This is a genomic window from Ruegeria sp. HKCCD8929 (genome assembly GCF_013031405.1).
In the GTDB taxonomy this organism is placed as follows: Bacteria; Pseudomonadota; Alphaproteobacteria; order Rhodobacterales; family Rhodobacteraceae; genus Ruegeria.
The window spans coordinates 1-53,369 of the sequence record NZ_WPZY01000013.1; the positions used below are offsets into that span (position 1 = coordinate 1).

Below are 53,369 nucleotides of genomic sequence, written 5' to 3' on the forward strand. Positions count from 1 at the left end.
CACACTGACAACCATTTGGGAATCCCCCGATTCAAGTTTTCGGCGGGATGCTTTAAGCGGTTTTCAAACCGCTTCAAGGCGTTTGCAAACGCCTTGACCCGCCCCGCTCAGTTCGTGGTTTCCAGACCCACCGGTTTGCCTACCACGGTGAAATGCAGCCCGTCGGGGTCGAGGAATTTGCGCGCAAAGGCGTTGATTTCGTCCAGCGTCACCGCGTTCACCTTGTCGTTGCGGGTGGCGATGTAGTCGATGGGCAGATCCTCCATCTGCATCCCCACCAGAATACCCGCGATCTGGCCGTTGCCGTCGAACCGCAGCGGGTAAGCGCCGGTCAGATAGGTCTTGGCGTCCTCAAGCTCTTTCTCGGTCACACCTTCGGTTGCCGCGCGCGCCCACTCGTCGCGGATGACCTCGACCGCTTCGGCGATCCGGTCATTGGCCGAAGCAACCGAGCCTAGGTAGAGAGAGGCCAAGTCCTTGGGCACCAGATAGGAATAGACGCCATAGGTCAGCCCGCGCTTTTCCCGCACCTCGGACATCAGCCGGCTTTCGAACCCACCGCCCCCGATGATGTGGTTGAGGATGTAAGCTGCGAAGAACTCCGGATCGTCCCGGTCGATGCCGGTCTGGGCGAACAGGGCCACCGATTGCGGTGTGTCAAACTCGACCACGCTGACCCCGCCGGAGATGTTCAGATCCGCCTTGCCCGGGATCGGTGCGCCGGTTTCCGGCAGGTCGCCCAACAGGTGATCCAGCAGCACGCCCAGTTCCTCCGGAGTGATATCCCCCACCGCCCCGACATAGAGCCGGTCACGCGCTAATGCGCCCCGATGGGCGGCCACGATATCGTCACGTGTCAGGGCTGAGACGCTTTCGATCGTGCCCTTACCTTCGCTCGCATAAGGATGATCGCCATAGACCATGGCCGCAAAGCTGCGCCCCGCGATGTCGTTGGGGTCCTTGGCGTCCGAGCGCAGGCCCGAAATAACCTGCGCACGTACACGGTCCACAGCGTCCTGATCGAAGCGCGGTTCAAGGATGGTGGTCCGCAGCAGGTCGATCACCTCGTCGCGGTTCTCGGTCAGAAACTGGGCCGAGATCGACAGGGTGTCGTCGCCGACGTCATAAGTGAACGACGCGGCCAGCGATTCCAGCTTGCGGGCATAGGTGCGCGCATCCATGTCGCCCGCGCCTTCCTCGATCAATCCGGTCATCAGATTGGTCGCACCGCGCTTGCCCGGTGCATCCAGCGAGGTGCCACCACGAAAGCGCAGCTCAAGTGCGGTGAAGGGGATCGAGGGTTCCTCGACCAGCCAGGCCTTGATGCCCTTGGGCGAGGTCACTTCCTGAATATTCACCTCGGCCCAAGCCGGCAGTGCCAGAACCACGGCGATCAGAGTTGCGAATAGAGCCTTCATTGCGTCACCTCCTGATCGCGCGTCAGCCAGCCGGTTACCGAGGTTTCGGGACGCAGCACCTCGTTGGCGGCGGCGATGATGTCCTCGCCGGTCACGCCCTGCAAGATGTCGGGCCAGGCCTGCACATCCTCGACCGTCAGACCGCTGCTCAACGCCTGTCCATAGCGGTTGCCGATCCCGTCCACATTGTCGCGTGCATAGATCAGCGCGGCGCGCAGCTGCATCTTGATCCGGTCCAGTTCCTCTTGCTTGACACCCTCGGCGATGAAATCAGCCAGGGCCTGATCCATAGCATCTTCGGCCTCTTGCAGGGACACGCCGTCTGCCGGGACCACGATCAGGTCAAAGGTGGTGTCGTCGAGCGAGACCCCCCGGTAGAACGCACCGGTATAGACCACCTTCTGATCCTCGAATTGCAGCTTTTCGTTCAGATAGGACGTGGTGCCGCCCCCCAGCAATTCGGCCAGTAGGTAGAGCGCGGCGGCCTTTTCCTGATCGCCCGCATCCCGTTCCGGCGCCAGATAGCTACGCTGCACATAGGGCTGCGCCACGCGCGGGTCGCGGAAGGTCACGCGGCGCTCGGCGGTTTGCGGCGGTTCCTGCGAGCGGATGCGCTCGGGCAGGTCGGGATTGGCGGGGATCACCCCGTAGTATTGCTCGGCCAGCGCCTTGACCTCATTGGGCTTCACGTCGCCGGTCACGACAAGGATGGCGTTGTTGGGGGCGTAATAGGTCCGGTAGAAGGACAGCGCGTCCTCCATGTCCAGCGTCTCCATCTCATGCCGCCAGCCGATGATCGGCGCGCCGTAGCGATGGTTGAGATACTGCGCCGCGTTCACCTGTTCGGCAAACAGCGCGCGGGGGTTGTTTTCGGTGCGCTGGTTGCGCTCTTCCAGGATCACGTCGCGCTCGGTCGCGATATCACGCTCGGTCAGGCGGATGTTGCGCATCCGGTCCGCCTCCATCTGCATCATCAGCTCAAGCCGGTCGGCGGCGATGCGTTGGTAATAGGCGGTGTAGTCGTAAGAGGTGAAGGCGTTGTCATTGCCGCCATTGGCCGCGACGGTGGCCGAAAGCTCCCCGGCCTCAAGCGTATCGGTCGCCTTGAAAAGCAGATGCTCAAGGAAATGCGCCACGCCGGAGGACCCCACCGGTTCATCCGCCGATCCGGCCCGATACCACAGCATGTGCTGCACGACCGGGGCGCGGTGATCCTCGACCACCACGACATCCATGCCGTTGTCCAGCGTGAATGTGGTGACCGCTTCCTGCCCGTCCTCGGCCAGAAGCGGGGTTGCTGAGAACAAGGCGGCGGCAAGCGCCAGTGCCCGGACCATGCGGCATCCTCCGTGATGAGTTACGGTGTCAAACTACGGCGGACGCGCAGGGGTTCAAGACGCGATGACGGAAAGTTAAGAAATATTCATTCTTCCGGAGGCGCGGACGGGGTGGGATAGCCACGCTTGCGGAACGCCTCGGCCTGCGCGTAGGGGTCGATGGAGTGCTTGCGGTAGACCTGTTCGTAACGATCCACCGGGAACAGCCGGATTTGCGTGAACCGGCCGCGCCGCTTGCGGAAATCTGCGTCTTCCTGAGCCAGCACCTGACGGGTGTCGGCGGGCACGCCATAACGGCTGGAGGCGGTGACAAGCGCCTGATCGGAGGATGGAATCCCGTTGGAGGCCAGAGCCGAAGCACGACCGCCCAGCGCCTCGACCGCATCCGCCTGCGGGGTCGGGTCGGTCAGGTTGCTTGCGCCCGGCGTGGGGGCGGGCAGGAACTGGTAATCCGTCGGTGCGGTCAGCGGCTTAACTGGCAGCACGGCGAACTCATCGGGGCCGTTTGCTGGCGACTGCAGCACCTTCAACCCCTTGTTCGCGCATCCCGACACCGCGATGGCGGCGGTCAACATGATCATTGCCAGCGGCATCCGCATGGTCTTCTCCTGCCTGTTTGAAGCGGTTTTATCGCATTTCACCCGGCCCGTCACGAGGCCTTTTTGCCATCCAGCAGCACCAGACCGATGGCGCCCGCGAATATGAAGATGTCGGCGATGTTGAACACATAGGGGTTGTGGATGCCGCAGCAGGACATGTTGAGGAAGTCCAGCACATAGCCATAAAGCACCCGATCCAGCACATTGCCCAGCGCGCCGCCGATCAGCAGCCCGGCGCTGAGCAGCATCCAGACCGATGGCGCGATCCGGCGCAGCCAGATCAACACGGCCAGACAGATGACCAGCGATATACCGATCAGAATCCAGCGGCCCGTATCGCCATCGCCCTGAAACAGACCGAAATTGATCCCGCGATTCTCGCCGTATTTGAAGGTGAGCAGCGGCGGCAGCACGTCGATGACCTCGCGCTGCTCGACTCGCATCACGTGCACCACCAGATACTTGCTGACCTGATCGGTCAAAAAGGCCAGAAGCGTGGCCCAGAAGAGCAAACCGTACCGCATCAGTGACGGAAGTGCCGCATGCCTGTGAAGACCATGGCCAACCCGGCCTCATCAGCTGCCGCGATCACCTCGTCATCGCGCATCGAGCCGCCCGGCTGAATGACGCAGGTGGCGCCTGCGGCGGCGGCTTCCATCAGCCCATCCGGGAAGGGAAAGAACGCATCCGAGGCCACGGCAGAGCCAATCGTCAGCGGTTGCGGCAGTTCCAGCGCTTCGGCCATGCGTTCGGCCTTCTTGGCAGCGATCAGGGCCGAGTCTACGCGGCTCATCTGGCCAGCTCCGACGCCGACGGTAGCTCCGTCCTTGACGTAGACGATAGCATTCGACTTGACGTGTTTGGCGACTTTCCAGGCAAACAGCAGGTCACGCATCTGTTCCGGTGTCGGCGCCTTCTTGGTCATCACCTTCAGGTCATCCATGCCGACAAACCCGTTGTCCTTGTCCTGCACCAGCAGACCGCCCGCCACCTGACGCACGGTCTTGGCCGGGGTCGTCACATCCGGCAGCCCTTCTGTGGTCAGCAGGCGCAAGTTCTTCTTGGCGGCGAAGATCGCCTTGGCCTCATCCGAGGCGCCGGGGGCGATCACCACTTCGGTAAATATGCCAGTGATCTCTTGCGCAGTTTCGGCGTCCAGCGGCAGGTTCAGCGCCACGATGCCACCAAAGGCCGAGGTGCGGTCACAATCAAACGCGGCCTTGTAGGCCTCAAGCAGGGTCGTGCCCTTGGCCACACCGCAGGGGTTGGCGTGTTTGATGATGGCGCAGGCGGCACTGTCGCGCGGATCGAACTCGGCCACCAGTTCAAAGGCGGCATCGGTGTCGTTGATGTTATTGTAGCTGAGTTCCTTGCCCTGATGCTGCACGGCGGTGGCGACGCCGGGGCGATTGGTGCCGTCGGTGTAGAAGGCAGCTTGCTGGTGACTGTTCTCGCCATAGCGCAGGGTTTGCTTCAGGTCTCCGGCAAAGGCGCGGCGCGTGGGGGCCTCCAGCTTCAACGCATCGGCCAGCCAATTCGACACGGCAGTGTCGTAGGCGGCAGTGCGGGCATAGGCCTTTTGTGCCAGCCACTGACGGAAACCCAGCGAGGTCTTGCCGTAGTTCTCTTCCAACTGATCCAGCAGCGACGAGTAATCCTCGACATCCACGACGACGTTGACAAAGGCATGGTTTTTCGAGGCCGCGCGGATCATCGCCGGACCGCCGATGTCGATATTTTCGATACATTCGTCATAGTCCGCGCCCTTCGCCACCGTGGCTTCGAACGGGTAGAGGTTCACCACCAACAGGTCGATCGCGCCGATGCCATGTTCCTCCATCGCGGCGACGTGAGTGTCATTGTCCCGCAGCGCCAGCAACCCGCCATGCACCATGGGATGCAACGTCTTGACCCGACCATCCATCATCTCGGGAAAGCCGGTAACCTCGCTGACGTCCTTGACCTCAAGCCCAGCATCGCGCAGCGCTTTTGCAGTGCCGCCGGTCGACAGCAATTCGACCCCGCGCTCGGCCAAGGCCTTGCCCAGCTCGACCAATCCGGTCTTGTCGGAAACGGAAAGGAGCGCGCGGCGCACGGGGTGAAAGTCGGTCATGGGTCCAAAGATCCTTTTGGCGTCAGTCGAATTCGGGCTCGTCCCGGGTGATGTCGCGTATGGCAACCGCAGTATCCTGCGCCTTGCTCAGCGTCCACCGGATGCGCGTCGCATACTCCATTGCGCGGCCAGATAGAACGATCTGTTTTGTCGCGCGTGGCTTCAGACGCCCTTTTTCGAGATAAACGCTCGGTTCCAATGACAAAATGCACTTGCCATCGTGGCGTAGCACCCAAATCTCGCCGCTTTTCAGCGCCATTGACACCGCCGCCCCACCCAGATCAAGCGCCGCATCGACATCCGGGTGCAGATGCAGACGGATATCGAATCCAAAGCCCGAGAGGCCCGAGGCATCCATCGCCTTGTCGAACCGCCGCTTGGCCGGGTCGTCCATCGCCAACAGCATATCCTCGCCCGACAGCCCGCGCCCGTCGAAGCTGAGCCCCAATGTACGGGCATGGGTCAGGCCGAAGACCTTGGAATACCCGTTATGACCGCCCTGAAAACGGATGCCGTTCGGGGCATCGTCGATCTCGACCGGCACCTTGGTGGGGCTGTCCACTAATGCCTCAAGCGCGGTGCCCGGCACGGGCTCGGCCAGCCGAGCGCTAGAGTAGCCATCAAGGCACAGGGTCGAATGCGAGGGCGTGGCCCGACCAGCACGGCGCCATTCCAGCCCGAAACTCTCGCCCGAGCCGCAGTTGACGATCAGCGGGCGGCGGCCCGAGGTCAGCTCGAATGCAAGCGTCGAGGCATGGGCGTTGTACGAGGCCGCGCCCTGGGGCGGAACGCTGGCATCGACGATCACACTAGTGCGTCCGGTGGACAGGCGCGCATAGCCCATCGACAGGCCTACAGGATGCTGCGGCTTGACCCCGCTGGCGGCCAGCGCATGATCCAGCCGCCCCTCCAGCCCGCGCCCGCCGCCATGAAACCGCGCCAGCCCGCCATCGGTATGGCGCAGGCTGCGCAACGTCGGTGCGATGCGCTGGATCGCCGCCGTATGCGCCATGGGGGCACCGCGCCCGACCTCGTGCAGAGAGGCAGCGGTCCAGGTCAGCAGTGTGAAGACCTCAAGCAGTTCTTCGGGATTGCGTGTGGGCAGCCCGCCTTGCTCGTCGATCTGGCTTTCGCATTCGCGGGCAAGGGCCTTGATCGCCGGATCGGCCAGCTCTTCAAGCCCCTCCAATGCGAGCCCGGCATAGATCAGCCCCGCCAGCGCCTCGAACCGGGGTAGGCCTGGCGTGGCCGCCTGCCAGCGTTTCGACAGAAACCAGGTCTGCTGCGCCAGCGAGCGAAACAGGGCCTGGCTTTGCTCGGGGTCGACACCGCGCAGCAGGAAAAGGGCGTGGTTGATCCAGCGGATCACCCGCCGCCCGGTCAGATCCGGCACCCAGCCCGGGCCGGTGCCGCGGCCATGGGTCTCGATCCAGCCCCAGACCCAATGCTGGGCTTTGACCCGAGCCGCGGCATCGCCCACCGAGGCCAGATCGTCGAGCCAAGCGAACCCATGCCGCTCGGCATCGAAGGCGGGGTTTGGGGCCGCGACCTCCCACAGCCCGCTGTCACGCGATTCTACCAGATAGCCCGCGAAAAGCAGATTTCCCGCCACCAGCTGCCGCCCGCGCGCGAATGAGCCCACGGTGCGCGGCTCGGGCTGCGAAACGAAGCCAGCGACCGGTTTGCGGCGCTGGCTGAGGCGCGCTTGAAGACGGTTCTGAAACCGCATCCACCTGCTGGCCATGGTCTCCGGGTTGGACATATCGCTCTGCCTCTTACGCTCTGGTGGCGTTTGCGGCGAGAATAGCCGGTGATCCGCGCCGAGTCACCGAAAGAGTGCCGCTCAGGCCGCTTTGCGCAGACAGGCGATGTAGAACCCGTCCATGCCGCCCCGGTCCGACCAGTAATCGGGGCGCAGGCGCAGGCCGCCCTCTTCGGTGATCCAGCCAGGCTCAACCCCTGGCAGGGCCAGCGCATCGCGGTCGGCGGCTATGTCTGGGAACATGTCCAGCGCCTCCTCCACCTGTACCTCGCCCTCATCGGGCAGCAGAGAGCAAGTGCAATAGACCATCCGCCCGCCGGGTTTCAGCAGGCCGCATGCATGCGCGAGCATCCTTGCCTGCAACTCGATCAGCGCGCCGAATTCCGAGCCGTCCTTGGCCTGTGGCAGGTCCGGGTGCCGCCGGATCGTACCAGTGGCCGAACAGGGAGCATCGAGCAGGATGGCGTCATATTGACCCTCATGCTCCAGCGCATCGCCCACGATCAGTTCCGCGCTGAGCCCGGTACGGTACAGGTTCTCGCGCACCCGCGCCATGCGGGTTTCAGATATATCCAGCGCCGTGACCTTGGCCCCGGCAGCCGCCAGTTGCATGGTTTTGCCGCCCGGCGCGGCACAGAGGTCGAGGATCCGCTCACCCGGTTGCGGCGCCAGCACCTTGACCGGCAGCGTCGCCGCCGCGTCCTGCACCCACCAGTTGCCCTCGGCAAATCCCGGCAGGGCCGAGACCTGTCCGGCCTCGTACAGCCGAACGGTTCCGGTTGGCAGTTCCTCGCCTTCGGGCTTCTCAGCATCGGGTTTGACGGTCAGATCCAAAGGAGCACCTGCGAAATGGGCACGCTCCATGCCCGCCACAGCCTCGGGCCCCCAGGCCTGCACCAGCGGGCCACGCAGCCAGCCGGGCAGGCGCGGCACCCGCAGCTTTTCCCACGCCTCGGGGCCGTCGGCGGCCACTTTGCGCAACACCGCGTTGACCAGCCCTTTCAGGCGTCCATGACGGCGCGAGCGACCCACGATCTCGACCATGGAATTGACCACCCCGTGCGCCGCAGCGCCCTGGCACAGCTCGACCGTGCCCAAGCGCAGCGCGTTGCGCACGTGTAGGGGGGGTGCCTTTTGCAGATGTTTTTTGAGCAACCGGTCGGCTCGCTCCAACCCGCGTAGGGTTTCCAGCGCCAGCCGCTGGGCGCGGGCCCGGTCCTCGGGCGCCAGCCGATCCAACGCTCCGGCCGAGAGGCATTCCGCCAACAGACGCCCCTCGCCCAGAACCTGATCCAGCAGGTAGATCGCGCTGCGCCGCGCCTGAGTGCCCATATCCGCCATCCGGGGCCGTCCTTTGACTGTGACCTTGCGCCCGCATTGCCTTGGGCGGACGCGGGCGTATATCAAGGGCCGAGACGGAAAGGAACCCAAAGCCATGAGTGACGCGCGCAAAGATCTGCCGCCTGCTGCCCAGCGCGCCCTGGCCGAGGCGGAAGAGCGCCGCAAGCAGGCCGAAGCCGAGGCGAAACCGCTGCCCAAGGAGTTGGGCGGGCGCGACGGGCCCGAGCCGGTGCGCTATGGCGATTGGGAGAAAAAGGGCATCGCCGTCGATTTCTGACGCGCGGGTTGCGCGCCCTGCCCTTCCCGGTCAATCTGCCCCTCGATTTTGAAGAACGAACCGCCCGATTGGCGGAAGGGGACAGCCGTGGCCGCCAGACCACCCGCGCAGACCGTATCGACCGGCCTTGTCGTGGCCATCGTGGGCTTTTTCAGCTCATTCCCCATCGTATTGCAGGGGTTGGCGGGCGTTGGCGCCGATGGCGTGCAGTCGGCCTCGGGCCTGATGTTTGCGTCCTTGGCGATGGGCGTGGCCGGGATCGGGTTGAGCCTGTGGAAAAAGCAACCGATCAGCGTTGCCTGGTCCACGCCCGGCGTGGCGCTACTGGCTGTGTCGCAGGCGCCGGAGGGCGGGTTTGCCGGGGCGGTCGCCGGTTTCCTTATGGCTGGGGTACTGACGGTGATCGCAGGCTACTGGCGCCCGCTCAGCCGCCTGATCGCCGCCATTCCCGCACCGCTGGCGCAGGCGATGTTGGCGGGCGTGTTGCTGTCGCTCTGCATCCAGCCGTTTCAGGCCATGGCCGAGATTCCGGCTCTGGCGCTGCCGATCATCCTGACATGGTTCGTGGTGGGTCTGATCAATCGGCTGTTCGCCGTCCCCGCCGCCGTTCTGGTCGCCGCCCTGATGGTCGCCATCAATGCCGGGTTCGATATCTCCGCGCCCGAGCGCATCATCGCCGCGCCGCTCTGGATCGCGCCGGTGTTCTCGGTCGAGGCGTTCACCAATATCGCCCTGCCGCTGTTCATCGTGACCATGGCGACGCAGAACATTCCCGGCCTCGCCGTGCTGCGCAGCTATGGCTATCAGCCCGAACCGGCACCGCTGGTGGCCTCGGTCGGTGTCGCCAGCGCGGTCTCGGCCCCGTTTGGCTCACCCGCCACCTGCCTCGCCGCGATCACCGCCGCCATGTGCGCCAATGACGACAGCCACCCCGACCCGGCGCTCCGCTACTGGTCGGCGGCGATGGCCGGCCTGTTCTACTGCTGCCTCGGGGTTTTTGCGGGCGTCATCACCAGCTTCGCCGCGCTGGCCCCGGCACTGCTGCTGGGGACGGTAGCGGGGATTGCCCTGATGGGTGTCTTCGCCTCAGCCACGCTTTCCGCCCTGGAGGACGCGAGCTATCGCCAGTCGGCGGCGATCACGTTTCTGGTCACGGCGTCCGGCATCTCGATCTTTGGTCTGAGCGCGGCCGTATGGGGGTTGGTCATCGGAGGGATCGTGCAGATCGTGGCCGATCGGGTGCCGAAGAAGGCCTGAGATCGGAACGTATTGCCGCCTTGTACCGGTGGATTGATCACCGCAAAGCCTCGCTCACCGCATCCAGCCGAGCCGCAAGACCCCTTGCTCCTTCGGGTCGATCTCATGTCTTGAACACAAACGATCCAGATAGGACCCAGCAGCGGGAAGCCCAAAAAACTCGATGGCAAGCTTCTTTTTCTGGTGGCCGAAGATATGGACGGAGAACACGCCCTCGCGCTCGATCTCAGCCGTGGCGACCCGCGATGTATGCAGCTTCCATAAGTCTTCCGGCGCCAGCGGGTAGAATGTGTCGGGCTGCATGGCATGGCGGTCTTCGCCCGTCTGCGCCAGAAAATGACCAAAGGCCTTGGGCCCGGAACACCCCCACGGTAAGCTCTCGATCCCCCATGTCTCACCGCGATCAACGCGGCGTTTGTTAACCCGCTGCATTCGTGTGCCGCGCCACGGTTGGCTCGGGTTTGGGGAAGTGACGAACTCCAGCATCGCCGCCAGGGTCCGAGAGTCCTGCGGCAGCCCCATCACACCGCTGGGAAAGGTCCCGCGATGTGAGCGTCCGAACACGTATGGTGTTGCAAAATCAAACGGGTGGACGCAATAGGCGTCCAGATCGACCCAGATGAACCCGGTCCGGCTGACGAGATGCAGGCGGAAGATGTCCGAGAACACGGCGACGCGCAGCCGGTCATTGTCGCTGATCGGGAACGGCGGCGGCCAGAAAATCTCCGATGCGGGCCTTATCTCGGCTCCGTCCGGGACGCCCGAGATCTCTTCGGCGGTGTAAAGGACGAAACGGTGGCCGCGATCCAGATAGGACTTGATGCAGACCGCTTCGAGCCAAGACAGATCCGAGCCGTACCAGAAGCTTGCAGCAACCGGCAGGCTATGTCCCATGAGTTGCCGTCATCCAATCGTACCAGTCCCGTTCCGTCCGAGGTCGCGTCCGCGCAAGGATATGGCCGGGATTCACCGACCACAAGCATCTTGGCGTCAGAGAGCCTGCAGGGGCGGATCGCTATTTCGAACGCAGTCGGAAATCGGCATAGTCACCTGACCCGCGATCCGACGTGAAACGGATCTTGCCGCCATTCACCCCCACCTCCTGACAATTGTACCCGAGGTTCCGTTTGCCCCATAACAGGTCGCGGCAGAAATAGCCGTCCCGCCATGTCCACGATCCTGCGACATCGCTGGGCCCTCCGGTGCCGGTGATCTCTCCCTCGGGCGAAACCTGCAGGCGGATCAGGGGACGGGTCAGGACCTTGCCGGTCACGATAGCCCGGAACGTGCCCTCGTCACTGACCCGCGTGAATTCCGCCGCTGCCGGACCTGCGAGCACGGTCGACAGCCACACCAAAGATATGCGTTTCCACATGACGATCTCCCCACGCTTGCAGAATGTACGCAGGCAAAGGCGGGGTGGATCACTCGGCAGGTTTCAAAGCCGCGCAGAAACCATCCACCAACGCGCGCAGTTTGGCCGAGCGCAGACGGTCCTCGGGCCAGGCCAGCCAATAGCCGTCCCGCGTGGCAAGCTCGGGCAGGTCGAGCCGCCGCAGCCGCCCGTCCGCCAGCAGGCCCTGAGCAAGGGGTACCGAGCCCAGCACCACCCCGAGACCCTGCCGAGCAGCCGAGAGTGCGTGTTCCATCGAGTCCACGCTCAGCCGGGCCATATCCGGCGCGGACTGGCCGGTCTCGCGCGCCCAGTCCTGCCAACCGGGGCGTTCTCCGCGCAGCTCGATCACGCCCTGATCCCAGCCAACCCCGGGCGCGGCCAAGGGCACCAGCACTTCGGGCGCGATCAAGAGGGCCTCGCGTCCGGGCCAGGCGCCGCGCCCGTAACGGATCTGCAACCACGTCCGTTCTTCATCCAGCCCCGACCGGCGCGCCACGGAATCGGTGACCAGCCGAACACCCGGATGGGCCGCCAGAAACTCTGCCGCCCGCCCCATCACCAGCGCGTTGATGTGTGAGCTGAGGCCCGCCACCCGCAACTCTTTCGGGGCCTTGCCGAACAGGTCTTCGGTATTGCGTTCCAGCGCGGTCAGGCTTTCCTGCACCAGCGGCAGATAGCTTTCGCCCTCGACCGTCAGCGACACCCCGCGCGCCTCGCGGATGAACAGGGACCGGCCCAGCCACGCCTCAAGGTTTCCGATCCGCTGGCTGACGGCGGCCTGTGTCAGCCCGAATTCCCGCGCCGCCGCCGAGAACCCGCCCAGACGCCCCGCCGCCTCGAACACGCGCAGCCAGTCGAGCGGAGGCAGGCCCGTTTTCTTCTTATCCATAAGAAATTCCAACCCTCAGCCGAAACAAGGATTAATTGTCGTAATGGCACGGACGGAGTATTTCCTCAAGCGAAAGCCCGCGCGAACAGGAGAGACCCCATGCTGCGCTCCGCCACTTTTGACCCGTCCGTCGTCACGCTGGATTTTGTCGACGGCACCCGTACCCGTTTCCACGCCATCTGGTTGCGCGACAACGCGCTTGACCCCGTGACCCGCGCGCCCGGTAACGGCCAGCGGCTGATCACCATAGGCGATATCCCCGAGGGCATCTCGGTCAGCGCGGCGCAGGTCGTGAACGGTGATCTGTCCGTGACCTTTGCGCCCGAGAACAAGACTGTCACCTTCCCCGCCAACTGGCTGATGGATCACATCTATGACCGCGATCTGTCCCGCGACAAGGGCCGTGTCGCGCCTGGTATCACCACATGGCAGCGCGGCATCGAGGCGCCCAGTGCCGACTGGAACGAGGTGCATGCCAATCCCGCCACCAAGCGCGACTGGCTGGCGGCGGTGGCCGAGTATGGCTTTGCCAAGCTGACCAACGGCCCGACCGAGCCGGAATCGCTGCTGAAGGTGGCCGATCTGTTCGGCTACGTGCGCGAGACCAATTACGGTCCCTATTTCGAGGTGCGGACCGAGGTGAACCCGACCAACCTAGCCTATACCGGGCTCGGGTTGCAGGCACATACCGACAACCCCTATCGCGATCCGGTGCCGACCTTGCAGATCCTCTATTGTCTGGAAAATTCGGCGGAGGGGGGCGATTCCATCGTGGTCGACGGTTTCCGCGCCGCTGAGCGGCTGCGTGCGGACAATCCGGAGGGCTTTGCGCTGCTGGCAGGTTACCCCGCGCGGTTCGAATACAAAGGCTCGGACGGGGTCTGCCTGCGCTCGCGCCGTCCGATGATCGAGCTGTCGCCGGATGGCGAACTGATCGGCATACGTTTCAACAACCGCTCGTCAGCGCCATTCGTTGATGTGCCGTTCAACAAGATGGAGGCCTATTACGCCGCCTATCGGCAGCTGGGCGAGATCATCGACGATCCGGCCATGGGCGTGTCGTTCAAGCTGGAGCCCGGTGAAAGTTTCATCGTCGACAACACCCGCGTCCTGCATGCGCGGCTGGGCTATTCCGGCGCGGGCTCGCGCTGGTTGCAGGGGTGTTATGCCGACAAGGACGGGCTGCTGTCGACACTGGCGGCGATGGAGATGGCACAGCCGGAGGCGGCGGAATGAGACCGGATTTCTCGACCCTGAACCGCGACAACATCGTCGCCTTCATCGCCGATATCTTCGACCGTCGGGGCGGCGAGGAATATCTGGGCGAGCCGGTGACGATGGCGCAGCACATGCTGCAAGGCGCCACAATTGCCGAACAGAACAACATGCCCGAAGAGATCATCGTTGGCGCCCTGTTGCACGATATAGGCCATTTCACGTCCGAGTTCGGCACCTATCACCCCGACGACACCAAGGACCGTCACCACGAGGACGCAGGCGCCGAGGTGCTGGAGCAGTTCTTTCCCTCGGTCATCACCGATTGCTGCCGATATCACGTAGCTGCGAAACGCTATCTCTGCGCGACAAAGCCCGAGTATTTCAATCGCCTGTCGGCGGCCTCGGTCCATTCGCTGGAGTTGCAAGGCGGACCGATGAGCGCGGATGAAGTTGCGGAATTCGAAAGCAATCCGAACCTCAAAGAGATCATCCAGGTGCGCTATCTGGATGAGGCTGGCAAGCGGGCGGATATGGAAACCCCGGATTTCGACCATTTCGCGCCGATGGTGCAGCGCTTGATCGACCGCCATATGGGCGTAGCATGAGCGCGCCGGAATATATCTTTGAGGCCAGTTCCAAGCCATCGCTGCCCTGGCAAGAGGTGCCACTGATCCGGGCGACCGAGGAGTCCGTGCAAGGCTATGGCTGTCTGGTCGATGATCCCGACACGTTCGAGATCGAGATTGTGCGCTGGCCGCAGCAGGGCTGGCGTCCGATCGACGAGGGTACCGGGGATGAGGGCGGCTGGGTCGAAGGCACGTTCCGCTGCGACTGGCGGGGCGATGTGCTCTATGGTGAGAACGAGGCGGTCAGGGGCCATTACGTTCTGGGCTGGTCCACTGATCCCCAGCAGGCGCAGACCGAGCGGAAGACCGTGCCACGCGATCAGGTGCTGCTGTGGCACATGAACTATCACCCCGATGGCGGGCAGATGTTCTGGCCGCTGGACAACAAGCCCTTTGTCGTTCCTGCCGCCCTGCCCGGTGACAACCTCACGCCGGACAAGGTGGTGGCGTTCTGGTGTGACGGCTCACGCGGGCTCTATATCCATCCCGGCATCTGGCATGAGGGGATTTTCCCGGTCGAGGATCAGCAGCGCTTTCTCGACCGTCAGGGCCGCGTGCATGCCCGTGTCAGTGCCGATATCGGGCAGGAGTTCGGTGTGTATCTGGCCTGTCCGCTGCGGGCGGACAAGATCAAGGAGATCTGAACAGCGGCTCGCGATGGGCAGCGTGGCGGATGGCGATCCAGATCTGAACGGCCACGAGATAGGGAACGAAAAAGGCAAAATTCTGCACAAGATCAAAGGCGCCGGAAAAGTCAGGCTCGGACCACAGACCTCCGGTCAACAAGTACCAGAGCGTGTAGTGCAACCGGTAAAGCCATGAACCAAGGGCAAGCCAGAATAGTCTCAGCCCCCACTTCCAATGACCGTTCCTGTCACCGGACAAGGCCATGCGCGCCACCATCAGCGCCGCGGTGAACAGACACACTCCATACAGGAAGAACGCGACCGACATTACCGGGCCGCCAATTGTTCCGCGCAGGGGAACGTAAATCATCCCGGCCAGCCCGGTCACCAGAGCTAGGGCAATCAGAACCGCCCCGAGGCCACGATGAAAGCGGTTGAACCTTTGGCGGATGCCTCTCACAAGCTGAAGCGGAACCAAGGCGACCAGCACCGCCCCGGCGGAGATATGCAGCATCATCGCCGCATTTCCAACGACGTGATCTTGAGCGAACAGGTAGCTTTGGTCGGCGGCATCATGGGACAACCCAATACCGATCATCCCGACCGCGTGAACGAGAAACGGCAAAAGAGTCAGGTAGAACAACGACAGCAATAGGATCGTCACAATGCCCGACTTTGATCTCCACATGACCAGACCTTAGTGGTGATCGCCGCGCGTTAAGATTGGCGCGGCCTCAACGACCCGGAGCCTATCAAAGCCCCAGCACATCCACCATGTCATACTGCCCCGGCGCCTTGCCCTGCCCCCAAAGTGCTGCCTTGAGCGCGCCGCGGGCAAAGATCGCCCGGTCACTGGCCAGATGGCGCAGCACGATGCGCTCGCCCGGTGCTGCGAACAGCACATCATGCTCCCCCACGATGTCGCCGCCACGAATGGCGTGGAATCCGATATCGCCCCGCTTGCGGGCGCCGGTGATGCCGTCGCGGGCGCGGTCCGAGACATCCGTTAGCGCGACGCCGCGCCCCTCGGCAGCCGCCTCGCCCAGCATCAACGCGGTGCCCGAAGGGGCATCGACCTTGTGGTGATGATGCGCCTCGATCACCTCGATATCGAAATCCTCGTCCAGCGCGGCGGCCACCTTTTGGGTGAGCTGCACCAGCAGGTTCACGCCAAGGCTCATGTTGCCGGCCCGCACGATGACGGCATGCCGCGAAGCTGGCTCCAGCGCCGCAATCTGCTCATCCGTCATGCCGGTGGTGCCGATCACGTGGACACAGCGCGCCTGAGCAGCCAGCGCGGCGAATTCCAGCGTCGCTTCGGGCGCGGTGAAATCGATCACCGCCTGCGCCCGTGCAAACGCCTCGAGCGGGTCGTCGGTCACGGTGACGCCCAGCGGCTGGCCGCCCATCGCCTCGCCCACATCGTGGCCGACCCAGTCATGCCCCGGACGCTCGACCGCGCCCACCAGACGGGCCTTGTCACTTGCGCCGACGGTCCTGATCAGCATCTGGCCCATGCGGCCCGAAGCTCCGGTAATGACGATCCCTGGGGTATGGGTCATGACGGCGTCCTTCCTCAATTCGGCTCAAAGCCTCCTACCCGGTTCGGGGCCGCTTGGCAAAGCCTCGGTTAAGGCTTAGATCGGAAGCCATGGCAAAGAACAAATTCCACGACGGTCCCGGCCCCTCGCAACGTCAGCTTCGCGCCGGCGAACTGATCCGCCGCACCCTGTCCGAGGTGCTGGCGCGCGGCGACGTGCACGACCCGGACCTCAACCGCATGTCGATCACGGTGGGTGAGGTCCGCACCTCGCCCGATCTCAAGATCGCCACCGCCTATGTGCTGCCCCTCGGCGGCAAGGGGCAGGAGGACGTGCTGCAACTGCTGGCCCGCAACAAGGGCGAGCTGCGGCGCGTGATCGGCAAGAAGGTCGGGCTGAAGTTTTCGCCCGACCTGCGGTTCCGGCTGGATGAGACATTCGACCGTCTCGACGACACCCGCCGGATGTTCGAACAGGACGCGGTGCGCCGCGATCTGGACGAGTGATCCGGGCGCTGGCGGCGGGCCTCGCCGCCCTTTGGGCAGGGCAGTCGGCGGCTGTCGAGTGCCGGGACCTGGACCATGAGGGCAACCGCTATTCGGTGTGCGAAGTCGATGCGGGCAGCGAGGAACTGAGGCTGTTTCTCAACGATGGTGAGGGGCAGGTGCTTGGCCAGTTCTCAAGCGTCGATGCCGCGCTTGACGCCGAGGGCAAGCAGCTTGCCTTTGCGATGAACGCTGGCATGTATCACGACGACCGCTCTCCGGTCGGGCATTATGTCGAGGACGGGGCCGAACAGATGCGGGTGATCCCCAATGCCGGGCCCGGCAATTTCGGTCTGCTGCCCAACGGGGTGTTCTGCATCCGCGAGGGCCGCGCCGATGTCATCGAGACGCTACTTTATGTCGAGACGCAGCCGGGATGCCGGGATGCCACCCAGTCGGGACCGATGCTGGTGATCGATGGAGAACTGCATCCGCGGTTCCTGCCCGATTCCACTTCGCGCTATGTCCGCAACGGGGTGGGCACCAGCGCCAACGGGTCCCGCGCGGTGTTCGCGATCTCGCGCAATTCGGTAACCTTCCACGAATTCGGCAGCCTGTTCCGCGACGTGCTTGAGACACCGCAGGCGCTTTACTTCGACGGTAATGTATCGCGCCTTTATGCGCCGCAGATCGACCGGGCCGATGCCGGGTTCTCCATGGGCCCGATTGTCGGCGTGGTCGAACCGCGCGAGTGATCATCGACACTGCCCAAACTGTCTTATTTTGCTAAATTGACAGCGCCCGACCGATCCGCTAGGTCGCGCGCCTCAGCAAGATGCAAGGTGCAAGATGGGACGCAAACGCAAGGGTCGTGACATTTCCGGTTGGCTGGTGGTGGACAAGCCTGCGGGCATGACCTCGACCGCTGTGGTGAACAAGGTTCGCTGGGCGATGGACGCCAAGAAGGCGGGCCATGCGGGCACGCTGGACCCGGACGCCACCGGTGTTCTGGCCGTGGCATTGGGCGAAGCGACCAAGACCGTTCCCTACATCACCGATGCGCTCAAGGCCTACACTTTCACCGTGCGTCTGGGACAGGCCACCAATACCGACGATGCCGAGGGCGAGGTGATCGCGGAAAGCGGCGACCGCCCGACCGATGAGCAGATCAAACAGGCGCTGGCGCCCCTCCTGGGCGAGATCATGCAGGTGCCGCCCAAATTCTCGGCGGTCAAGATCGACGGTCAGCGCGCCTACAAGCTGGCCCGTGACGGCGAGGATGTCGAGATTGCCGCCCGCCCGCTCTGGGTCGAGGAACTGGTGCTGGTCGACCGTCCCGATCCCGATCACGTGGTGCTGGAAATGACCTGCGGCAAAGGCGGATACGTGCGCTCGATCGCCCGCGATCTGGGTTCCGCACTGGGGTGTTACGGTCATGTGAAAGAGCTGCGCCGGATCTGGTCCGGCCCGTTCGACGCCGAAGACGGGATCACCATCGAACAGATCGACGAAATGGCCAAGACGCCCGCGCTGGACGACCACCTGCGCCCGCTGGAGGAAGGACTGGCCGATCTGCCCGAGCTCAAATGCACCCCCGAAGGTGCCACGCGACTGCGCAACGGCAACCCGGGCATGGTGCTGGCCTCGGACGTGGAATATGGCGACGAGGCCTGGGCCTCGCTCGATGGCCGCGCGGTGGCGGTCGGGATTTACAAGTCCGGCGAGTTGCACCCAAGCCGGGTTTTTGCCGCCTGAGCCATATGGCGACCTGCGGCGCAGCATGCTAAGCGCAAACGCATGATCACCCGTTCTCACACCAAGGGCGACGCGCCCTCGACCGCCATCTATTCCGATTGCGAACGCTACCGCTACAGCCTCACCCGCGTCTGGGACACGGCAGGGCGCAGGGCGCTGTTCGTGATGCTGAACCCCTCGACCGCGACCGAGGTGCAGAACGATCCTACCGTCGAGCGCTGCGAGCGACGGGCGCGGGCACTGCGGTTCGGGGCCTTTCAGGTCACCAACATCTTCGCCTGGCGCGACACCGATCCGCGCAAGATGCGCGCGGCTGCGGACCCGGTGGGGCCCGAGAATGACGACGCCATCCTTGAGGGTGTGGACTGGGCCGATCAAGTGATCGCCGCCTGGGGCACCCATGGCGCGCATCTGGAGCGCGGCCCGGCGGTCGAGCGGCTGTTGCGGGGAACCGGGCAGCCGCTATATCACCTCGGGCTGACCAAGGACGGCCATCCCAAGCACCCACTTTACATCGCCTACACCCAGCGGCCGGAAAGCTGGCCCGCGTTACAGGATTGTTAACCAATTGTTTATATTGGTTTTGACTAAGCGCTATGAAGTGAGGATCTCATAGGCTTGGCGTATTCTGCGCCGGGAGACTGGTTATGTTCCTGTTCGCAAGCCTGCTTGGTCTGGCAGCCGTGGGCGGCGTCGCCTACATGGTCGGCGATGAACCCATCGTGGACGATGACGATGAGGTTCTGCCGGACGACAGCGAATTCGACACCGGCGCGGACGAACCCGGCGCCAAGGGTGGCACAGGGGATGAAGAACCGGATGTGCCATTGACACCAACGATCCGGGGGCTGGTCAGCGACTACGAAGGGAATCTCGTGATCGCCGGGGATGAAACCAGCGAGGCCTTGGCCGGGCTGAATGGTGATGATCAGATCAACGGTTATGAGGGCGACGACACCGTTCAGGGCGCTGATGGCAACGACATCCTGCATGGTGGCGAAGGCGACGATCTGGTGCAGGGCGGCGAAGGCGATGACGTTCTGCATGGCGAGGACGGTGACGACCGATTGCAGGGCAACACCGGGGCGGACAGTCTGTTCGGCCATTTCGGCAACGACCACATGCAAGGCGGCGAGGGCGACGACAAGCTTTATGGTGGTCAGGATGACGATCAACTTGAAGGTGGCGAAGGTGACGACGCGCTGCATGGCGGCCATGGCGAGGACGCGCTTGACGGCGGTGAAGGCGAGGACACGTTGTTCGGCGGCTTCGGGAACGATGTTCTGAACGGCATCGAAAGTGCCTCAAACGACACCCCGACCAAGGATTATCTGAACGGCGGTCAGGGCGAGGACACGATACTGGCAGGCCGCAACGATATCGTGACATCCGGTACGGACGCCGATGATATCGTTCTTGGCGATATTGGTGATGACGGCGATGCCGTCTCGGTGATGGATTTCGAACCTGGCGAGGACCGGCTGCTGGTCACCTGGGATCTGGAAGCGTTGCCAGACCCCGAAATTGAAATCCAAAAGGACCCGGAGGTTGCCAACCTGACTCGTGTTCTGATCGAAGGACATGAGGTGGCGCAGCTTTACAGCACCGATGTCGTGACATCGGATGATATTCAACTCATCAAAGAAGCGGATCTGCCCTCGTTCCAGCCCACCGGCTGACGCTGCAGAATTTCTTTGCCAATCGTTAAAAAAGCGCCTATACGCGCCCATCCGTGCCGGAATCGGCGCGGTTTTCTCCATGGGCCTGTGCTGGACGACATCCCGGCCTGCGCCATCACTCTAACCTGTAAAGGAGACCCCGATGTCGATCACGGCTGAAGAAAAAGCACGCGTCATGAAAGAATTCGCGACCAAGGAGGGCGACACCGGCTCGCCGGAAGTTCAGGTCGCAATCCTGACCTCGCGCATCACAACGCTGACTGAGCATTTCAAGACCCACAAGAAGGACAACCACGGCCGCCGTGGCCTTCTGAAGATGGTCGCCCAGCGCCGCAAGCTGCTGGATTACCTGAAAGGCAAGGAAGAGGCCCGTTATCAGGACCTTATCAAACGCCTGGGCATCCGCCGCTAAGCGTTTCAGAGAATTCTGACAGGGAAACCGCGCCAATCCGGATTGGCGCGGTTTTTCTTTTGCCTCGCTGCGGTAAGATATTCCGGTTAGCAAAGTTCTGATTCAACCAAACGGTTGACTGATGCGGAAAAAGGCGGTAATTCACCCAAATGGTTGAACGAGAGAGTCAGGATGACCTCAACGCGATATTGAAGGCCGCGTCCGATCCGACCCGCCGCAAGATCCTGACCATGCTTGCCCAGCACGGTCCCTTGCGAGTGACGGATATCGCACGGCAGTTCGATATGAGCCTCAACTCGGTGTCCAAGCACATCAAGGTGCTGGAAACCGCAGGTCTGGTGCAGCGCCGCACCGAATGGCGCGAGCATCTGATCGAGGTCCGCATGGCTCCGTTGTCGGCCATAGACACGTGGTTTGCCGAGTTGCGTTCGATCTGGGCGCTTCGGCTGGACGCCTTGGAAGCTGCTTTGGAGGACCCTGACGATGACTGATCTGTCGCTTGAGATAACCCGCACCATCCCGCATCCGCCCGAACGGGTTTTCGACGCGTGGCTGGAACCGGAAATGCTGGCCAAGTTCATGCTGCCCGGACCGGGCATGACGGTGCCCGAGGCCACCTCGGACGCCAAGGTCGGCGGGCGGTTCCGTATCGTCATGCGTGCGCCCGAGGCGGGCGACCTGCCGCATGAGGGCGAATACAAAGTCATCGACCGCCCGAACCGGCTGCAATTCACTTGGATATCGCCCTACAGCCAGGACGATTCCACCGTAACGCTCGACTTCACGCCCACGGACAAGGGCACGGAACTCAAGCTGCACCACATCCGCTTTCCGTCTGAGGAAAGCCGCAACAATCACGAGGGCGGCTGGACCGCGATCCTTGTCGCCCTAGAGGCGGCGCTATGATGATCAACTGGCTGGCCGCAGGGGTGGGCGTAATCGCCGCATTCCTGCTGGGGTTTCTGGTTTACGGCCCGCTCGGGTTTCAAAAGCGGTGGGCCGAGGGCACGCGGATCGATCCGACACCGCCCGACACGCCTCCGCTGGCGGCGATGGGCTTGCAAATCGTATTCCTGGTCTTGTTGGCCATCATCATCGCCGCCACCGAAATCACCAACAGTCTGGGCGTAGCAGTTCTGGCGATCCTTGCCGTGGCGGCGCAGGCAGCCTCGGTCGGCAAATGGGCGCGGAAAAGCGGTTTCGCGATTGCCGTCGACACCGGCTATGCCATCGGCTGCGGTATCGTGATGATCCTCGCCCACGCGATCCTGTAGCGCTATAATGTGTGACCCCGTCCGCAAATGGACGGGATCACATCGGGGTTTTCAGCGTGTGCGAGCCCTAAAAACTTCCCCGCTTTCCAATCTCTGCAAACTGCTGTATGGGCCTAGCATCTGAGACGTTGTGCCATGACCCCGGCACTCGAACGGAAGATAAATGGGGTCGGCGGCAATGGGGCCGCCATTGAAACGGGAGACCCGGGATACGCTCGGGAGTGCTCCCTTCTAGGATACGCAAATGTTTGATGTAACGACGAAATCAATGCAGTGGGGCGAGGAGACGCTTACACTGGAAACCGGCAAGGTTGCCCGTCAGGCCGACGGCACCGTGATTGCCACGCTGGGCGAAACCAGCGTCATGGCCAACGTGACCTTTGCCAGGGAACAAAAGCCCGGTCAGGATTTCTTTCCGCTGACTGTGCACTATCAGGAAAAATACTATGCCGCCGGTAAGGTTCCGGGCGGCTTTTTCAAGCGCGAGGCGCGTCCGACCGAGAAAGAGACGCTGACCGCACGCCTGATCGACCGTCCGATCCGTCCGCTGTTCGTCCCGGGCTTCAAGAACGAAGTGCTGGTGATGTGCACCGTCCTGTCCCACGACCTGGTCAACGACCCCGACATGGTTGCAATGATCGCCGCCTCGGCCGCGCTGACGCTGTCGGGCGCACCGTTCATGGGCCCGATCGCTGGCTGCCGAGTTGGTTTCGAGGATGGCGAGTACGTCCTGAACCCGACTGTGGACGACATGCAGGACCTGCGCCTGAACCCCGAACAGCGTCTGGATCTGGTTGTCGCCGGCACCAAAGACGCCGTGATGATGGTGGAATCCGAAGCCTACGAGCTGTCCGAGGCCGAGATGCTGGGCGCCGTCAAGTTTGCCCATGACCAGATCCAGCCGGTGATCGACCTGATCATCTCGCTGGCCGAAGAAGCCGCGAAAGAGCCGTTCGACTTCCAGGCGCCGGATTATTCCGAGCTGTGCGAGGCCGTCAAAGCCGCTGGTGATACCCAGATGCGCGCCGCCTTCGCGATCACCGACAAGCAAGAGCGCACCGCCGCTGTTGCCGCTGCCCGTGAAGCGATCAAGGAAACGCTGACCGAAGAGCAACTGGAAGACGCCAACCTCGGCTCGGCGATGAAGAAGCTGGAAGCCGGCATTCTGCGTGGCGACGTAGTCAAGGGCGGCAAGCGGATCGACGGTCGTTCGACCACCGATATCCGCCCGATCGTTGCCGAAACTTCGATGCTGCCGCGGACCCACGGTTCGGCCCTGTTCACCCGTGGCGAGACGCAGGCGCTGGCCGTGACCACTCTGGGCACAGGCGATGATGAACAGTTCATCGACGCGCTGCATGGCAACTTCAAATCGAACTTCCTGCTGCACTACAACTTCCCGCCCTACTCGGTGGGTGAAGTTGGCCGCGTTGGCCCTCCGGGACGTCGTGAGGTCGGCCACGGCAAGCTGGCATGGCGCGCCCTGCAGGCGGTTCTGCCCGCCGCCACCGATTTCCCCTACACCATCCGCGTGGTGTCCGAGATCACCGAATCGAACGGCTCGTCCTCGATGGCCTCCGTCTGCGGTGGCTCGCTGTCGATGATGGACGCAGGTGTTCCGCTGAAGGCGCCGGTTGCCGGTGTGGCCATGGGTCTGATCCTGGAAGATGACGGCTCCTACGCGATCCTGTCCGACATTCTGGGTGACGAAGACCATCTGGGCGACATGGACTTTAAGGTGGCGGGAACCGAAAACGGCATCACCTCGCTGCAGATGGACATCAAGGTTGCGGGCATCACGCCCGAGATCATGGAAAAAGCCCTGGCACAAGCCAAGGACGGCCGGATGCACATCCTGGGCGAGATGGGCAAGGCGCTGTCCGAGACCAATGAGTTCTCGGTCCACGCCCCGCGCATCGAGACCATGAACATCCCCACCGACAAGATTCGCGAAGTGATCGGTTCGGGCGGCAAGGTCATCCGTGAGATCGTCGAAGTGTCGGGCGCCAAGGTCGACATCAACGACGATGGCGTGATCAAGATCGCCTCGCCCAACGGGGACGCCATCCAAAAGGCATACGACATGATCCACGCGATCGTGGCCGAGCCCGAAGAGGGCGCGATCTATACCGGCAAGGTCGTGAAGATCGTCGATTTCGGCGCCTTCGTGAACTTCTTCGGCAAGCGCGACGGTCTGGTGCATGTGTCCCAGATCGAAAACCGCCGCCTGAACCATCCGTCGGACGTTCTGAAGGAAGGTCAGGAAGTGAAGGTCAAACTTCTGGGCTTTGACGACCGCGGCAAGGTCCGCCTGTCGATGAAGGTCGTCGATCAGGAAACCGGCGAAGAGGTCGTGCCGGAGAAGAAAGAAAAGAAAGAGGCAAGCGCAGAATAATCTGCCAGTCTATTTCAGTGACGAGAAGCCCCGGCACGCAGCCGGGGCTTTTTTGTTGCACGCTGTCTTGCAGAGGTCCGTCGACCCTTAAACTCCGCAACGACGGGTTCAAGCACATAAACCAAGGTCCAATAGCCCCCAAATCAACCCAAGACCAATCGCATCACCGGCAGCACCCACCCAAGTCGCTGTCATCATCAACGCCAAACAGGAGATGCGAGATGAACACCCTCAAGACCCTCACCCTGACCTCTGCCATCATTGCCGTGCCCGCGCTGGCCTTTGCCGGGTTCGCCGTGGGCGACAAGCTGGGCACCGATGAGGCCGCGATCCGCGCCAAGCTCGAAGAACAGGGCTACACCGTTCAGGAAATCGAAGTGAAAGGCGACGAAATCGAGGTTGAAGTCCTCAAGGATGGCGTCGAAACTGAGCTGGAGCTGAGCCGGGCCGACGGCACGGTGACCGAGATCGAAACCGAGGAGGACTGAACCTCCTGACATCTGTTAAGGAGCCTCATGAGCAAATCGCATACGCTTTGGTTATGGCTCCTTCTGGTGGTGCAGGCGGCCTGCGCCACCTTTTTCGTGTTCGACGGCATAGTGGACTGGACCGGAGCAGCGGAGAGCCCGGGCTTTCGTCACATCCACGCCTTCGAGTTGGTTATCTCGCTGGCACTGGTCGGCGGGCTGGTGGCCACAGCGCTGCATATCCGCAGCCTGACCCTGCGCGGGCAGGAGATGCGGCGGCAACTGGACATCGCATCGGGGGCCTTTGCGCAGCTGATCGATACGCAGTTCACCGAGTGGGGGCTCAGCACCGCCGAGCGCGAGGTGGCGATGCTGGCGATCAAGGGGCTGTCGGTGGCCGATATCGCCGCCATGCGCCAGACCAAAGAGGGGACGATCAAGGCGCAATGCGCCTCGGTCTACCGCAAGGCCGGGGTCTCGGGTCGGTTGCAGCTTTTGAGCTATTTCATCGAGGAATTGGTCGCCGATCCGGTGCTGGTATCGCCTTCGAAATCCTGAATCCGGGAGGCCGCAGGCAGGGGTTCCCGCCTGCCGGGTAAGGAGCGGGCCGGCGGCCTGGGTTTATTCACTCACAAGCCTCAAATCATCCGTGACGCGAAGTGAACGGGCGGGCGCTTTATTTTGCCGCGCCCGCCACCAGATGTGCGCCATGCGATCCGCATTATCTGGAACAAGGACATATTCCCCATGATCTCCCGCCTCATTCTGGCCTCTGCCGCGTTGGCCCTGTCGGCCTCGGCCCTTTCGGCCCAAAGCCTGCCCGACGGCACCTATATTCAGGGTTTCGTCGGAGCCAACCAACTGCAGGACACCGATTTCTCCGGCACCATCGGCGGTGCCCCGCAATCGGTGGCTGGCGATTTCGACACCGGCTATGGGCTGGGCCTGGCCATCGGGCGCGAGATCCGGCAATGGTCGAACGGCAATATCGGCACCCGGATCGAGCTGGAGCTGTCCTATCGCGACAACGACGTGGACGGGCTGAACTTCTCGGGTAACGGCCCGGCGCCCGAGGTCAATGTGTCCGGCGATGTGGCCTCGACCTCGCTGTTTGCCAATGTGCTTTTTGACTTCAAACAGAGCGGTGCGTTCACCCCGTTTGCCGGGTTTGGTGTGGGTGCCACGCGCTCGGATCTGGATCTGGTCTATGGGCCCGGTGTCAGGATCGACGGGGACGATACCAGTTTCGGCGCGCAGGCAATTGCCGGGGTCGCGTATGAACTGAACCCGAGTACGGACGTGACGCTGGATGCGCGGTATTCCCGGGCCTTTGACGTCTCAAGCCCCCGGCTTGCTCCGAACGGATCGGTAACTGGCACAGTCGAGGATGATCTGGATACGTTCAGCCTCAACCTCGGTCTGCGTTTCAACTTCTGATCCCCCCGGGGAGGCGGTCATGTCCGGTTTCGCTTCCCCAGCATGACCCGGTGTTCTATGCACTGGGTCATGCGTTCTTTTGTCATCCACATGTCCACAAGTACTGCCCGCCGCGCCAACGCCGACGCGCTGTGTGCCGCGCTGCCCGAGGCCGAGTTGTTCGAGGCGGTGAACGGGCGCGACCCCGGACAGATCGCCGGGGTCGAGGCGTTTGGCGGCGACCTGCACCGGCCGCGTTACCCCTTTCCGCTCAGCCCGGCTGAAATCGGTGTGTTCGAAAGCCACCGGCGGATCTGGCGCAAGATGGTTGAGGAAGAGATCGACCTGGCGATCACCACCGAGGATGACCTGCAGATCGACCCCGACCGCTTTGCGGCAGCACTTGAGATGATCCAGACCCATGCCACCCCGGATCACTATATCCGGCTGCCGGTGAAACAGCGCGAGGCTCCGGCCCAGGTGTTGGTCGAACGGGATGGGCTGCGCCTGATCCTGCCCCGGGTGATCGGATTGCAATGTGTCTGTCAGGTCGTGGGCCGCAACGCAGCCGCGCGGCTGCTGGCGGCAACGGACCGGATCGACAGGCCAGTAGACACGCTCCTGCAAATGCACTGGATCACCGGGCAGCCGATCCATGCCTTGCAGGGGACCGGCAATCAGGAGGTCGCGGGGCAGATCGGAGGCTCAACAATTCAAAAGAAAACCCGCCCCGGCGAAGTGCTGGGACGGGAATTCAAGCGGGGTCTATACCGGCTACAACTGCACCGGCGCCCGCAGAGACCATGACGCGGCACGGTTGCCGCAGGGGGCCAAGCCGCTTGCAAGCGGCTTAAGCGGTTTTCAAACCGCTTGCTTCAAGGCGTTTGCAAACGCCTTGACCCCGGCCGCAATCGCGCGCCAGCATATCACTCGGGCGCCTTAGTCCGGCGCAGATAGGGGAAGATCGTTTCGAACTCGCCGAATTTCTCCTTGGCTTCCTCATTGCTGACTGCCGGCGGGATGATCACATCCTCGCCCGGCACCCAGTTTGCTGGCGTCGCCACACCCTTTGCGGTCATCTGCAAGCCATCGAGCGCCCGCAGGATCTCGGCAAAGTTCCGACCTACGGTCATCGGGTAGGTCATCGACAGCTTCAGCTGCTTATCCGGCCCGATGATAAAGACCGAGCGCACCGTGGCGCTGTCAGCAGGGGTGCGGCCATCGGGCAGGTAAGCCTCGGCGGGCAACATGTCGAACGCCTTGGACACGGCCAGCCCGTCATCGGCGATGATCGGGAAGCCGGGATTGGCGCCACCATAGCTTTCGATGTCCTTTTTCCATTTGCGGTGATCTTCGGCGCTGTCCACCGACACGCCGATCACCTTGGTATTGCGCTTGTCCCATTCGTCCGAAAGCTGAGCAACGGCCGAGAATTCAGTGGTGCAGACCGGGGTGAAATCCTTGGGGTGCGAGAACAGGATGGCCCAGCTGTCGCCGATCCAGTCGTGGAACTGGATCGTCCCCTGATCGGTTTCGGCGGTGAAATTCGGAACAGTATCGTTGATGCGCAAACCCATGGCTCGTCTCCTTTGGTGCTAAATCCGAGTCGTTCGGTCCTAACCTAATCGCTCAGCCGCAAGGTTACAGGGTCGGTGGCGAAGAACCATGACAAAACGCATGAAACCGGCATCTTTCCGAGTTTGGCCGGGCATCGGTAAAGCGAGTTGGCAGAATTTGATCAAATTGTTCGAGCGCCCCTTGCCGGATCTCACCCTTGGTGACAAAGTGACCGGGAAAACCGACCGTGCGGTCGAAAACCGGTCTGATCAGGAGTGGCAGACATGATCGAAAAGCGTGATTTCTATATCAATGGCCAGTGGGTCGCCCCGTCTCAATCCAGTGACTTTCAGGTCATCGACCCGTCGACCGAAGAGCCCTGCGCGGTAATCTCGCTGGGCGGGCAGGCCGACACCAATGCCGCCGTCGCCGCCGCCAAGGCCGCCCTGCCTGGTTGGATGGCCACCCCAGTCGAAGAGCGGATCGCGCTGGTCGAGAAGCTGGCCGACATCTACAAGACCAGGGGCGAGGATCTGGCGCAGGCCATGTCGGCCGAAATGGGCGCCCCCATCGACATGTCGCGTACCCAGCAGGTGGGCGCGGGTATCTGGCACCTCAAGAACTTCATCCGCGCCGCCAAAGCGTTTCCGTTCGAACGCCCCCTGGGCGATCACGCCCCTAACGACCGTATCATCCATGAGGCCGTGGGTGTTGCCGCGCTGATCACGCCGTGGAACTGGCCGATGAACCAGATCACGCTCAAGGTGGGCGCGGCTGCGATTGCGGGCTGTACGATGGTGCTGAAACCGTCGGAGCAGAGCCCGCTCAACGCGATGATCTTTGCCGAGATGATGGATGAGGCCGGATTCCCGCCCGGTGTCTTCAACTTGGTGAACGGCGACGGGGCGGGCGTCGGCAGCCAGCTTTCGGGCCACCCGGATGTGGATATGGTCAGCTTCACCGGCTCGACCCGCGCCGGGACCGCGATTTCCAAGAACGCTGCCGATACGCTCAAGAAGGTGCATCTGGAACTGGGCGGCAAGGGCGCCAACGTTGTGTTCGACGATGCCGACGAAAAGGCGGTCAAGCGCGGCGTGCTGCACATGATGAACAACACTGGTCAAAGCTGTAATGCCCCCAGCCGGATGCTGGTGCAGCGCGGTATCTACGACAAGGCGGTCGAGACCGCTGCCGAAGTTGCCAACATGGTCAGCGTCGGCAACGCGCTGGAGGAAGGCCGCCACATCGGCCCAGTCGTCAATGAGGTGCAGTGGGGCAAGATCCAGGACCTGATCCAGAAGGGTATTGACGAAGGCGCTCGCCTGGTTGCTGGCGGCACCGGGCGGCCCGAGGGGTTCAACAAGGGCTACTACGTCAAGCCCACTGTCTTTGCCGATGCCAACAACCAGATGACCATCGCGCGGGAAGAGATCTTTGGCCCGGTCCTGACCATGATCCCCTTCGGCACCGAGCAAGAGGCCGTCGAGATCGCCAATGACACGCCCTATGGTTTGACCAACTATGTGCAGACGCAGGACCCGGCCCGCGCCAACCGCATGGCACGTCAGCTGCGCTCGGGCATGGTCGAGATGAACGGTCAGTCCCGCGCGGCGGGTTCGCCCTTTGGCGGCATGAAACAGTCCGGCAACGGGCGCGAAGGCGGCACATGGGGGTTGGAGGACTTCCTTGAGGTCAAGGCCGTGGGCGGCTGGGCTGCGGAGTAATCCTTATCGCCAGGCAAAGTTCTGAAATGAGCAAACGGGCAGGTGCGGCTACCTGCCCGGTTCCGTCCGTCACTCAACGGTAATGGTGATCACGTCGGACACGATCGGGGTTGCGTGCGGCACGTGCCCGTGATCGCCGAGGACCAGCTGTAACGTGTGCGGACCCGGCGCCAGCTCCAGGGTGACCTCGGTCTGCCCACCGCCGAAATGCAGGTGGTTGTCGTCCGAGGGAATGCCGTATGACAGTTCATCGGCCCCGTCCTCTCCCTCACCCAACGCCGGGCGATCAATCAGCAAATGGTGGTGCCCGGTGTTTTCCTTTTCGGTGCCGGCGGGTGCAACGCCCATACCGTTCAGGCCGAACACGACGGTGACGGGTGATGTCACGGTGTCGCCGTCTGAAAGGTTAACGAAATAGACCTGCGCGTCGGGATTCGATGGCGTTTCGCCCCCAGCAAAAACAGGCGCCGAGAGCAGGCATGCGGCAATGGATGCAATCAAAATCCTCATGGGTTTCTCCCTCTTCAAACAAGCCTTTCGTAAACTAGCGCGTCGGGTCGCAAAGTCAGACAAGCGCCGCATCTCACCCGGTTTTGCCATTGATTCCGCAACCGGAATCCACGTTTTCGGCGTTTCCTGGACGCAAACGATCCGCATGAAATCCCCGATATTATCCCATCCCCGCCCCGTTTCCGCCCAGATTCCCGTCAAAGAATGAGGCCAACACGTGTAATTCCGAGGATGCGAGTATGGATCGACTTACCGAAATGGAGGCCTTCGCCAATGTGGTGGACCAGGGCGGCTTTACCGACGCCGCCAAGAAGATGGGCATTTCCAAGTCGGCTGTTTCCAAGCATGTGTCCAGCCTTGAGGCGCGCTTGGGCGCCCGTTTGCTGAACCGCACCACGCGCCGGGTGTCGCCGACTGAGATCGGTTTGGCCTATTATGACCGCGCGCGCCGGGTGCTGAACGACGCGGGCGAAGCGGATGCGCTGGTCACTTCAATGCAATCGGCGCCTTCGGGACTGTTGCGGATCAGCGTTGCCACCGATTTTGGCGTCAATCACCTGTCCCCGGTCCTGTCCCGGTTCCTGTCGGATTTCCCTGACATCACCGTCAACATGGTTCTCAACAACCGCTATGTGGAGCTGATTTCGGAAGGGTTCGACGTGGCTGTGCGGATCGGCGAGCTTGAGGACAGCACGCTGCGCGCGCGCAAGCTGACCGAGACGACGAAACGGATGGTCGCCTCACCGGAATACATCCAGAAATATGGCCGCCCGCAGCGGATCGACGACCTGAATGAGCACAAACTGCTGCATTATTCCAACCAGTCATCGGGCAGCGTGTGGAAGCTGACCGCGCCCTCGGGTGAAAAACGGCAGGTGCGGACGGCCGGATGGCTAAGCGTGAATGACGGCCAGTCCCTGCTGAATGCCGCGATTTCGGGGCTGGGGATCGCACATCTGCCCAGCTACCTCTATGCGGACGCGCTGAAGGCCGGGCTGGTCGAGGATGCGATGCCCACCCTTCCTGACGAAGTGCAGGGCATCTATGCCGTTTATCCTCCGGGCCGTTTCACCCAGCCCAAGGTCCGCGCGTTCATCGACTTTCTGGTCGAGTCCTTTGCGGAAAAAGGACCGATGGAGTGGTAACGGTAGCGTATTGAGAAAATTCTCCCTGAAACTAACGGCCCGCGCCTCGGCGCGGGTTTTCTTTTTGATCGGGGATGGATTCACCCCAACCTTTCGAATGACAGCGAACACATGCCCGTTTGCGCCATGGCGATGCTGAGTTCATCGCTCAGCACGGTCCAGAGCCGCTCCAACCCTTGCTCGCCTGCACCGGCCATTGCGTATTGCAGGATGCGCCCGAAGAATACGAAATCCGCGCCGCTGGCGAGGGCTTTCAAAGCATCCTCGCCCGAGCGGAGCCCGCTGTCGTAAAAAATGGGAAACTTCGCACCCAGTGCCTTTCGAACCTGCGGCAAAACCGAAAACGGCGCCGGAGCGCTGTCAAGTTGGCGGCCCCCGTGGCTGGACACCTGAATGGCATCGACACCGGCCGCTTTGAGCGCAAGTGCGTCCTCGACATCAAGCACACCCTTCACGACCAGATTGCCCGGCCACATGTCCCTGAGCCTGGCTAACGTGCTCCAATCCGCTTTCGCGCGGCTTTCCGTCCGGTCGAATTCGTACCCCTCCATCAGGAAGTTCGCCATTTGCGGCTTGCCATGAAACAACGTCGAGAGCGACCAGCGGGGGTGCATGGCAAAATCGAGAAACTGCCGGGGGCCGATGCGAAACGGCATTGTGAAGCCATGACGCAACTCACGCGGGCGGCGCCCAACCTCGGGCACGTCCACGGTCAGAACCAATGTCTCATATCCGGCTGCCCGGGCCCGTTCCACCAGCCGAAAGGTCCCGGACCCGTCGCCGCTGAAATAGAGCTGAAACCAGGCGTTTCCTTCCGCCACCTCGATCAACTCCTCCATGGGCGTCGAGGCAACGGTCGAAACCCCCAGCGGCACCGAATAGCGCGCGGCAAGGCGGGCCATCATCAGATCGGCGCCGGGGGTGGAGAGATTGCACATGCCCATGGGCGCAATCCCGAACGGACGTTGCGCGGGCTTGCCGAAAAGCTCGGTCGACAGCGATCTTGAACTCACATCCCGCAGGATGCGCGGGCGCAGCGTCATGTCGTCAAGCGCCGTACGGTTCCGGGTCGCTCCGGTCTCCGTGCCCGCAGCCCCGTCGATATAGTCAAACACCATCCACGGCAGACGCCGCCGCGCCAGGCGGCGGGCATCCTCAGTACTGTGAATGGCGCTTGCTGCCATCAGGCGCGGACGGCCTTCATGAACCGGTCCCGGATGACCACCGGGTCCATGGTGATCACCGGCATCTTGGCGTTGCCGCTGTCGCACTTGACCACGATCACATGCATCTTGCCGCTGGCGAGGGCCTTTTTCAGCACGTCGCCCGTATCTACATCGGGGCACTCGACGACGTTTTCGCAACCACAAGCCGCGGCGACCTTTGCCAGCGAAGTCTTCCTGCCCGCATATGTCGGCTGATCCCCGGTCGAGCCATACGAGCCGTTGTCGATGATCATCAGGATGTAGTTATCAGCCACGTTGTTGGCGATGGTCGGCAAGGTACCCATGTTGGTCAGGATCGAGCCATCGCCATCGATGACAACGACCGGTTTGGGCTGCGCCAGGGCGAGGCCCAGACCAATGCTCGACGCAAGACCCATGGTGCCCAGCATGTAGAAATTGGTTGGCTGATCGTCGATTGCGTGCAGTTCCTGACTGGGAATGCCGATATTGCAGACAACCAATTGGTCACGGAGGATCGGCGCGATCTCTTTAAGGATTTCAGAACGGATCATTGGTCGCCATAGCCTCCCCAGAAATTGGCATCGGTCAGGATCGCCACCGGTTTGTTGCACATGAATGTGTATTTCAGGATCATGTCCAGTTCTTCGACATCGGACTGTTTGTGAAAGTGGTAGGTGGGGATGTTCATCTGGGTCAGCAGCGCCTTGGTGTGCACCGCCATTTCCACCTGACAGGCCACCGGTTCACGCAGTTCCCCGCGATACGAGATCAGCATCGGCAACGGCATCCGGTAGTATTGGATCAGCGTGGCCAACGTGTTGATCGTCACACCGATGGCGGTGTTCTGCATGATGATCGCAGGACGTTTGCCCCCCATCCATGCCCCGGCACACAGCCCCATCCCCTCGTCTTCCTTGTTCGAGGGGATGTGAAAGATGTCGTCCCGTTCGTCGATTTCCGCAATCACCCCAGCCAGTTGCTTGCACGGGACGGTGGTTACGAACGAGATATCGTTGGCGACAAGATCATCGGCGATCTTCTTGTCGATATTCATATCTGACTTGCCTTCCTGTTTGAGCGCATGTCGCGCATTTTCCGAATTAGCTGCTGCGGTGGACATGCACGGCGCAGGATGCGTGCCGGACGACACGCGAGGCCGTGGAGCCCAGGAAATAGTCGGTGAGGCCCGGCTTGTGCGACCCGATCACGATGCAGTCGATGCCTTTGGCGTCCGCAAAATCGATGATCGAGCGCGACGTGTGACCTTTGACAATCTCGGGCCTGACATCCGGCAGGTCTTCCAGTTTTTTCTGCATCATCCGATGCGCCTGTTTGAAACCCTCTTTGACGGTGGCCTCGTCCAGATACACACTCACCGAGCCCTGCGGCGACTCGTAGACATGCAGGGCAATAATCTCGCCGTTGCTGGCGCAAAGCGCCTTTGCGACTTGCAGGGTGTGGCCCGAAATGTCGTGATCGAGCGCCATCGGGACGAGAATTCTGGTGTACATTTCTGCCTCCGTTGCCTGTTCAGTTGTGTCTACATCCACGGGGTCAACACGATTTTTGGCGCAGCGACCCTGCCCGCGCGCAGATCCTGAAATGCATCGGCACCATAGGCCAGCGAACGTTGTTCGAACCAGTCCAGCGGGCCAAGGCGGCCGTCGAAAATGGCCTGCGCCGTCTCGCGGAAATCCTCGGCAGTATAGGTATATGTACCGATGAACGTGATTTCCTGCAGCGTCATTTTTCGGATATCGAGCCCGCCGGTATCCTCACCCAGCCCCACATGAGCAATAACCCCCCCCGGCTGTGCAAGAGCCGAGGCCGCAGCACGGGTTACAGCATAGCCCACCGCGTCGATCACGATGGGGAATTGCCCTTCAGCTTCGGCCACCGCGTTCTGGCGGCACCGGTCCGCCAAAAACGTGCGCCGAATGTCGTTGGGCTCCACCACCGTGACATCGCGAACGCCCATCGCGCTCAGCGCCAGTGCCGCGGCAAGGCCTATGGCACCGCCGCCGATCACCAGCGCACGCTTGTCCAAATCCCGGTGCGCCGCCTCAAGCGCAAGCCGGGCCGCGTGCCAACTGACCGCCAGCGGCTCGGCTAAAGCTGCCTTGGCCAGGGGCACGTCGCCCGGAACCTCGACGAAATTGCGGTCAGGCACGGCCACAAATTGCGCAAATGCGCCCTCTCTTGGTGGCATCGAGATGATTTGCCGGTCCGGGCAGATATTCTCGCGCCCGCTCGCGCAGGCGCGGCAGCTTCCACAGGTGACCAGCGGATTGATCGTCACGCGCGTCCCATCGCGCGCGCCGCCAATCACGACGCCCGCAGCTTCGTGACCGAGGATCAGAGGCGCGGGCCTGCGTGCGTCATGGCCAAGATAGGCGTGCATGTCCGACCCGCAGATGCCGACCGCCTCGACGCGGATCAGATGCTCTCCGGCCTTCGGCCGCGCATCGGGAACCTCGCGAAACCCCAGATTCTCAACGCCGTCATACACAAGCGCCTTCATTTTGCGGTAAATCCCCCATCAACCATCAGAACCTGTCCGGTCACGTAATCGGACGCGGCTGAGCAGAGAAACAAGATCGGTCCATCGATATCCTCGACCCTGCCGTTACGCTGTATACATGTTTGCGCGGCATTTCGGGCAGACCGTTCGGGGTCGTCAAACACTGCCTGCGTCAGTTCGGTCGGGAAGAACCCAGGGCCAATCGCGTTCGCGGTTATGCCGAACCTCGACCAGGCTTCGGCCATCGCGCGGGTAAGCTGCGCCACACCCGCCTTTGAAGCGCCGTAAGCAATGCCGCCCGGAAAGGCCCGCGTCGTTTGCAGAGACGCGAAATTCACGATGCGCCCCCAACCTTTTTCCTTCATCGCCGGAACCATCAGTTGGCTGAGAAAGAACGGCGCGCTGAGGTTGAGCGCCAAAGTCTGATCCCAACCCTCTGTCGTGATCTCATCCGCCGGTTCGCGCGTGTTCACTCCAGCGGCATGAATGACGATGTCGGGCGCACCGAACTTTTCGGAAACCGAGTCCCGAAGGGCCTCAAGACCATCCCGGTCCGAGACATCGGCAACCACTGCAGCGGCACGACTGCCAATGTCGCCGCATAGCTGGTCCAATGCCTCTTTGCGCCGGGCCACGGCCACGACATTGGCCCCTGCCGCCGCCAGAACCTGAGCCACACGCCGCCCCAGACCGGAGCTTGCCCCGGTCACACAGGCCACGCGGCCAGTCAGGTCAAAAAGGCCCCGGGGATCATCCATCTGCGGTGAGGTCGAATTGTTCGTCGGGAAAGTATTTGGCAAGCCGCACATCTGCTGCACGCGCGTGCCCCTCCATTCCTTCCAGACGCGAGATACGCGCGGTCGCCTCGGCAATCGGTTTCGAGCCTTCGCGGGTGGCGCGCTGCCAGGTGACGATCTTCATGTATTTATGCACGCTCAGCCCGCCAGTATAGCTGGCCGCGCCGGATGTGGGCAGCACGTGATTGGTTCCGGTGGCTTTGTCTCCATAGGATACTGTGGTCTCTTCTCCCAGAAACAGAGAGCCATAGCAGGTCAGCCGATCCAGCCACCAATCCAGATCTGCGGCCTGAACCGTCAGATGTTCGGGCGCGTATTCGTCAGAACAGGCGGCCATTTCCTCGCGGTCCGAACAGACGATCACCTCGGCATAGTCACGCCACGCGGCAAAGGCATTGTCGCGGTTCAACTCGGGCAGATCGTCGATCAGTGCCGGCACCAGTTCCATGACTTTCTGGGCCAGGTCCCGGTCATCGGTCACCAGCCAGACGGGCGAGTTATACCCATGCTCGGCCTGACTGACCAAATCCGTTGCAACTACATGCGCGTCTGAGGTGGCATCCGCCAAAATCAGGCTGTCGGTCGGTCCCGCGATCATGTCGATGCCGACCTTGCCATAGAGAATGCGCTTGGCTTCGGCCACGAACTGATTGCCCGGCCCCACAAGGATATTGGCGCGGGGCAAGCCGAACAGTCCGTAAGTCATTGCGGCCACGCCCTGCACGCCGCCCATGGCCAGAATGCTGTCCGCGCCGCAGATATGCGCGGCATAGACAATCGCAGGCGCGACACCTTCCCCCGGGCGCGGGGGAGAGCAAGCGGTGATATGGCGGCATCCCGCAACCTTGGCCGTGGTGACAGTCATGATGGCACTTGCAACATGGCTGTAGCGCCCACCGGGGACATAACAGCCCGCCGCATCCACCGGGATCGCCTTTTGACCGGCGATAAATCCGGGCACGATCTCCGTCTGCACATCGGACACGGTCGCCTTTTGCGTTTCCGCAAACCGGCGCACATTGTCATGGGCAAACCGGATATCCGCTTTGAGCTTTTCGGGAACCAGCGCGCAGGCGGCCTCGATCTCGGCCGCGCTCATCAGCACATTGCCGTCATATTTGTCGAACTTGGCGGCGTATTCCTGCGCCTTGGCATCTCCGCCCGCCTCGATGTCGGCGAGAATGGTCTTGACCGTATCATGCACCTCCGTCGCGTGCGATTGCGCCGTCAGGGTCGCCTTTTTCAGATAGTCACGAGGCATATTCAGAAAATCCTACTGGTAGATTTCAGGTAGCAAGGTTGTCGAGACCGCTGGCAAGTAGGCGATCAGAAGAACCACGATCAGCATCGTTAATACAAAAGGCACGGCCCGGGCGGCAATTTTCAGAATCGACTCACCGGTAATGCCAGATACGACAAACAGGTTCAGACCCAGCGGCGGTGTGATAAAGCCAACGCCCAGCGCCGTGATCATCATGATGCAGAACTGGATCTCGTTCATGCCGATATTGTCGGCCAGCGGCTTCAGGATCGGCGCAAGGATCACGATGTTCGGGGTGGTTTCCATCACGCAGCCCGCAGCAATCAGGATGGCCACCATCAGCAGGATCAGAATGTAGGGATCGTCCGTCAGCGAGGTGACAGAGGTCACGAACCCCTGCGGCACGCCCATGATCGCCAGCGCTTCGGCCAGCGGGGCCGAGAATGCGATGATGGGCAGGATGACCCCGTTCACCTTGGCCGAACTCACCAGCATCGACGGAAAATCCGCCAGCGTCAGCGTGCGCAGGATGAAACCCATGGCTATGGTGACGACCACGGCCGTGGCGCCGGCCTCGGTCGGCGTCAGACGCCCCGAGAAAATACCGTAAAAGATGATACCCGGCACGATGAAGGCGTACCAGCCGGATTTCAGCGCGCTGCCCAGATTGCCCAGCCACTCGCCAGCGCTCATCATGCCGCCGCCTTCATAGGCGTAGAGCCGGTTCATGATGATATTCGTGACCAGGATCGAAACCAGGATCGCAAGACCGGGGATGAGCGCGGCCAGAAACAACGTCGAGGCAGAAATGCCCAGCACCAGGCCGATGATGATATAGGCGATAGACGGAGGGATCAGGATGCCGGTACACGCCCCGGCGGCGACCAGAGCACAGGCATAGGGGCGCGGATAGCCGCTTTCGACCAGACGGTTGATGGTCATGCGGCCCACAGCGGCGGCCCCCGCCGCGTCCGAGCCGGAGATGGCGGCGAACATGCCGCAGACCAGCACGGTCGCCGAACCGAAACCGCCCTTGGCGAAACAGGTCAGGGCCTCGGCCACATCCAGAAACTTGCGCGAGAGCCCAGTGCGCACCAGCACGTCGCCGGTCAAGATGAACAGCGGCACGGCGGTCAGAGCAAAGGCGTCAATGCCTGCAAACAGGCTTTCACCGACGAGGCTGAGCGGCAGGTCACCGGACATGATCAGCATGGTGATTGCCGCCGCCCCGATGGCCGCCCAGACGGGAACCGCCAAGGCAATCAGGGCCACGAACATGATCACCGGCAGATAGAAATCCCAGCCGAGTTCAACGGTTTGATTGAGCGAATTCCAAAGCATCCCGAACTCCCTTAATCAAACAGCTTGTCGCCTTCGAAGACGGGTTTGCCGTCTCGCAAAGCGATGAAATCACGACGAAAAGACTGAAGCAGGCGCCAGATCATCAGGGCAAATCCGGTCGGCACGGCCATCAGAAACCAGACCTTGGACACACGCAGACCATCGGTGACGGATCCGAACTTGGCCGAGACATGCACGGCCTCAAACGACCAATAGAGCGCGATGATCGCGACCACGAACATCACCAGATCGCCGAAGATATACAGCAGCGCCTTCGGGCGCGGCCCGAGATAGTGCATGATCACGTCGATGCGGATATGGGCGCGTTCCTTGACTGCGGCGGCGGCGCCGATCCATGCCAGATAGATGAACGAATAGCGCACGATCTCTTCGCCCCAGATCGACGAATAGGCAAACAGTTCGCGCCGCACCACTTCGATGGCCATCGTGATGACCAGCATCACGTAGAACACCAAAAGCAGCCATCGTTCGGCATTGCGGTCGACTTTGCGCAAAACGCTCATCTCTTACCCCAGAGTTTGGCAGCACACCGCACGCCAGCCGAAAGCTGACCCGCAGGTCGTAAAGCAAATGTCAGAGAGAACGGGCACCGGACCGGTGCCCGCTCGGGATTGTCACGCGTCGTGGACGTAATATTTGCCCTGCGTGCCGGCCGCCTCTTCCAGCTTGGCAAAGGCATCCATGGAACCGGCGAGTTCGGTTTTGAACTCATCCCATTCCGGGCGCTGGTAACCGCCGGCTTCCTGCCATTCTCCCAGCTGATCTGCGCTCAGGGAATGGAACTCCACACCGGCCTTGGTCAGTTCCGCCATCGCATAGGCGCGTGCCGAGGGCACCTTGGACAGGTTCTGATGCGCGGTCATTTCCGAGCCCCACATGATTCCGTCCTGCACGTCCGCCGGCATCGAGTTGAACCATTCCAAGTTGCACGAATAGACCTGACTGTCCGGCACCGCCTGCGTGAACGTCACGTGGCTGAGAATGTCTTTGAATCCAAAGACATAAAGCGCGCCTACCGACGGGTCGAGCGCATCGGCCACACCCTGCTTGATTGCGGACGGAGTTTCACCCCAGGCCACCGGCGTCGGGTTGGCGCCAACCATCCGGTAATATTGCTGCAACATCTTCGATCCAGGCACGCGGAATTTCACGCCCGACAGATCGCTCGGGCTGAGCACGGCCCCGGCACCGCCCTTGCGCACGGCCACCACGCGCGGGTCGATATTGACATAGAACAACGCCTTGAACCCGTTGGCCTCGATCTTTGGATGCACCTCTGCATTCCAGTAATCCGAGGTCACAAGGTTGGTGAACCGCTGATTTGAGCCACACAGATAGGGCATGTTGATCAGATCGACCGTGGACGCAAAAGGCGCGAAGTTCGACAGCGAGTGCTGCGCCGCCTGAATAGTGCCGCCCTGCACCTTTTGAACCAGCGAACCACCGGCGCCGAGCTGACCGCCTGGTGCAAGCTTGACATAGACCTTGCCGTTCGTTGCGTTCTGAATGTTCTCCTTGAGGTCCAGCTGCATGATCGGATAGCTGCGCGAGGCGCCCAGAACGTAGGCGGTCGCGATCGTCATGACGTGCTCGGCGGCCTTCTCGCGCTCACGCTCCTCCTTGGCGGTTTGCGCTGCGGCCTCGGAAGACCAAAGCACGCCGCCCGCGCCTGCAACCAGTGCCGCCGTGAACGCCCCTGAGGCGCTGAGCTTTAGAAAATTACGGCGCTCTGCCGAGGCGAGATCTTTCTTGTCGTTGTCCATCAATTGCCCTCCCATTGGACAAATCAGCTTCCGTCGTTGTTTTTGCGGTCAGCTTCCTTCTTCAGAATTGCGACAACGAACAGGATCGACGCCGCGAACAGAACCAACATTTCGCCCACATCGCCCAAGAACGCGCTGTTCGCGAATGCACCCAGGGCAACGTTTGCGAAGTAAATTGCAAACACGGCAACGGACGCGACGAGAAACATTGGCAAGGCTCCTGCGGGAATCGGCTCATTCACCTTTGTAAGCGCTTACATTGATAATGCAAGCGCTTACATTGCAAGGTGTCCAAATACTCGCATTGGTGCTAAGGATTAAGCGAAACCGATTTGCGAGATTGGGAATGTCGAATATGCGGTCAGCACCTACTCTGGACGACGTTGCCAAAAAGGCCGGGGTGTCCACGGCGACGGTCTCGCGCTGCCTGAACGCGCCTGACAGGGTGGTCGAGGCCACGCGCAAGCGCGTGATGTCCGCTGTTGAAACGCTGGGATACACGCCCAATTTCGCGGCACGGGTGATGGCCGCCAAGCGAACCTTCACCATCGGCGCGATCATCCCGACGATGGAAAACGCGATCTTTGCACGGGGTCTGCAGGCATTTCAGGAAGAGCTGCACCGAAGGGGATACACGCTGCTGGTTTCAAGTTCCGCCTACAAGCCCGACGTCGAGGAAGAGCAGATCAGAACCCTGGTCGCGCGTGGCGCGGACGGGCTGCTGTTGATCGGCCATGATCGCGATCCCAAGATCTACGAGTATCTCGAGCGTCAGAAAACGCCCGCACTGGTCGCCTGGTCCTTCATTCCCGACGCCCGCACGCCTTCTATCGGGTTCAGCAACCGGGATGCGATGTTTGCCCTTGCGCAAGAGGTGATCAGGCTCGGCCATACCCGGATCGGGATGATCTCCGGCATCAGTCAGGGCAATGATCGCGCGCGATTGAGGATCAAGGGTGTCAAGGATGCGCTGGCGGCAAACGGGCTGCCCCCGGAGGCGCTGTCCGTGATCGAAACATCCTATGAGATCGAGAGCGGGGCCGACGCCTTTGCCGGTTTGATGTCCGGCGGTCCGTCGCCAAGTGTTGTGCTGTGCGGGAACGATGTGTTGGCGGCAGGCGCGCTTCGCAAGGCGCTCCAGCTTGGGATGCGCGTTCCCGAGGATGTTTCAATCACCGGTTTCGACGACATCGAACTGGCCCGGATCGTCAGTCCGGCGCTGACGACCGTGCACGTCCCACATCGGGAAATGGGGCTTCGGGCTGCTTGCGGGCTGGTTGACATGGTCGAGCGCAAGACAGCCGCAGCCTCGATCAATCTTGAGACGGAGATCAAGATGCGCGCATCGCTTGGCCCATGCCCGAAGTGACATAGGCCCGTTTGCAAGGATCACGGTAGGGGCGCAGTGGTCAGAAGGTTTCGACCCAGGGCCGTAAGGTCAACTCGTTCGACCAGGTCGAGCGGTCCTGATGGATCAGGTGCATGTATTCCCGAGCAATGGCGCCCGGATCGAGCATGCTGTCGGGATGGTCCGCCGCCTCGGTCCGCTCGGGCCGCGCGACATTGCGGATGCCACCGTCGATATTGATCCAGACGACGTGAATGCCCTTGGGGTGCAACTCACGCGCCATGGATTGCGCCAACCCGCGCTGGGCGAATTTGCCCATCGCGAAGGGCGCGGAATGGGCAAATCCCTTCACACCCGCCGACGCTCCGGTGAACAGGATAGTGCCGCGCCGACCGTTTTCGAGCGGTTGGTCCAACATGCGCCGCGCCGCTGCCTGCCCCAGCAGAAACGCACCATGCGCCGTCACCTCGACCGCCTTGCGAACGGTTTCGGGATCCAGCTCGATCAGCGGGCCCCTCTGCCGGGCGGACGGGTTGTAACAGGCCACGCGCAATTCACCGGGCAGGTTGGCAACCAGATCGGCCATACCCTCGGCGTCGGTACCATCCAACTGGTGCAGGGTGGCGTCAGTCTCAGCAGCAAACCCGGCCAGATCCGAGGTGTCACGGGCCGTCAGGTGCAGGGCGTACCCCGCCCCTGCCAACTCGCGTGAAAACGAGGCCGAAAGTCCAGCACCCACACCGACGATCAGAGCGGTTGGTTTCGGTTGCGAGTCTGCCATGGCTCCATCCTCCCTCAGGTTATGACAGGAGATGCGCCGCAGTCGCGGAACGTCAAGAGAGGGCTAACGGCTGCCAAGCAGTACCGCCTCGACCCGGCGGTTTGCCTCGCGCCCTTCAGCGGTGCTGTTCGAGGTGCGCGGCGCCAGATAGCCGACGCCCCGCGCCTCGATCCGTTCGCCGTCCACGCCATGTGCCTCGATCAGACGGGCGCGCACTGCTTCGGCCCGGCGGCGGCTGAGGGCGATGTTTCCTTCGAGCGTGCCCACATCATCGGTGTGACCGACCAGAGCCACCCGCAGCTTGGGGTCCTCATCCAGCAGACCGGCCAAAGTGGCGAGCGAAGCAAACTGTCCTTCGCCCAATGCAGCGGCGCCAGAACCGAACACCAGATCGTCCAGAATGGCCCGACCATCCCGATGCAACTCCGCCAGCAACCCTTCGGACCCCGAGGCGGTTTCCGTCACCACCAGCGGCACATGGTCATCGCTGCCATTCGGGATTACCCGGATGAGCTGAATATAGGCGTCAGGCGGGTTGCGGCTGACCAAGAGGCTCAGCGCCTCGTCCCCCCGCATGGCCGAGACAAAACGGTAGTCGCGGATCGCCACATACATGTCCGGGTTGGGCACCACCTCGGTTCCGAAACGGAAATCGAAGCCGCCGCATTGGCGGGCCTCGCAGTCGAGCAGGATCTCATAGCCCTGCGCCTCGATCTGTTCACGCAGCGGCGCCAGCACCTGCAACGTGGTGCGCGACCCGGCCTGCACCCGCCATGTGCGCCGCTCGATACGACCCTCGATCGTGCGGGCGGGAACCGCATTGCCCGTGAAGACACCAACCGGCAGGTCGTAGCTGTCCAGAGCACTGATCCGCTCGGTCAGTTGCCGCGCGCCGCCGGGAAGGCTCAGCTCCTGCGCCAAAGCAGGGCCAGCCGCCAGCGCGGCGCAGAGGGCAAGTTGCCGGATCATCGGAACTGGGCGTGATATTCGTCGTTGGGCACCATGGCGGTGGCGCTGGCGACCCGGTTGGACATGTTGAAGAACCCGGCCACATTGGCAATGTCCCAGATGTCGCGGTCGGTAAAGCCCACATCGCGCAGGCGCTGTCGGTCGGGTTCCTCGATCGCGGCGCTGGCGGTGGTCATCTTGGCGGCGAAATCCAACATCGCCCGCCGCCGCGCATCAAGTGGTGCCACGCGGTAGTTCATCACCAGCATCTCGCCCAACTGCGGATCGCCCGACAACTGCCGCACCGCTGCCCCATGCGCCACAAGGCAGTAGAAGCATTTGTTGATCGACGAGACCACCACGGCGATCATCTCGCGTTCGAGCTTGCTGAGCCCGCTATCGGCCAGCATCAGGTCGTTATACATCCCGGTGAATGCGTTCAGCTTGTCGATATCGAATGCATTGGCCTTAAGGACGTTCGGCACCATCCCCAGCTTTTCGACGCAGATATCGAAGTACTTCTGCGTCTCGGGCGGCAGCGGGTCCACCATCGGCAAATCCAGCGCGGTGGGCTGTGTGTGATCGGTCACGACTGTCTCTCTCCCCTCAGACAAGCTGGCGATAGTGGTACGCTCCGATGATTTCCATCCCTAGAGAGCGGTAGAGCGCGTTGGCGCCCTCATTCGCCTTGGTACAGATCACGCTAAGGGTCTCGGCTCCGTTGTCCAGCGCCCAAAAGGCCGCGCCGCGCATGGCCCACTGGCCCAGACCCTGCCGGCGCTGCGCGGGCAGGGTTTCCAGCGCGTGCACCATGGCGACACCGTCGTGGATCGCGACAAAGCCGGTGCCGCCGGGCTTGTCCCTGTGCCGCAGCAGCAACCCGGTCTTGGGACCTTGAGCGCGCTCCATCACCGCCAATCGTTCCGGGCCGATGCCGCCCTGCGCCCAGATCTCGCGCATGATCGCCAGCGGCTCCCACAGAGTGAACACGGTAACGCGGGGGACTTCCAGATCGGTGAGCTGTTTGGACGGGCAGGCATAGATGTTGACCGGGTCGAGGATCTTGTAACCGCGCGCGGCAAGCTGCGCGTCCAGAGCCTCATCCCCGGGACGCAGCATGAAGATGCGTTTCTGCCCCATGGCCAGCATCGCCGCCTCGGCCGCCTCGATATCGGCTTCGGTCGCGGGTGCCAGCCCGGTGGCGGCAGAGACGCGAGAGCCACCGCCACGCCCCTCGCGTAGCAGAAACGGCCCGCACCGCTCATATCGCGCGGCAGGCCAGGTGCCATCGACCACGTCGAACCAGTTCGGGCTCAAAGCGCCAGTTCCTTCGCCAGACGAGTCATGGCGGCATCCACCTTCGCGCCCTCGGTTCCCCGGATCACCACGTTGGCCCCATACGCGCCGTTCTCCTGAAACGGGTAGCATCCAATCGAAAGGTCATCAAAATCCGATGCCAGCGCCGATAGCATGGCCGCAATATCGCCCTCGCCCCGATTCACCCGCAGCGTCTGCGACAAGAGCGGCGCGCCGCCGGTCAGCGTCGGCAGCACGCTGGCTACCATCGCCTGAAAGATATTGGGCACCCCGGCCATCACATGCACGTTGCGCAGGGTGAAACCGGGCGCGGTTGAGACCGGGTTCTCGATCAGCGTGGCACCTTCCGGGATGCGCGCCATGCGCAGGCGGGCCGCGTTCAGCTCCAGCCCGGTCTTGTCGTAATGCGCCTCAAGAAGCGCCCGGGCGTCGTCGCGCACATCGAGATGCGCGCCGAAGGCCCGCGCGATGCAATCGGCGGTGATGTCGTCATGGGTCGGCCCGATCCCGCCGCTGGTGAAAACATGAGTATAGGCCGCAGAAAGCGCGCTGACCGCCGCCTCGATCGCTTCGGCGTCATCGCTGACGATGCGCACCTCTTTCAGGTCGATGCCATGCTTGGTCAGTTCTCCGGCCAGAAAGTGCATATTTGCATCGCGGGTGCGGCCCGACAGGATTTCATCCCCGATCACGAGCATTGCGGCGGTTGGATTGGCCATGGCACCCTCATCTCTTGAACGACCCCTTGCGCAGGTATAGGCCTGAGCTCATGCGCTTTCAAACCCCTCTTGTTCCCGCCCGCCTGATCCGCCGCTACAAACGCTTTCTGGCTGACTGTACGCTGGAGGACGGGCGCGAGGTCACGGCGCATTGTGCCAATCCAGGCAGCATGATGGGCCTGGCCGAGCCGGGGATGCGGATCTGGCTGGAGCCGAACGACGATCCGAAGAAGAAGCTGAAATATGGCTGGCGGCTGGTCGATCACGAGAATGGGCATTTTACCGGGGTCGATACATCGGTCCCCAACAAGGCGCTGCGGACCGCGCTGGAAAACGGCGAGATCGCTGAACTGGCCGCGTACAAGACGGTGCGGACCGAGGTGAAATACGGCCAGGGCAGCCGCATCGACTTTCTGCTGACCCAGCCGGGCCTGCCCGATGCCTATGTCGAGGTCAAAAGCGTCACCCTATCTCGCCAACCCGGTCTGGCCGAGTTCCCCGACAGCGTGACCGCGCGTGGGACCAAACATCTGGGCGAGCTGGCGGCGATGGCGGCCGAAGGGCACCGGGCGATCATGCTCTATCTGGTGCAGCGCACGGATTGTCACCGGTTTGCTTTGGCGGCGGATATCGACGCGGCCTATGCGGCGGCGTTTGAGACGGCCAAGGCGCAGGGTGTCGAAAGACTGGTCTTCAGCACTCAGATATCACCGGACGAGGTACGGGTGGATGTAACTGTCAATTCGAATGTCAGCTAGGATCATCTTGTGTCCTTTGCGAGTGTGATGGAGAGTTGCGCGAACTAAACTCGCCGAACCAATAAACAAAAAATGCGCGCCAACACTCAGAGCATCCAGATTGAATTTTGCAAAACTGTGGGGGTCCCGCCATACAAAACCCCGCTTGAGCACAAAGTTGGGATATCCCAATCGGCTCTTGACAGTGAATTGCCTCTGAGTGGCTTACGACATCTGGATGTTAACGAAACCACAGGCTGGTACATCTGGGGAGGCGCCGAGTTTTGGAACGAAGACGATTTCTTTTTGCCGATGCACGTATGGCACTTGGAGAGACGTTGTATTTTGGCGCTGAAGTTCCTGCTGCTCCCACCCGGGTGGAGATTTCTGACGGATGGTTCATATGAGGATGTGTGGTTCGACGAAAAACTGCTGGTCGCATGAACACACTCAGTATGAGTTCAGATAGACTTAAATTCTACAAAGCGAAATTGGTCTCGCCCATTCAATTTAGAATATGACGCTTGGGTTCTGCGCGTGCATCTTGGTGCATGTTGCAACCGAGCCTTGAACTCGTCGGTTAACACACCATTTGAACTTCGCAAAACGCCTCCGCGACCCCACACCCTCTGGCCCTTTTCGCGCGAGAAGCGTAAAGAAGGGCCTGCGCGCAACAGATGGAGCCCCGCGTTGATGAAAGAACATCGTGGCCGCCTGACCAAGGACGGCATCCGCATCTACGAACAGGCCGACTTTGCCGGGATGCACGCGGCAGGGGCGCTGGCCGCGCGGATACTCGACACCATCGCGGAACATGTCTTTCCCGGCCAGACCACGGGAGAGCTTGACCGACTGATCACCCAGATGGTCGACGAGGCGGGCGCGACCTCGGCCACCATCGGCTACAAGGGCTATCAGCACGCCAGCTGCATCTCGGTCAACCATGTGGTTTGTCACGGAATTCCCGGCGACAAGCGGCTCAAGGACGGAGATATCCTGAACATCGACGTGACCGTGATCGTCGATGGCTGGTATGGCGACACCTCGCGTATGTATGTGGCGGGCAGACTGCCGCGCAAGGCCGAGCGGCTGATCCAGGTGACCCACGATGCGCTGTTCAAGGGCATCGAGATGGTCAAGCCCGGCAACACGTTCGGCGACATTGGCCACGCCATTCAGGCCTACGTCGAATCGCACCGGATGAGTGTTGTGCGTGATTTCTGCGGCCACGGGCTGGGCCGCGTGTTTCACGCGCCGCCGAACGTGCTGCATTACGGCCGCCCGGGCACCGGCGCCAAACTGGAAGAGGGCATGTTCTTTACCATCGAACCGATGGTCAATCTGGGCCGCCCCGAGACCAAGACGCTGGCCGACGACTGGACCGCTGTGACCCGCGACAAGTCGCTGTCGGCACAGTTCGAGCATTCGGTGGGCGTGACCGCGGACGGGGTCGAGATCTTTACCCTCTCGCCCGGCGGCAAGTTCCACCCTACTTACGGGTCCTGACCTGCGTCCTGCTGTTCGCGCCAAAGGGCCAGCAGCAGGGTCTCGCCGCGCCAGGGGATCACCGCATCATGGATGAAAAGCGGCGCGCGGAGCGGTTTGGGCTCCGGCCCGGTCGTCGCGTGTCAGCATCCTGCCTGAGGCCCCATGGTGGGGCGTTCCATGCGCTATCCATGGGCGGCAGCGTATCACATCCCGGCAATCGGCCAAATTCACGATCCGTGCATTGCAAGCAGTGCAGGCACATCGGCCATGTCGTGAAACACTTCGGCGCCCAATGCGCGCAGATTTGCTCCGTCACAATGCGCCGCAAAGCCGAGGCAGCGCATACCGGCAGCTGCAGCAGCCTTGACCCCGCTTGCACTGTCTTCGATCACGATACAGGCCTCCAGCTCAGCATTCATCGCGCGGGCAGCGTGCAGGAACAATCCCGGATGAGGTTTGGCATGTCCGACGTCATGCGCGGACCAACGGCGCCCCTCGAACCGCTGCCACAGACCGTTTTGCCCGAGTGTGATCTCCATCTTGGCCAGCGGCCCGTTCGAGGCCACGCAATATTGCAGGCCGCGACGGTCCAATTGATCGAGCAGGTCCACCACGTTGGCAATCAGCGGGGTGTTGTCCCGTAGCGCCTCGAAAATGGCCGAGTAGGTTTCCGGGACCCAGTCGGCAGGCAATTCCGCGCCAAGGCGCGTCGCCTCTTCGGACGCCGATTGGATAGTCCCGCCGACAAACAGGTCAGCACTTTGCCTTGTCGAAAGGACCAGACCACATGGCGCCAACCGGTCAACGATCACTTGCTGGGCGATCATCTCACTGTCCACCAACACCCCGTCGCAGTCAAAGATCACCAGATCATGCATGTGCCATACCTCAGCCTTCCGCGCGCAAAGGCGTTTGCAAACGCCTTGGTTCAAGCGGTTTCGAAACCGCTTGAAAGCCGGTTCCACGCGGCTTTTTCCGATCGTAGAACTTCAGCACCGCCACATCAGCGAGATATGCGTGTCGCCATATTTACGCACATCCTGCAGTTCGAATCCTTCGGGTGCCTCCATCGGAGTGCCTTCTTCCCAGACCACAAGTGCGCCGTCAGCCACCCAACCGCCCACAACTACAGCGGCTAGGGCCTTTTGCCCCAGCCCCTTGCCATACGGAGGATCGAGAAAGATCAGGGCGCAAGGATCGCCGGGATTGTCTCCCAACCGGGTCGCGTCGCGTCGGATCAGATCGGTCCGGTCACCACAACGTGTCAGGTCGATATTCTTGCGGATCAGCCCCTGTGCGACGCGGCCATCATCGACAAATGTCACATCCGACGCCCCCCGCGACAGCGCTTCGAGGCCCAGCGCGCCCGTACCGGCAAACAGGTCCAGCACCCGCAGGCCATCGAAGTCGATCTGGTGGGTCAGCACGTTGAACAGGCTTTCCCGCACGCGATCGGTGGTGGGACGCAGATGCGCACCCGCATCCCCCTTGCCGACCGAGGCCAAGGACCGGCCCCGGAACTCTCCGGCGATGATCCTCACGCTTTCAGCAGCGGTTTCAGATCGGCCTCGGGATCGGCGACCACGGTGGGATCGGCATTCTTGCCCATGTCGATCAGCCGCTTGCCGACCATATAGGCGCGCGGGTCGTTCATCGCGTCCACGGCCACAAGCTGTCCGCCCTTGTAGTACCAGAACGAATTGGTCAGCCCCTCGCCCTTGCGCGTCACCACCTGATCGTAACCGGTATTCAGACCCGCGATCTGCAGTTTGACGTCATACTGGTCCGACCAGAACCAAGGTTGCGCGACATAGTCCTTGCCCGCGCCCAGCATGTTCTGCGCCACCACCTCGGCCTGGTCGATGGCGTTCGGCACGCTCTCCAGCCGGATGCGCACGCCGTTGAACGGGAACGAGGCGCAATCGCCCGCCGCCCAGATCGACGCATCCGAGGTGCGGCCCTGCGCGTTGGTTTTGATGCCGTTCTCGACCTCCAGCCCCGCCATCTCGGCCAGTTGCGTCGAGGGGGTGATGCCCACTCCGACAACGACGAAATCCACCGACAGTTCGCTGCCATCGCTCAGCACCGCGCCGGTAACCTTGCCGCCCTCGCCGGTGATCCGGTCGAGCCCCACGCCCTCGCGGATATCGGCCCCATGACCGGTATGCAAAGCACGGAAATAGTCGCTTGTCTCAGGCGCGGCCACACGCTGCAGGATGCGGTCGGCCATCTCGACCAATGTCACCTTGACCTCGCGCTTGGCGCAGACGGCGGCGGCCTCGAGCCCGATGTATCCGCCCCCCACGATCAGCGCCCGTGCGCCTTCGGTCACCGCAGGTGCAATCGCGTCCACATCCGCCAAGTCGCGGACCACATGCACGCCCTCAAGATCGCCGCCGATCGCGGCAGGCAGGCGGCGCGGGTCAGAGCCGGTGGTCAGTGCCAACTGGTCGTAGGAGATCACTTCATCCCCCAGCGTCACGGTCTTGGCGACGGGGTCAATCGCGCTGACCCGCTGGGCCAGTTTCAGCGTGATGTTCTGCTCGGCATAGAAACTCTCTGGCCGCAGAAACAGCCGCTCAACCTCCATCTCGCCCAGCAGATAGGCCTTGCTCAGGGGCGGGCGCTGATAGGGCAGAACCGGCTCGGCCCCGATTAGAGTGATCTCCCCCTCAAACCCATCCTTGCGCAACCTGGCCACCAAAGATGATCCTGCCTGGCCCGCGCCAATCACGACAATGTGGCTCATATTCCTCCCGCCCTGTAGAATACCAGTGGTCACACCCACCCGCTCAGCTATATGCCGGGGAAGACCGAACCGCAAATCCAACAATGAGGTACCCAAAGATGATTTCAATCGGCGACACCCTGCCCGATGCAACCATGACACAGATGGGCGCCGAGGGGCCCGAACCGGTCGATCTGTCCGGCAAGATCAAGGGACGCAAAGTGGTGATCTTTGCGGTACCCGGCGCTTTTACGCCGACCTGCCACTCGGCCCACGTGCCCAGCTTCATCCGCACCAAGGCGCAGTTCGACGAAAAGGGTGTTGATGAGATCATCTGCGTCTCGGTCAACGATCCTTTCGTGATGAACGCCTGGGGCGAGGCCACCGGTGCCGCCGATGCGGGTCTGACCCTGCTGGCCGATGCGCAATCCGAGTTCACGGGCGCCATAGGCATGCAGTTCGACGCCCCGCCCGTGGGCCTGATGGCCCGGTCCAAGCGCTATGCGATGCTGGTCGAGGACGGCAAGGTCTCAGCACTGAACGTCGAGGAAAATCCGGGCGTGTGCGAGCTGTCCGCGGGCGAAGCGCTGCTGGACGCGATGTAACGCGACGTGGCCCCGTTTCAGGCGGGGCCACAATTTGCCGGTTTTCCCGCGTAACGCGAACTCAGCTTGTTGTTATTCTGATTTGAGAGAATACTTTCCTGTATAGTAACAGGAGTTATTTCCATGAAATCGAAAGTACTAGGCTTGGCCTTATGCGTTTCGGGTCTGCTTGCCGCTTGCGCGCCTGCACCGACACCTCAGGCGCAAGCAGCACGGCAACATGAAATCGCCTGTCTGAGCGGTAGTGTCGTTGGTGGCCTCATCGGCGGCGCGATCGGCAATCAGTTTGGCGGCGGGTCGGGACGAGATATCCTGACGGCGGCAGGTGCCAGCGCCGGCGCCGTATCCGGCAGCAGATACGCGTGTTAACGGGGGGTTCGACATGAAACTTGGAACAACGCTTGCGGTTGCACTGGCCATGACCGCCTCGGCGGCCCTGTCACAAACGGCGGGCATGACGGATGCCCAACTGTCCGCGATGGACAAGGACAAGGACGGTGCCGTGTCCCGGGGCGAGTTCGACGACTTCTCGGACTATGCGTTCAAGGCAATGGATGTGGACAAGAGCGGCGCGTTGAGTTCGGCTGAGACAAAACCTCATTTCGATCTCGCGACGTTCAGGCAGCTTGACGCCAACAGCGACAACGCCGTTTCCAGTGCCGAATATCGGGCACGGATGGCCAAGGATTTCGAGGCGGCGGATCAGGACGGGAACGGATTGCTCGACTGAGTGACAGCGCCCCGCCTGCAGGCCAATGTTACCCTGCATTGGCCTGGTGTGAGTTGGCGCGAGCGCCTGGCCCTTTCTTGTGCCAACTGATCGCGCCAGTTAACCTGTGGTTGTCCCACATGCCCGAGAGGTCGTCATGACCAAGTGGAAACTGTATCCCCTGATATGCGTGCTTGCCGCCTGCGATGTGCCCAGCGCCACGCTGGTAACCGGCAGCGATGGGCAGACGCTCATCCAGATCAACAGCGGTGATCTGACATGTTACAACAGCGGCTGCCTGAGGATTGACGCAAACACGCGCAGCATGCAGTTGATCGGTAACCGGCGCACGCGTGTGCCCCGAGGGATTGACGTCAGCGACGGGCTGGTGACACCGGAAGAGTTTCTGCGGATGCGGCAAGCCGCAATGCTGGCCGGTGGCCTGACCTCCCCGGACAATCGCTAGCATAAGCTGTCCATTTTGCGCGCCAGTTTGGCATCCAGCGCCGATACCCCGCCGACGTCATGGGTGCTGAGCACCACTTCGACCGTGCGGTAGATATTCTTCCATTCCGGATGGTGATCCCATTTCTCGGACCAGATCGCCACGCGGGTCATCCAGCCGAATGCGTCGACAAAACTGTCAAAGATGAAGGTCTTGGTGATCGCATCGCGGTCCTCGACCATGGTCCAGCCGTTCTTGAACAGAGGGTCCAGAAGCGGGCCGCGGGTCTCTTCCGACAGAAGTTCGGTCATTGCTGTTCCTCCGGAGTCGATTTCCTGAACGGACCGTAGTCGGTCAGAATCTCGATTTCATCGCCAATCGCCGCGCGTTCGGCCTCAAGATACCGGGCCACCGCGTCTGCGAAACCGGAATCACCCACCCAATGCAGACTGTGGGTCTGCGTCGGCAGATATCCGCGCGCCAGCTTGTGTTCGCCCTGCGCGCCCGCTTCGACCCGGTACAAGCCTTTGGCGATCGCAAAATCGATGGCACGATAATAGCACAGTTCGAAGTGCAGGCAGGGATGATGTTCGATGGCACCCCAGTAGCGGCCGAAAAGCGTCTCGCGCCCGACGAAGTTCAGCGCCCCGGCGATGGGCTGTCCGTGGCGTTCGGCCAGCACCAGTGCCACATCATCCGCCATGGTGTGGTGCACGATGTCGAAGAACTCGCGCGTCAGATAGGGTGAGCCCCATTTCCGCGAGCCGGTGTCCTGATAGAATACCCAGAAGGCATCCCAATGCTCGGGCCTCAGATCAGGCCCCGTCAGCGTTTTGATCTCGCCACCAAAGGCGCAGGCCTGTGCCCGTTCCTTGCGGATGTTCTTGCGCTTGCGCGAGGACAGGGCGGCGAGAAACCCGCCAAAGTCGCGATACCCATCGTTCAGCCAGTGAAACTGCTGCGAGGCGCGGTGCAGCAGGCCCATCTGCTCGCCCGCCCGCGCCTCATCTTCGGTGCAGAAGGTGACATGCACCGAGGACACGCGGTTGTCGGCGGCAAGCTGCACCGCGCCCTGCACCAGCGCCGACATGCCGATCCCCTCATACCCCGGGCGCACCAGCAGCCGCCGACCCGTGGCCGGGGTGAAGGGCACCGCGATCTGCAGTTTGGGATAGTAGCGCCCACCCGCCTGTTCATAGGCATGGGCCCAGCTATGATCGAAGATATACTCGCCCTGACTGTGCGACTTGGCATACATCGGCGCCGCCGCGATCAACATCCCATCGAGATAGGCGGTCAGGTATTGCGGCCGCCAGCCGGTGCCGGGCCCGACCGAGCCGCTCAGTTCCAGTGCCAGCAGAAAGCGGTGGGTGGTGAACGGATCAAGGGGCCGCCCGCCCCGGGCGGCCTCGGGACAGGCACAGGCATCCCAGT

At 62.2% G+C, this 53,369-nt stretch carries 64 protein-coding genes (1 of these 64 running past the window's edge); 29 read left to right on the top strand and 35 right to left on the bottom strand.

The annotated features are described in order from the left end of the window. Positions 1 to 107 precede the first annotated feature (107 nt). The 7 genes from GOX53_RS18135 to GOX53_RS18165 form a co-directional block, all read right to left on the bottom strand. Positions 108 to 1,418, bottom strand: coding sequence for a pitrilysin family protein (locus GOX53_RS18135; protein WP_171178789.1), 1,311 nt, complete (start codon positions 1,416 to 1,418; stop codon positions 108 to 110). Continuing rightward, positions 1,415 to 2,755, bottom strand: a complete 1,341-nt coding sequence (locus GOX53_RS18140; protein WP_171178790.1) for a pitrilysin family protein — start codon at positions 2,753 to 2,755, stop codon at positions 1,415 to 1,417. Before GOX53_RS18140 ends, GOX53_RS18135 begins: the two co-directional genes overlap by 4 nt. 86 nt (positions 2,756 to 2,841) lie before the next feature. Next, positions 2,842 to 3,354 carry a DUF3035 domain-containing protein gene (locus GOX53_RS18145; protein WP_171178792.1) on the bottom strand — a complete coding sequence of 171 codons (513 nt, stop codon included), beginning with the start codon at positions 3,352 to 3,354 and terminating at the stop codon, positions 2,842 to 2,844. A 50-nt stretch (positions 3,355 to 3,404) separates the two neighbouring features. Then, on the bottom strand, positions 3,405 to 3,878 hold the full coding sequence (gene lspA / locus GOX53_RS18150) for a signal peptidase II (RefSeq protein ID WP_171178794.1): 474 nt from the start codon (positions 3,876 to 3,878) through the stop codon (positions 3,405 to 3,407). After that, positions 3,878 to 5,467: a bifunctional phosphoribosylaminoimidazolecarboxamide formyltransferase/IMP cyclohydrolase gene (gene purH / locus GOX53_RS18155; protein ID WP_171178796.1), complete on the bottom strand. Its 1,590-nt coding sequence runs from the start codon at positions 5,465 to 5,467 to the stop codon at positions 3,878 to 3,880. Before purH ends, lspA begins: the two co-directional genes overlap by 1 nt. A gap of 22 nt (positions 5,468 to 5,489) precedes the next feature. Further along, positions 5,490 to 7,229, bottom strand: coding sequence for a heparinase II/III family protein (locus tag GOX53_RS18160; protein WP_171178798.1), 1,740 nt, complete (start codon positions 7,227 to 7,229; stop codon positions 5,490 to 5,492). A gap of 81 nt (positions 7,230 to 7,310) precedes the next feature. Continuing rightward, positions 7,311 to 8,570, bottom strand: a complete 1,260-nt coding sequence (locus GOX53_RS18165) for an RsmB/NOP family class I SAM-dependent RNA methyltransferase (RefSeq protein WP_171178800.1) — start codon at positions 8,568 to 8,570, stop codon at positions 7,311 to 7,313. Between the two features lie 94 nt (positions 8,571 to 8,664). Here GOX53_RS18165 and GOX53_RS18170 point away from each other — a divergent pair, with 94 nt between their 5' ends. Further along, positions 8,665 to 8,847 (top strand): DUF1674 domain-containing protein, encoded by a 183-nt coding sequence (locus GOX53_RS18170; RefSeq protein ID WP_171178803.1) that lies wholly within the window; start codon positions 8,665 to 8,667, stop codon positions 8,845 to 8,847. Positions 8,848 to 8,934: 87 nt separating this feature from the next. Next, on the top strand, positions 8,935 to 10,104 hold the full coding sequence (locus tag GOX53_RS18175) for a benzoate/H(+) symporter BenE family transporter (protein WP_171178805.1): 1,170 nt from the start codon (positions 8,935 to 8,937) through the stop codon (positions 10,102 to 10,104). Positions 10,105 to 10,158: 54 nt separating this feature from the next. Here the strand turns inward: GOX53_RS18175 and GOX53_RS18180 are convergent, their stop codons facing one another. The 3 genes from GOX53_RS18180 to GOX53_RS18190 all read right to left on the bottom strand — a co-directional run bounded on the left by GOX53_RS18180 (position 10,159) and on the right by GOX53_RS18190 (position 12,389). After that, on the bottom strand, positions 10,159 to 10,998 hold the full coding sequence (locus GOX53_RS18180; protein WP_171178806.1) for a hypothetical protein: 840 nt from the start codon (positions 10,996 to 10,998) through the stop codon (positions 10,159 to 10,161). Between the two features lie 121 nt (positions 10,999 to 11,119). Beyond that, entirely contained in the window at positions 11,120 to 11,479 is a 360-nt protein-coding gene (locus tag GOX53_RS18185) for a dihydrodipicolinate reductase (protein ID WP_171178808.1), read from the bottom strand. Between the two features lie 49 nt (positions 11,480 to 11,528). Beyond that, positions 11,529 to 12,389 carry a LysR family transcriptional regulator gene (locus GOX53_RS18190; protein ID WP_171178810.1) on the bottom strand — a complete coding sequence of 287 codons (861 nt, stop codon included), beginning with the start codon at positions 12,387 to 12,389 and terminating at the stop codon, positions 11,529 to 11,531. A 99-nt stretch (positions 12,390 to 12,488) separates the two neighbouring features. On the opposite strand from GOX53_RS18190, the gene GOX53_RS18195 reads away from it, so the two are divergent. Genes GOX53_RS18195 through GOX53_RS18205 form a run of 3 tightly spaced genes read left to right on the top strand, consistent with a single transcriptional unit; the run spans position 12,489 to position 14,877 of the window. Further along, positions 12,489 to 13,625, top strand: coding sequence for a gamma-butyrobetaine dioxygenase (locus GOX53_RS18195; RefSeq protein WP_171178812.1), 1,137 nt, complete (start codon positions 12,489 to 12,491; stop codon positions 13,623 to 13,625). Beyond that, positions 13,622 to 14,212, top strand: coding sequence for an HD domain-containing protein (locus GOX53_RS18200; RefSeq protein WP_171178814.1), 591 nt, complete (start codon positions 13,622 to 13,624; stop codon positions 14,210 to 14,212). The genes GOX53_RS18195 and GOX53_RS18200 overlap by 4 nt, the downstream gene beginning before the upstream one ends. After that, complete coding sequence (locus GOX53_RS18205) at positions 14,209 to 14,877, top strand: ureidoglycolate lyase (RefSeq protein WP_171178816.1); 669 nt, start codon at positions 14,209 to 14,211, stop codon at positions 14,875 to 14,877. Before GOX53_RS18200 ends, GOX53_RS18205 begins: the two co-directional genes overlap by 4 nt. Here GOX53_RS18205 and GOX53_RS18210 read toward each other — a convergent pair. Together GOX53_RS18210 and dapB are read right to left on the bottom strand one after the other, a co-directional pair. Continuing rightward, the gene (locus tag GOX53_RS18210) at positions 14,864 to 15,547 is read right to left on the bottom strand and encodes a DUF2306 domain-containing protein (RefSeq protein WP_171178818.1); all 684 of its coding nucleotides are present in this window, start codon (positions 15,545 to 15,547) and stop codon (positions 14,864 to 14,866) included. The genes GOX53_RS18205 and GOX53_RS18210 overlap by 14 nt on opposite strands. A 64-nt stretch (positions 15,548 to 15,611) precedes the next feature. Continuing rightward, on the bottom strand, positions 15,612 to 16,421 hold the full coding sequence (dapB, locus tag GOX53_RS18215) for a 4-hydroxy-tetrahydrodipicolinate reductase (RefSeq protein ID WP_171178820.1): 810 nt from the start codon (positions 16,419 to 16,421) through the stop codon (positions 15,612 to 15,614). A gap of 89 nt (positions 16,422 to 16,510) precedes the next feature. Here dapB and rbfA point away from each other — a divergent pair, with 89 nt between their 5' ends. From rbfA to GOX53_RS18285, 14 genes are all read left to right on the top strand, one after another. Then, positions 16,511 to 16,906, top strand: coding sequence for a 30S ribosome-binding factor RbfA (rbfA, locus tag GOX53_RS18220; protein WP_171178822.1), 396 nt, complete (start codon positions 16,511 to 16,513; stop codon positions 16,904 to 16,906). Further along, on the top strand, positions 16,903 to 17,640 hold the full coding sequence (locus GOX53_RS18225) for a phosphodiester glycosidase family protein (protein WP_171178824.1): 738 nt from the start codon (positions 16,903 to 16,905) through the stop codon (positions 17,638 to 17,640). The genes rbfA and GOX53_RS18225 overlap by 4 nt, the downstream gene beginning before the upstream one ends. A gap of 94 nt (positions 17,641 to 17,734) precedes the next feature. Continuing rightward, positions 17,735 to 18,640, top strand: coding sequence for a tRNA pseudouridine(55) synthase TruB (gene truB, locus GOX53_RS18230; RefSeq protein ID WP_171178826.1), 906 nt, complete (start codon positions 17,735 to 17,737; stop codon positions 18,638 to 18,640). 42 nt (positions 18,641 to 18,682) lie between these two features. Beyond that, a complete protein-coding gene (locus GOX53_RS18235; RefSeq protein ID WP_171178828.1) occupies positions 18,683 to 19,204 on the top strand; it encodes a DUF1643 domain-containing protein in 522 nt (173 codons plus the stop codon). 83 nt (positions 19,205 to 19,287) lie between these two features. After that, positions 19,288 to 20,319 carry a calcium-binding protein gene (locus tag GOX53_RS18240; RefSeq protein ID WP_171178830.1) on the top strand — a complete coding sequence of 344 codons (1,032 nt, stop codon included), beginning with the start codon at positions 19,288 to 19,290 and terminating at the stop codon, positions 20,317 to 20,319. 142 nt (positions 20,320 to 20,461) lie between these two features. Continuing rightward, on the top strand, positions 20,462 to 20,731 hold the full coding sequence (gene rpsO / locus GOX53_RS18245) for a 30S ribosomal protein S15 (protein ID WP_171178832.1): 270 nt from the start codon (positions 20,462 to 20,464) through the stop codon (positions 20,729 to 20,731). 149 nt (positions 20,732 to 20,880) lie between these two features. Further along, the gene (locus tag GOX53_RS18250) at positions 20,881 to 21,222 is read left to right on the top strand and encodes a helix-turn-helix transcriptional regulator (protein ID WP_171178834.1); all 342 of its coding nucleotides are present in this window, start codon (positions 20,881 to 20,883) and stop codon (positions 21,220 to 21,222) included. After that, entirely contained in the window at positions 21,215 to 21,637 is a 423-nt protein-coding gene (locus tag GOX53_RS18255; protein ID WP_171178836.1) for an SRPBCC domain-containing protein, read from the top strand. Before GOX53_RS18250 ends, GOX53_RS18255 begins: the two co-directional genes overlap by 8 nt. Next, positions 21,634 to 22,005 (top strand): DUF1761 family protein, encoded by a 372-nt coding sequence (locus GOX53_RS18260; protein WP_254446621.1) that lies wholly within the window; start codon positions 21,634 to 21,636, stop codon positions 22,003 to 22,005. Before GOX53_RS18255 ends, GOX53_RS18260 begins: the two co-directional genes overlap by 4 nt. A gap of 244 nt (positions 22,006 to 22,249) precedes the next feature. Next, the gene (gene pnp / locus GOX53_RS18265; RefSeq protein ID WP_171178838.1) at positions 22,250 to 24,400 is read left to right on the top strand and encodes a polyribonucleotide nucleotidyltransferase; all 2,151 of its coding nucleotides are present in this window, start codon (positions 22,250 to 22,252) and stop codon (positions 24,398 to 24,400) included. Positions 24,401 to 24,621: 221 nt separating this feature from the next. After that, on the top strand, positions 24,622 to 24,888 hold the full coding sequence (locus GOX53_RS18270; protein WP_171178840.1) for a PepSY domain-containing protein: 267 nt from the start codon (positions 24,622 to 24,624) through the stop codon (positions 24,886 to 24,888). Between the two features lie 27 nt (positions 24,889 to 24,915). Beyond that, complete coding sequence (locus GOX53_RS18275) at positions 24,916 to 25,425, top strand: helix-turn-helix transcriptional regulator (protein ID WP_171178842.1); 510 nt, start codon at positions 24,916 to 24,918, stop codon at positions 25,423 to 25,425. Between the two features lie 189 nt (positions 25,426 to 25,614). After that, a complete protein-coding gene (locus GOX53_RS18280) occupies positions 25,615 to 26,304 on the top strand; it encodes an outer membrane protein (protein WP_171178844.1) in 690 nt (229 codons plus the stop codon). A 69-nt stretch (positions 26,305 to 26,373) separates the two neighbouring features. After that, positions 26,374 to 27,090 (top strand): glycosyltransferase family 25 protein, encoded by a 717-nt coding sequence (locus GOX53_RS18285; RefSeq protein WP_171178846.1) that lies wholly within the window; start codon positions 26,374 to 26,376, stop codon positions 27,088 to 27,090. Between the two features lie 119 nt (positions 27,091 to 27,209). On the opposite strand, the gene GOX53_RS18290 is transcribed toward GOX53_RS18285, so the two are convergent. Continuing rightward, positions 27,210 to 27,860, bottom strand: coding sequence for a peroxiredoxin (locus GOX53_RS18290; protein ID WP_171178848.1), 651 nt, complete (start codon positions 27,858 to 27,860; stop codon positions 27,210 to 27,212). Positions 27,861 to 27,948: 88 nt separating this feature from the next. Between GOX53_RS18290 and GOX53_RS18295 the strand changes: the two genes are divergently transcribed. Next, positions 27,949 to 28,128, top strand: coding sequence for a hypothetical protein (locus tag GOX53_RS18295; RefSeq protein WP_171178850.1), 180 nt, complete (start codon positions 27,949 to 27,951; stop codon positions 28,126 to 28,128). Continuing rightward, the gene (locus tag GOX53_RS18300; RefSeq protein WP_171178851.1) at positions 28,125 to 29,564 is read left to right on the top strand and encodes an aldehyde dehydrogenase family protein; all 1,440 of its coding nucleotides are present in this window, start codon (positions 28,125 to 28,127) and stop codon (positions 29,562 to 29,564) included. Before GOX53_RS18295 ends, GOX53_RS18300 begins: the two co-directional genes overlap by 4 nt. Positions 29,565 to 29,633: 69 nt before the next feature. On the opposite strand, the gene GOX53_RS18305 is transcribed toward GOX53_RS18300, so the two are convergent. Beyond that, complete coding sequence (locus tag GOX53_RS18305) at positions 29,634 to 30,074, bottom strand: DUF4399 domain-containing protein (protein ID WP_171178854.1); 441 nt, start codon at positions 30,072 to 30,074, stop codon at positions 29,634 to 29,636. Positions 30,075 to 30,313: 239 nt separating this feature from the next. On the opposite strand from GOX53_RS18305, the gene GOX53_RS18310 reads away from it, so the two are divergent. Continuing rightward, positions 30,314 to 31,219, top strand: a complete 906-nt coding sequence (locus GOX53_RS18310; protein WP_171178856.1) for a LysR family transcriptional regulator — start codon at positions 30,314 to 30,316, stop codon at positions 31,217 to 31,219. 80 nt (positions 31,220 to 31,299) lie between these two features. On the opposite strand, the gene GOX53_RS18315 is transcribed toward GOX53_RS18310, so the two are convergent. From GOX53_RS18315 to GOX53_RS18365, 11 genes are all read right to left on the bottom strand, one after another. Then, complete coding sequence (locus GOX53_RS18315) at positions 31,300 to 32,403, bottom strand: alpha-hydroxy acid oxidase (RefSeq protein WP_171178857.1); 1,104 nt, start codon at positions 32,401 to 32,403, stop codon at positions 31,300 to 31,302. Beyond that, positions 32,403 to 32,957 (bottom strand): sulfopyruvate decarboxylase subunit beta, encoded by a 555-nt coding sequence (comE, locus tag GOX53_RS18320; RefSeq protein WP_171178859.1) that lies wholly within the window; start codon positions 32,955 to 32,957, stop codon positions 32,403 to 32,405. Before comE ends, GOX53_RS18315 begins: the two co-directional genes overlap by 1 nt. After that, positions 32,954 to 33,460: a sulfopyruvate decarboxylase subunit alpha gene (gene comD / locus GOX53_RS18325; protein ID WP_171178862.1), complete on the bottom strand. Its 507-nt coding sequence runs from the start codon at positions 33,458 to 33,460 to the stop codon at positions 32,954 to 32,956. Before comD ends, comE begins: the two co-directional genes overlap by 4 nt. A gap of 46 nt (positions 33,461 to 33,506) precedes the next feature. Next, on the bottom strand, positions 33,507 to 33,917 hold the full coding sequence (locus GOX53_RS18330; protein ID WP_171178863.1) for a universal stress protein: 411 nt from the start codon (positions 33,915 to 33,917) through the stop codon (positions 33,507 to 33,509). A 29-nt stretch (positions 33,918 to 33,946) separates the two neighbouring features. Next, a complete protein-coding gene (locus GOX53_RS18335) occupies positions 33,947 to 34,927 on the bottom strand; it encodes an alcohol dehydrogenase catalytic domain-containing protein (protein WP_171178865.1) in 981 nt (326 codons plus the stop codon). Next, complete coding sequence (locus tag GOX53_RS18340; RefSeq protein WP_171178867.1) at positions 34,924 to 35,685, bottom strand: SDR family NAD(P)-dependent oxidoreductase; 762 nt, start codon at positions 35,683 to 35,685, stop codon at positions 34,924 to 34,926. The genes GOX53_RS18335 and GOX53_RS18340 overlap by 4 nt, the downstream gene beginning before the upstream one ends. Continuing rightward, a complete protein-coding gene (hisD, locus tag GOX53_RS18345; RefSeq protein ID WP_171178869.1) occupies positions 35,678 to 36,985 on the bottom strand; it encodes a histidinol dehydrogenase in 1,308 nt (435 codons plus the stop codon). Before hisD ends, GOX53_RS18340 begins: the two co-directional genes overlap by 8 nt. Positions 36,986 to 36,997: 12 nt before the next feature. Further along, entirely contained in the window at positions 36,998 to 38,326 is a 1,329-nt protein-coding gene (locus GOX53_RS18350) for a TRAP transporter large permease (RefSeq protein ID WP_171178871.1), read from the bottom strand. An 11-nt stretch (positions 38,327 to 38,337) separates the two neighbouring features. Further along, a complete protein-coding gene (locus GOX53_RS18355; RefSeq protein ID WP_171178873.1) occupies positions 38,338 to 38,850 on the bottom strand; it encodes a TRAP transporter small permease in 513 nt (170 codons plus the stop codon). A 111-nt stretch (positions 38,851 to 38,961) separates the two neighbouring features. Further along, the gene (locus tag GOX53_RS18360) at positions 38,962 to 40,110 is read right to left on the bottom strand and encodes a TRAP transporter substrate-binding protein (RefSeq protein ID WP_171178874.1); all 1,149 of its coding nucleotides are present in this window, start codon (positions 40,108 to 40,110) and stop codon (positions 38,962 to 38,964) included. A 23-nt stretch (positions 40,111 to 40,133) separates the two neighbouring features. Continuing rightward, the gene (locus GOX53_RS18365) at positions 40,134 to 40,319 is read right to left on the bottom strand and encodes a hypothetical protein (RefSeq protein WP_171178875.1); all 186 of its coding nucleotides are present in this window, start codon (positions 40,317 to 40,319) and stop codon (positions 40,134 to 40,136) included. 137 nt (positions 40,320 to 40,456) lie between these two features. Here GOX53_RS18365 and GOX53_RS18370 point away from each other — a divergent pair, with 137 nt between their 5' ends. Further along, entirely contained in the window at positions 40,457 to 41,479 is a 1,023-nt protein-coding gene (locus GOX53_RS18370) for a LacI family DNA-binding transcriptional regulator (protein ID WP_171178877.1), read from the top strand. 40 nt (positions 41,480 to 41,519) lie between these two features. On the opposite strand, the gene GOX53_RS18375 is transcribed toward GOX53_RS18370, so the two are convergent. The 5 genes from GOX53_RS18375 to GOX53_RS18395 form a co-directional block, all read right to left on the bottom strand. Next, positions 41,520 to 42,239: an SDR family NAD(P)-dependent oxidoreductase gene (locus GOX53_RS18375; RefSeq protein WP_171178878.1), complete on the bottom strand. Its 720-nt coding sequence runs from the start codon at positions 42,237 to 42,239 to the stop codon at positions 41,520 to 41,522. A gap of 63 nt (positions 42,240 to 42,302) precedes the next feature. After that, entirely contained in the window at positions 42,303 to 43,208 is a 906-nt protein-coding gene (locus GOX53_RS18380) for an OmpA family protein (protein ID WP_171178881.1), read from the bottom strand. Beyond that, complete coding sequence (locus GOX53_RS18385; RefSeq protein ID WP_171178883.1) at positions 43,205 to 43,777, bottom strand: peroxidase-related enzyme; 573 nt, start codon at positions 43,775 to 43,777, stop codon at positions 43,205 to 43,207. The genes GOX53_RS18380 and GOX53_RS18385 overlap by 4 nt, the downstream gene beginning before the upstream one ends. Positions 43,778 to 43,793: 16 nt before the next feature. Beyond that, positions 43,794 to 44,504 (bottom strand): GNAT family N-acetyltransferase, encoded by a 711-nt coding sequence (locus tag GOX53_RS18390; protein WP_171178885.1) that lies wholly within the window; start codon positions 44,502 to 44,504, stop codon positions 43,794 to 43,796. Then, a complete protein-coding gene (locus tag GOX53_RS18395; RefSeq protein WP_171178886.1) occupies positions 44,501 to 45,223 on the bottom strand; it encodes a molybdopterin-binding protein in 723 nt (240 codons plus the stop codon). The genes GOX53_RS18390 and GOX53_RS18395 overlap by 4 nt, the downstream gene beginning before the upstream one ends. 50 nt (positions 45,224 to 45,273) lie before the next feature. Here GOX53_RS18395 and sfsA point away from each other — a divergent pair, with 50 nt between their 5' ends. Continuing rightward, positions 45,274 to 45,981: a DNA/RNA nuclease SfsA gene (sfsA, locus tag GOX53_RS18400; protein WP_171178887.1), complete on the top strand. Its 708-nt coding sequence runs from the start codon at positions 45,274 to 45,276 to the stop codon at positions 45,979 to 45,981. A gap of 672 nt (positions 45,982 to 46,653) precedes the next feature. Continuing rightward, positions 46,654 to 47,466 carry a type I methionyl aminopeptidase gene (gene map, locus GOX53_RS18405; RefSeq protein WP_171178889.1) on the top strand — a complete coding sequence of 271 codons (813 nt, stop codon included), beginning with the start codon at positions 46,654 to 46,656 and terminating at the stop codon, positions 47,464 to 47,466. Between the two features lie 209 nt (positions 47,467 to 47,675). Here the strand turns inward: map and GOX53_RS18410 are convergent, their stop codons facing one another. The 3 genes from GOX53_RS18410 to GOX53_RS18420 form a co-directional block, all read right to left on the bottom strand. After that, a complete protein-coding gene (locus GOX53_RS18410) occupies positions 47,676 to 48,326 on the bottom strand; it encodes an HAD family phosphatase (protein WP_171178891.1) in 651 nt (216 codons plus the stop codon). A gap of 111 nt (positions 48,327 to 48,437) precedes the next feature. Then, the gene (rsmD, locus tag GOX53_RS18415; RefSeq protein ID WP_171178893.1) at positions 48,438 to 48,989 is read right to left on the bottom strand and encodes a 16S rRNA (guanine(966)-N(2))-methyltransferase RsmD; all 552 of its coding nucleotides are present in this window, start codon (positions 48,987 to 48,989) and stop codon (positions 48,438 to 48,440) included. Then, the gene (locus GOX53_RS18420) at positions 48,986 to 50,197 is read right to left on the bottom strand and encodes an NAD(P)/FAD-dependent oxidoreductase (protein ID WP_171178895.1); all 1,212 of its coding nucleotides are present in this window, start codon (positions 50,195 to 50,197) and stop codon (positions 48,986 to 48,988) included. The genes rsmD and GOX53_RS18420 overlap by 4 nt, the downstream gene beginning before the upstream one ends. 98 nt (positions 50,198 to 50,295) lie before the next feature. Between GOX53_RS18420 and GOX53_RS18425 the strand changes: the two genes are divergently transcribed. The 4 genes from GOX53_RS18425 to GOX53_RS18440 all read left to right on the top strand — a co-directional run bounded on the left by GOX53_RS18425 (position 50,296) and on the right by GOX53_RS18440 (position 51,956). Beyond that, positions 50,296 to 50,781 carry a peroxiredoxin gene (locus tag GOX53_RS18425; RefSeq protein ID WP_171178897.1) on the top strand — a complete coding sequence of 162 codons (486 nt, stop codon included), beginning with the start codon at positions 50,296 to 50,298 and terminating at the stop codon, positions 50,779 to 50,781. Between the two features lie 123 nt (positions 50,782 to 50,904). After that, the gene (locus GOX53_RS18430) at positions 50,905 to 51,150 is read left to right on the top strand and encodes a glycine zipper 2TM domain-containing protein (protein WP_171178899.1); all 246 of its coding nucleotides are present in this window, start codon (positions 50,905 to 50,907) and stop codon (positions 51,148 to 51,150) included. 13 nt (positions 51,151 to 51,163) lie between these two features. After that, complete coding sequence (locus GOX53_RS18435) at positions 51,164 to 51,511, top strand: hypothetical protein (protein ID WP_171178900.1); 348 nt, start codon at positions 51,164 to 51,166, stop codon at positions 51,509 to 51,511. A gap of 136 nt (positions 51,512 to 51,647) precedes the next feature. Then, positions 51,648 to 51,956, top strand: a complete 309-nt coding sequence (locus GOX53_RS18440; protein WP_171178902.1) for a hypothetical protein — start codon at positions 51,648 to 51,650, stop codon at positions 51,954 to 51,956. Here GOX53_RS18440 and GOX53_RS18445 read toward each other — a convergent pair. Next, positions 51,953 to 52,246, bottom strand: a complete 294-nt coding sequence (locus GOX53_RS18445) for a 4a-hydroxytetrahydrobiopterin dehydratase (RefSeq protein ID WP_171178903.1) — start codon at positions 52,244 to 52,246, stop codon at positions 51,953 to 51,955. The genes GOX53_RS18440 and GOX53_RS18445 overlap by 4 nt on opposite strands. Beyond that, positions 52,243 to 53,369, bottom strand: partial view of a GNAT family N-acetyltransferase gene (locus tag GOX53_RS18450; protein WP_171178906.1) — the 3' portion only. It continues 61 nt past the right edge of the window; only the last 1,127 of its 1,188 coding nucleotides appear in the window; its start codon lies off the right edge, out of view — the gene reads right to left on this strand; it ends in the stop codon at positions 52,243 to 52,245. Before GOX53_RS18450 ends, GOX53_RS18445 begins: the two co-directional genes overlap by 4 nt.

What these genes read in the sequence shown, in the direction of transcription:
- GOX53_RS18135 (WP_171178789.1), bottom strand. Translation starts at nt 1,418, where the DNA reads ATGAAGGCTCTATTCGCAACTCTGATCGCCGTGGTTCTGGCACTGCCG.
- GOX53_RS18140 (WP_171178790.1), bottom strand. Translation starts at nt 2,755, where the DNA reads ATGGTCCGGGCACTGGCGCTTGCCGCCGCCTTGTTCTCAGCAACCCCG.
- GOX53_RS18145 (WP_171178792.1), bottom strand. Translation starts at nt 3,354, where the DNA reads ATGCGGATGCCGCTGGCAATGATCATGTTGACCGCCGCCATCGCGGTG.
- lspA (WP_171178794.1), bottom strand. Translation starts at nt 3,878, where the DNA reads ATGCGGTACGGTTTGCTCTTCTGGGCCACGCTTCTGGCCTTTTTGACC.
- purH (WP_171178796.1), bottom strand. Translation starts at nt 5,467, where the DNA reads ATGACCGACTTTCACCCCGTGCGCCGCGCGCTCCTTTCCGTTTCCGAC.
- GOX53_RS18160 (WP_171178798.1), bottom strand. Translation starts at nt 7,229, where the DNA reads ATGTCCAACCCGGAGACCATGGCCAGCAGGTGGATGCGGTTTCAGAAC.
- GOX53_RS18165 (WP_171178800.1), bottom strand. Translation starts at nt 8,570, where the DNA reads ATGGCGGATATGGGCACTCAGGCGCGGCGCAGCGCGATCTACCTGCTG.
- GOX53_RS18170 (WP_171178803.1), top strand. Translation starts at nt 8,665, where the DNA reads ATGAGTGACGCGCGCAAAGATCTGCCGCCTGCTGCCCAGCGCGCCCTG.
- GOX53_RS18180 (WP_171178806.1), bottom strand. Translation starts at nt 10,998, where the DNA reads ATGGGACATAGCCTGCCGGTTGCTGCAAGCTTCTGGTACGGCTCGGAT.
- GOX53_RS18185 (WP_171178808.1), bottom strand. Translation starts at nt 11,479, where the DNA reads ATGTGGAAACGCATATCTTTGGTGTGGCTGTCGACCGTGCTCGCAGGT.
- GOX53_RS18190 (WP_171178810.1), bottom strand. Translation starts at nt 12,389, where the DNA reads ATGGATAAGAAGAAAACGGGCCTGCCTCCGCTCGACTGGCTGCGCGTG.
- GOX53_RS18195 (WP_171178812.1), top strand. Translation starts at nt 12,489, where the DNA reads ATGCTGCGCTCCGCCACTTTTGACCCGTCCGTCGTCACGCTGGATTTT.
- GOX53_RS18200 (WP_171178814.1), top strand. Translation starts at nt 13,622, where the DNA reads ATGAGACCGGATTTCTCGACCCTGAACCGCGACAACATCGTCGCCTTC.
- GOX53_RS18205 (WP_171178816.1), top strand. Translation starts at nt 14,209, where the DNA reads ATGAGCGCGCCGGAATATATCTTTGAGGCCAGTTCCAAGCCATCGCTG.
- GOX53_RS18210 (WP_171178818.1), bottom strand. Translation starts at nt 15,547, where the DNA reads ATGTGGAGATCAAAGTCGGGCATTGTGACGATCCTATTGCTGTCGTTG.
- dapB (WP_171178820.1), bottom strand. Translation starts at nt 16,421, where the DNA reads ATGACCCATACCCCAGGGATCGTCATTACCGGAGCTTCGGGCCGCATG.
- rbfA (WP_171178822.1), top strand. Translation starts at nt 16,511, where the DNA reads ATGGCAAAGAACAAATTCCACGACGGTCCCGGCCCCTCGCAACGTCAG.
- truB (WP_171178826.1), top strand. Translation starts at nt 17,735, where the DNA reads ATGGGACGCAAACGCAAGGGTCGTGACATTTCCGGTTGGCTGGTGGTG.
- GOX53_RS18235 (WP_171178828.1), top strand. Translation starts at nt 18,683, where the DNA reads ATGATCACCCGTTCTCACACCAAGGGCGACGCGCCCTCGACCGCCATC.
- GOX53_RS18240 (WP_171178830.1), top strand. Translation starts at nt 19,288, where the DNA reads ATGTTCCTGTTCGCAAGCCTGCTTGGTCTGGCAGCCGTGGGCGGCGTC.
- rpsO (WP_171178832.1), top strand. Translation starts at nt 20,462, where the DNA reads ATGTCGATCACGGCTGAAGAAAAAGCACGCGTCATGAAAGAATTCGCG.
- GOX53_RS18250 (WP_171178834.1), top strand. Translation starts at nt 20,881, where the DNA reads ATGGTTGAACGAGAGAGTCAGGATGACCTCAACGCGATATTGAAGGCC.
- GOX53_RS18255 (WP_171178836.1), top strand. Translation starts at nt 21,215, where the DNA reads ATGACTGATCTGTCGCTTGAGATAACCCGCACCATCCCGCATCCGCCC.
- GOX53_RS18260 (WP_254446621.1), top strand. Translation starts at nt 21,634, where the DNA reads ATGATGATCAACTGGCTGGCCGCAGGGGTGGGCGTAATCGCCGCATTC.
- pnp (WP_171178838.1), top strand. Translation starts at nt 22,250, where the DNA reads ATGTTTGATGTAACGACGAAATCAATGCAGTGGGGCGAGGAGACGCTT.
- GOX53_RS18270 (WP_171178840.1), top strand. Translation starts at nt 24,622, where the DNA reads ATGAACACCCTCAAGACCCTCACCCTGACCTCTGCCATCATTGCCGTG.
- GOX53_RS18275 (WP_171178842.1), top strand. Translation starts at nt 24,916, where the DNA reads ATGAGCAAATCGCATACGCTTTGGTTATGGCTCCTTCTGGTGGTGCAG.
- GOX53_RS18280 (WP_171178844.1), top strand. Translation starts at nt 25,615, where the DNA reads ATGATCTCCCGCCTCATTCTGGCCTCTGCCGCGTTGGCCCTGTCGGCC.
- GOX53_RS18285 (WP_171178846.1), top strand. Translation starts at nt 26,374, where the DNA reads ATGCGTTCTTTTGTCATCCACATGTCCACAAGTACTGCCCGCCGCGCC.
- GOX53_RS18290 (WP_171178848.1), bottom strand. Translation starts at nt 27,860, where the DNA reads ATGGGTTTGCGCATCAACGATACTGTTCCGAATTTCACCGCCGAAACC.
- GOX53_RS18295 (WP_171178850.1), top strand. Translation starts at nt 27,949, where the DNA reads ATGACAAAACGCATGAAACCGGCATCTTTCCGAGTTTGGCCGGGCATC.
- GOX53_RS18300 (WP_171178851.1), top strand. Translation starts at nt 28,125, where the DNA reads ATGATCGAAAAGCGTGATTTCTATATCAATGGCCAGTGGGTCGCCCCG.
- GOX53_RS18305 (WP_171178854.1), bottom strand. Translation starts at nt 30,074, where the DNA reads ATGAGGATTTTGATTGCATCCATTGCCGCATGCCTGCTCTCGGCGCCT.
- GOX53_RS18310 (WP_171178856.1), top strand. Translation starts at nt 30,314, where the DNA reads ATGGATCGACTTACCGAAATGGAGGCCTTCGCCAATGTGGTGGACCAG.
- GOX53_RS18315 (WP_171178857.1), bottom strand. Translation starts at nt 32,403, where the DNA reads ATGGCAGCAAGCGCCATTCACAGTACTGAGGATGCCCGCCGCCTGGCG.
- comE (WP_171178859.1), bottom strand. Translation starts at nt 32,957, where the DNA reads ATGATCCGTTCTGAAATCCTTAAAGAGATCGCGCCGATCCTCCGTGAC.
- comD (WP_171178862.1), bottom strand. Translation starts at nt 33,460, where the DNA reads ATGAATATCGACAAGAAGATCGCCGATGATCTTGTCGCCAACGATATC.
- GOX53_RS18330 (WP_171178863.1), bottom strand. Translation starts at nt 33,917, where the DNA reads ATGTACACCAGAATTCTCGTCCCGATGGCGCTCGATCACGACATTTCG.
- GOX53_RS18335 (WP_171178865.1), bottom strand. Translation starts at nt 34,927, where the DNA reads ATGAAGGCGCTTGTGTATGACGGCGTTGAGAATCTGGGGTTTCGCGAG.
- GOX53_RS18340 (WP_171178867.1), bottom strand. Translation starts at nt 35,685, where the DNA reads ATGGATGATCCCCGGGGCCTTTTTGACCTGACTGGCCGCGTGGCCTGT.
- hisD (WP_171178869.1), bottom strand. Translation starts at nt 36,985, where the DNA reads ATGCCTCGTGACTATCTGAAAAAGGCGACCCTGACGGCGCAATCGCAC.
- GOX53_RS18350 (WP_171178871.1), bottom strand. Translation starts at nt 38,326, where the DNA reads ATGCTTTGGAATTCGCTCAATCAAACCGTTGAACTCGGCTGGGATTTC.
- GOX53_RS18355 (WP_171178873.1), bottom strand. Translation starts at nt 38,850, where the DNA reads ATGAGCGTTTTGCGCAAAGTCGACCGCAATGCCGAACGATGGCTGCTT.
- GOX53_RS18360 (WP_171178874.1), bottom strand. Translation starts at nt 40,110, where the DNA reads ATGGACAACGACAAGAAAGATCTCGCCTCGGCAGAGCGCCGTAATTTT.
- GOX53_RS18365 (WP_171178875.1), bottom strand. Translation starts at nt 40,319, where the DNA reads ATGTTTCTCGTCGCGTCCGTTGCCGTGTTTGCAATTTACTTCGCAAAC.
- GOX53_RS18370 (WP_171178877.1), top strand. Translation starts at nt 40,457, where the DNA reads ATGTCGAATATGCGGTCAGCACCTACTCTGGACGACGTTGCCAAAAAG.
- GOX53_RS18375 (WP_171178878.1), bottom strand. Translation starts at nt 42,239, where the DNA reads ATGGCAGACTCGCAACCGAAACCAACCGCTCTGATCGTCGGTGTGGGT.
- GOX53_RS18380 (WP_171178881.1), bottom strand. Translation starts at nt 43,208, where the DNA reads ATGATCCGGCAACTTGCCCTCTGCGCCGCGCTGGCGGCTGGCCCTGCT.
- GOX53_RS18395 (WP_171178886.1), bottom strand. Translation starts at nt 45,223, where the DNA reads ATGGCCAATCCAACCGCCGCAATGCTCGTGATCGGGGATGAAATCCTG.
- sfsA (WP_171178887.1), top strand. Translation starts at nt 45,274, where the DNA reads ATGCGCTTTCAAACCCCTCTTGTTCCCGCCCGCCTGATCCGCCGCTAC.
- map (WP_171178889.1), top strand. Translation starts at nt 46,654, where the DNA reads ATGAAAGAACATCGTGGCCGCCTGACCAAGGACGGCATCCGCATCTAC.
- GOX53_RS18410 (WP_171178891.1), bottom strand. Translation starts at nt 48,326, where the DNA reads ATGCATGATCTGGTGATCTTTGACTGCGACGGGGTGTTGGTGGACAGT.
- GOX53_RS18420 (WP_171178895.1), bottom strand. Translation starts at nt 50,197, where the DNA reads ATGAGCCACATTGTCGTGATTGGCGCGGGCCAGGCAGGATCATCTTTG.
- GOX53_RS18425 (WP_171178897.1), top strand. Translation starts at nt 50,296, where the DNA reads ATGATTTCAATCGGCGACACCCTGCCCGATGCAACCATGACACAGATG.
- GOX53_RS18430 (WP_171178899.1), top strand. Translation starts at nt 50,905, where the DNA reads ATGAAATCGAAAGTACTAGGCTTGGCCTTATGCGTTTCGGGTCTGCTT.
- GOX53_RS18435 (WP_171178900.1), top strand. Translation starts at nt 51,164, where the DNA reads ATGAAACTTGGAACAACGCTTGCGGTTGCACTGGCCATGACCGCCTCG.
- GOX53_RS18440 (WP_171178902.1), top strand. Translation starts at nt 51,648, where the DNA reads ATGACCAAGTGGAAACTGTATCCCCTGATATGCGTGCTTGCCGCCTGC.
- GOX53_RS18445 (WP_171178903.1), bottom strand. Translation starts at nt 52,246, where the DNA reads ATGACCGAACTTCTGTCGGAAGAGACCCGCGGCCCGCTTCTGGACCCT.